Here is a 57,276-nt window from a genome sequence, read left to right as displayed (position 1 = left end):
GGCCCGGTTTCGCCGCGATCACATGGGAATCGTGTTCCAGTCGTTTCACCTGATCCCGACCATGACCGCGCTCGAGAATGTCGCCACCCCGCTGGAACTGGCCGGAGAGAAAGACGCCTATGCCCGTGCCGAGGCCGAACTCAAGGCGGTCGGGCTGGAAAGCCGCGCCGATCACTACCCGGCGCAGATGTCCGGTGGCGAACAGCAGCGTGTCGCATTGGCGCGCGCCTCTGTCACCCGGCCCGAGATCCTGCTGGCGGATGAACCGACCGGCAATCTTGACGGGGTGAACGGTCAGGCGATCATCGACCTGCTGTTCGGTCTGCGCGACCGCCACGGCGCAACCCTGGTGCTTGTCACCCACAGCCGCGAACTGGCGGCCAAATGTTCGCGTGTCGTGCGCCTGACCGATGGGCACATCTCCGACGAAGCGCTCAAGGCGGCGGAATAATGGCGATCCGGACAGCGGCCCGTTTCGCCCGCCGGGAATTGCGCGGCGGCCTCAAGGGCTTTCGGATCTTCCTTGCCTGCCTGGCGCTTGGCGTTGCGGCGATCGCGGGTGTCGGCTCGGTGCGATCGGCCATCCAATCGGGGCTCGAGGCACAGGGCTCGATCCTGTTGGGGGGCGATGCCTCGGTCGAATTCACCTATCGCTTTGCCGACCCCGAGGAACGCGCCTATCTCGAAAGCATCTCGACCGGCCTGTCCGAGATCACCGATTTTCGTTCGATGGTGGTGCGCGACCCCGACGGCGAGGCCGAGCGCGCGCTGACACAGGTGAAATCGGTGGACGCCGCCTATCCCTTGACCGGCGAGGTGGTGCTTGACCCGCAGATGCCGTTGGCCGAAGCGCTGGCCGGCACGGACACCCAGCCCGGTGCGGTCATGGCCCCGCTCTTGGCCGATCGTCTGGGGCTGACACCCGGTGACAGCTTTCGCCTTGGAACGCGGGATTTCACCCTGTCGGCAATCCTCGTGACGGAACCCGACAGCTCTGCCTCCGGCTTTTCGCTTGGTCCCCGCACGATGGTCACCACGGACGCGCTGCGCGAGGCGGGTCTGTTGCAGCCGGGCACGCTCTATGAAACCGAATATCGCCTGCTTTTGCCGCCCGACAGCGATCTGGACGCACTTGAAACCGCCACCGAAGCGGCCTTTCCCAGCAGCGGCCTGCGCTGGCGCGATGCCCGCAATGGCGCACCCGGTGTGGCGCAATTCGTGGAGCGGCTTGGAGCCTTCCTGATCCTCGTCGGCCTGTCGGGCCTTGCGGTCGGCGGTATCGGGGTGTCGGCCGCGGTGCGCGCCTATCTCGCCAGCAAGACCAGCGTCATCGCCACGCTGCGCACCCTTGGCGCCACCCGCGCCACGATCTTTCAGACCTATTTCCTGCAGATCGGCGCGCTCAGCCTGTTGGGCATCGCCATCGGCCTTGTCCTTGGCGCGCTTGTTCCGATCCTGTTCGGCCCGGTCATCAGCGCCTCGTTGCCGGTGCCTGCGATCTTCACGATCCACCCCGCCCCGCTGATCGAGGCGGCGCTCTACGGCATTCTCACGGCACTGGTCTTCACCCTCTGGCCGCTGGCCCGCACCGAAGACATCCGCCCCGCGATGCTGTTCCGCGATGCGCTGGACGGCGGCAAGGTGCTGCCCGCCTGGCGCTACGTGATCGCCACTCTGGTCCTGCTGGCCCTGCTGGTCGGCGTGGCCTCGTTCTTTTCGGGCAGCCCGTTCCTCACTCTCTGGACAGCGGGCGGGTTGATCGGCTCCCTGATCGTGCTGGTGCTGGCCGCCATCGCGATCCGCTGGCTGGCCAAACGGTCGACCAAGGCGGCGCGCGGACGTCCCGTCTGGCGGTGGGCGCTTGCCTCCATCGGCGGCCCGCGCGACGCTGCGGCCCCCGTCGTGCTGTCGCTCGGCCTTGGCCTGTCGGTGCTTGCAGCCGTGGGCCAGATCGACGGCAACCTGCGCACCGCCATCGACCGTGACCTGCCCGAAGTGGCACCGGCCTATTTCTTCGTCGACATCCAGCCTGACCAGATGCCGCGCTATACCGACATGCTCGAGAACGACCCTGCCGTGGCCCGGATCGACACCGCTCCCATGCTGCGCGGCGTGCTGACCGAGATCAACGGTCGCCCGGCCCGCGAGGTGGCAGGCGATCACTGGGTCGTCACCGGCGACCGTGGCCTGACCTACGCCGCGCAGCCCGATGCCAACACGCGCGTCGTGGCCGGCGAATGGTGGCAACCCGACCATGACGGCCCCCCCGAGGTCAGCTTTGCCATCGAGGAAGCCGAGGAAATGGGCCTCAACCTTGGCGATGACCTGACCGTCAACATCCTGGGCCGCGACATCGAAGCGACGATCACCAGCTTTCGGGATGTCGATTTCTCGACCGCCGGGATGGGCTTCGTGATGACCCTCACGCCCAATGCCCTGCAAGGCGCGCCGCATACCTTCATCTCGACCGTCTACGCCGAACCCGAAGACGAGGCCCGCATCCTGCGCGAACTCGCCACCGCGTTCCCGAACATCACCGCGATCAGCGTCCGGGACGCCATCGACAGGGTGAGCGTACTGCTCGAAGGCATCGGTGCGGCCGTCCGCTGGGGCGCCGCCGCAACGCTTTTGACCGGATTCCTCGTGCTGATCGGGGCGGCTGCCGCAGGCGAAGGCGCGCGCACCTATGAAGCCGCCGTGCTCAAGACGCTGGGCGCCAGCCGCGCGCGCATCCTGCAAAGCTTTGCCCTGCGCTCGGCCCTGCTTGGCGCAGGCGCGGGGCTTGTGGCGCTTGCCGCCGGCATCCTGGGAAGCTGGGCCGTGACGACCTTCATCATGGACAGCAGCTTCGCCATTGTCTGGCCCTCGGCCCTTGGCATCGTGGTCGGCGGCGTGATGGCCACGCTCCTGGCCGGGCTGGTCTTTGCCTGGCGACCGCTTGCGGCACGCCCGGCGCAAGTGCTGCGCGCGCGCGAATGACACGCGCGAAGAAGGCCGCACGGCCCGATGGATGACGATATACCGCCTTGCCCCCGGGCGCGTCCCTTGGCATGCCCCGGACATCCGCCACAAGAAACCGAGTCGCCCGATGCCTGACAGTCTCCCGATGACGATCCCAGCGCCGCTCTCACCTGCCCAGCGCAGCCAGATCATCAACTTGATCCGCCGCACTGCGCGCGCCGAGATCCTGCCGCGCTTCCGCACCCTTTCTGCAACGGATATCGACCAGAAATCCGGCCCGATGGATGTCGTCACCGCCGCCGACCGCGAGGCCGAAAAGATGATCGTGCGGGGCTTGCTGTCGATGTTCCCCAACGCGCTCATCGTCGGCGAAGAAAGCATGACGGAAGACAAGATCGCAGAACTGGCCGAGGCCGAGATGGGGTTCACCATCGACCCGGTCGATGGCACCTGGAATTTCGCGAACGGGCTGAGCACCTTCGGTGTGATCCTGTCGATGACGCGCTTCGGCGTGCCGGTCTTCGGCCTGATCTACGATCCGGTGATGGACGACGTGCTGATCGCAGACGAAACCGGTCCGGCGCAGATCCTCGCGCCACGTCGCCCTGCGCGCAGCGTCGCCGTGTCAAAGGGCGGTCCGGTCGAAAACCTGACGGGCTTCGTGTCCTTTTACAACATTCCCGAAGAAAAGCGCCCGCAGATGGCCGCGCTGATGACCCGCTTCCAACGGCTCTACATGCTGCGCTGCGCCGCGCACGAGTTCCGCATGATGGCTCAGGGTCATGTCGATTTCGTGCTCTGTTCCAGCCTCAGCCCCTGGGATCACGCCGCGGGCGCGCTTATCGTGGGGCGCGCGGGCGGTCATGTGGCCTGTCTGGACGGGTCCGAATATCGCGCCCAGATGCGCTCGGGCTACCTGCTCTGCGCCTCGGACGCCGCCACCTGGGGCCGCGTGCGCGATGCCGTGTCCTTTCTGCTTCAGGATGACAGCAAGGCGTAGGCTGAACCGGCCCTCCCGTGATCGCGGCACGAGACTATCGCGCCAGCACCACATCGGCGCGCCTGTCCAGCCCCTGTTCGATCGCGTCGATCAGGTAATGCGCCACGCTCGCACGCGAGATCAGACCGTTGCGCCATGCCTTGGGGTCGCGCAGGACGCGGTACTTGTCGGATCGCGGCCCCTTGGTCAGGATGACCGGTCGAACGATTGTCCAGTCCACGTCAGAGGCGCAGATCATCGCCTCCTGCCGGCCCTTGTCCGCGTAGGGCTTGCCAAGCACGGCCCGATGACCGGTCCGCTCGATCCAGCTCATGGCTTCGCTGCTGCGCCCTGCACCAAAGCCGGTGACGACCACCAGCCGCGTCACGTCGCTCTTGCCCATCTCGTCCAGCAGGACATGTGTGGTCTGGGAAAACAGCGTCTCTTCTTCCCAGAGCATCGCCAGACGCTCGGTGATCCCAAGCGCATAGACAACTGCCCGCAAACCCTTCAGGGCGCGCGCCACGTCTTCCGGATTGCGGGCGTCGCCCACGAACGGCTCGACAAGCGGATGCGGCTCAAGCTTGTCCGCGCTGCGCCCGAAGGCCCGCACCGACAATCCCCGGCCCACCGCCTCGGTCATGGCGCACTGCCCGATCCCGGACGTTGCCCCCATGATCAGGATCGGCGCGCTCAATTCAGCAGGTCCTCGTAATGCGACGCATAGCGCCGATGCTGCGATCTGTCATGCTTGAGCGCGAGGTTTCCGCGGTAGGGGTCCACCGTCACAACGGCAACGGCAATCCGCTCCGGCACCAGTGTTTGCCCACCAAGGCTCTGCATCATTCGTGTCAGGATGTGTATGAAATGTCTCATACACATCCAACGTAGACCGACGGATCGAGTTGCACAGGCCAGGCGTGTTTCGACAATGGCGCGCGCGACATCCCGATCAAAAGCCTATTCTGCCGCTTCCGCATACTCTTCCATCGGCGGGCAGGTGCAGATCAGATGGCGGTCGCCATAGGCATTGTCGACCCGGTTGACCGGCGGCCAGTATTTGTCGACCCGAAACGCCCCCGGCGGGAAACAGCCCTGCTCGCGGCTATAGGGGCGATCCCAGTCGCGCACGAGATCCTCCATCGTGTGCGGCGCAAGCTTGAGTGGGTTCACCTCGCGGTCCATCCGGCCCTCCTCGATGGCGCGGATCTCTTCGCGGATCGCCAGCATGGCATCGCAGAACCGGTCCAGCTCGGCCTTGGTCTCGCTCTCTGTCGGCTCCACCATCAGCGTGCCCGCCACCGGCCAGCTCATCGTGGGGGCATGGAACCCGGCATCCATCAGCCGCTTGGCGATATCCTCGACCGTGACACCTGCGGTCTTTTCGAAGGGGCGCACGTCAAGAATGCACTCATGCGCGACCCTGCCCTTCTCTCCGCGGTAGAGCACGTCAAACGCACCCTCAAGCCGCGTCGCAATGTAGTTGGCGTTCAGGATCGCCACCCGCGTCGCCTGGGTGAGCCCCTCGCCCCCCATCATCAGGCAATAGGCCCACGAGATCGGCAGCAAGGACGGCGACCCGAATGGAGCCGCGCTCACAGCCCCCTCACCCGACACCGGATCGCCCGGCAGATGCGGGATCAGATGCGCCTTGACGCCGATCGGTCCCATACCCGGCCCACCGCCACCATGCGGGATGCAGAAGGTCTTGTGCAGGTTCAGGTGGCTGACATCCCCGCCCAGGTCACCGGGGCGCGACAGGCCCACCATGGCGTTCATGTTCGCACCGTCGATATAGACCTGCCCACCGTGCTCATGTGTGATCTGGCAGACCTCTTTGACCGTGCCTTCGAACACGCCGTGGGTGGACGGATAGGTGATCATCGTCCCGGCCAGGTTCTCGGAATGCTGCTCGGCCTTGGCGCGAAAATCGTCAAGGTCGATCGAGCCGTTGGCGTCGCATTTCACCGCGACCACCTTCCAACCGACCATCTGGGCCGAGGCCGGGTTGGTGCCATGCGCATTCACCGGGATCAGGCAGATGTTGCGATGTCCCTGACCGTTGGCCCGATGATACCCGGCAATCGACAACAACCCCGCATATTCCCCCTGCGCGCCCGAATTCGGCTGCATCGAGATCGCGTCATATCCCGTAATCGTGCACAGCTTTGCGTTCAGATCCCCAATCAGCGCGTGATAGCCGCGGACCTGGTCGTCCGGCACGTAAGGGTGGATGTCCGCAAACTCGCGCCAGCTCACCGGCATCATCTCTGCCGCCGAATTGAGCTTCATCGTGCAAGACCCAAGCGGGATCATCGCCCGGTCCAGCGCCAGATCGCGATCCGCCAGACGCCGCATGTAGCGCATCATCTCGGTCTCGGCCCGGTTCATGTGGAACACGTCGTGCTGCAGATACTCGGAGGTCCGGATCAACCCGTCCGGCAAGCGGTACTCCGGCGTCAGATCATCATCCGTCTTCAACAATCCAAAGGCCCGCCACACGGCCTCGATGGTCGCGGGGCGCGCCCGTTCGTCCAGCGTGATCCCGATCTTCGTCTTGCCGACAGGCCGCAGGTTCAACCCCTCGCGCACGGCGGCCTGCAACACACCGCGCTGCAAGAGGCCCACATCCACCGTGATCGTGTCGAAATACACCTCGGGCTCCACCCTGAACCCCGCCGCTTCCAGCCCCTTGGCCAGCCGCACGGTCTTGCGATGGATGCGCTGCGCAATGGCGCGCAATCCCTTGGGGCCGTGGAACACCGCGTAGAACCCCGCCATCACCGCCAACAGCGCCTGCGCGGTGCAGACATTCGACGTCGCTTTCTCGCGGCGGATATGCTGCTCGCGGGTCTGCAGCGCAAGGCGGTAGGCCTTGTTGCCATGGCTGTCGATCGAGATGCCCACGATCCGCCCCGGCATCGCGCGCTTGTAGGCATCCTTGGTCGCCATGTAGGCCGCGTGCGGACCGCCATAGCCCAACGGGATGCCAAAACGCTGCGTCGATCCAACGGCAATATCTGCCCCCATCGCGCCCGGCTCCTTGAGCAGACACAGCGCCATCGGATCGGCGGACATGACCGCAATCGCCTTGGCACCGTGCAGACGCGCAATATCGTCCGTGAAATCGCGCAGATGCCCATAGGTGCCCGGATACTGGAAAATCGCGCCGAACACCGCGTCGGCGTCCATGTCCGCCACATCGCCGACAATCACCTCGATCCCCAATGGGGCCGCGCGCGTCTTCATGACCGAGATGTTCTGCGGATGACAATTCTCATCGACGAAGAACGCGCTCGCCTTCGATTTCGCCACGCGTTGCGCCATGGTCATCGCCTCAGCGCAGGCGGTTGCCTCGTCCAGCAACGACGCGTTGGCGATCTCCAGCCCGGTCAGATCGCTCACCATGGTCTGGTAGTTCAACAGCGCCTCGAGCCGACCCTGCGAAATCTCGGGCTGATAGGGCGTATAGGCCGTGTACCAGGCCGGGTTCTCGAAGATGTTGCGCTGGATCGCCGGCGGCGTGACCGTGCCGTGATAGCCCATGCCGATCAGCGAGGTCAGAACCTCGTTCTGCGACGCGGTCTCGCGCATGTGGTAAAGCAATTCCCGCTCCGACAGCGCCTTGCCGAAATCAAGCGGTTCGGCCTGCCGGATACTCTCGGGTACGGTCTGCGCAATCAACTCGTCGAGTTTCGACACTCCGACCACAGCCAGCATCTCGGCCATCTCCGCAGGGGATGGGCCGATGTGACGCCGGTTGGCAAAATCATACGGCAGATAGTCTATGGCATCATAACCCATGTCGCTCTCCTTGCGGTCGGGAACGGCGCACGTCCCCCTGCTTCTTCTCTTTTCAAATATGCCGAAACGACGGTCGCCACGTGGCACCACGTCGGATCAGTACAGGGTGGGTTTTCGACCCACCCCGAAATGTCAGCCGATGAATTTCTTGTAGGCCGCCTCGTCCATCAGGTCGTCCAGCGCCGACATGTCCTCGATCTTCATCTTGAAGAACCACGATTCGCCCTCCGGATCGTCGTTCACCTTGCCCGGCTCCTCGACCAGCGCCTCGTTGACCTCGGTGATCTCGCCATCCAGCGGCGCGAGGATGTCGGAGGCCGCCTTGACCGACTCGATCACCACGATCTCGTCATCCTTGCTGACGGTGGTGCCTTCGTCCGGCAGCTCGATGAACACCACATCGCCCAGCTGTTCGGCGGCATGCGCGGTGATCCCCACGACCACTTCGTCGCCTTCGACGCGCAGCCATTCATGTTCTTCGGTGAATTTCATGAGTTCCCTCTTGGTGTGATTATCGTTTGAACCCTGCCGCCACGAAGGGCAGCTTGGCAACAGCAACAGGAAGCCGTTTGCCCCGGACTTCGCCAAAAAGCGCGGTGCCGGTCTTGGCAAGGGCGGCATCGACATAGCCCATCGCCACGGGTGCGCCCACGGTTGGGCCAAATCCACCCGAGGTGACAGACCCGATTGGCGTGTCGTCCTCTGCACTGGCAAAAAGCGGCGTGCCGTCGCGCATCGGCGCCCGCCCCGCCGGCTGCAATCCGACCCGACGCCTGGCCGCGCCGCCGGTCATTTCATTCAGGATACGCCCTGCGCCGGGAAACCCGCCTTCGCGGTCGCCCCCGGCACGGCGCACTTTCTGGATGGCCCATGTCAGACCGCCTTCGACCGGGGAGGTGGCGGCGTCGATGTCATGCCCGTAAAGACACAGCCCCGCCTCGAGACGCAGCGAATCCCGCGCGCCAAGACCGATGGGTTCCACATCCGGGTGCGCCAGCAACACCTGCGCCAGATCTTTGGCGGCCGCCAAAGGAACGGATATCTCATATCCGTCCTCCCCGGTGTAACCCGACCGCGACACCCAGCATTCGGCGCCCGCAAGCGGCACCGTGGCCACATCCATGAACCGCATGTCCGCCACTTGCGGGTGAAGATCGGCCAGCACCGCCTCGGCCTTTGGCCCCTGCAACGCCAGAAGCGCCCGGTTCTCCAGCAGCTTGACCGTGACCTCCGGTTCGAGCGCCGCGCGCATCCGGGCCACGTCGGCCTCCTTGCAGGCCGCGTTGACCACGACGAAGAGGTGGTCGCCGCGATTGGCGAACATCAGGTCGTCTTCGATCCCACCGGCATCATTGGTGAAGAACCCGTAGCGTTGCCGCCCTTCGCCCAGACCCAGCACATCCTGCGGGATCAACCGCTCCAGCGCGGCTTTGGCTGTCTCGGGATCATCGGCGCGCAGGATGACCTGCCCCATATGGCTGACATCGAACAGCCCGGCGGCAGCACGGCAATGCAGATGCTCCTTCATCACGCCCATCGGGTACTGAACGGGCATTTCGTAGCCCGCAAACGGCACCATCTTCGCGCTCAGCGCGACATGCAGATCGTATAGCGGTGTGCGTTTCAGATCGCTCACGCGGCATCCCTTCGTTTCAGACCGGATGCTTGGAAAAGCGACAACCGGCATATTCCAGAACGCGCAAACGCGCGTTTGTCCTATGCCCCCTCTGTCCTTTCGCCTGAGATCGTTATCCCTTCGGCGTTCCGGGTCAGGCCCGAAATCTCTCCAGAGTCTATGTCCGCGACGGTCCTTCGGCCTGAGAGTTTCCGGGGGCGGTTGCTCCTTCGGCACCGGTCGAACCGGTTCTCCCATCGCAGATGTGACAAACGCTAGACCGTTTTCGAAGCGGCCTCAAGGGGTCAAACGGCGACCGCCGCATCGCGCAGGGAACAGGCCAGTTCGGGATTGAGGATCTGCAACAGGTCATGGTTCTCGCAGATCAACGCATCCAGCGTGATCGGATCAAGCGACCGGTAGAACGCCTCGACCGCGTCGGACAGCGCCGTGCGCAGGCGGCAGGCTTCGGTCAGCGGGCAGGTATTGTCGACATCGGCAAAGCATTCGGCCACGGGCACCGGCGCTTCGAGAACGCGGAACACGTCGCCGATGGTGATTTCTTCGGCCGGTCGGCCAAGCGACAGCCCGCCGTTGCGACCCCGCTGGGTGTGCAGGTAGCCCAGTTGCGCAAGCTGGTTGATGACCTGCGCAAGATGGTTTTCAGATGCGTTGCAACGCTTGGCGATTTCCGCCTTGGTGACAAGCCGCCCCGTGTTCGTGGCGCAGAACATCAGCACGCGCATCGCGATATTGGTCCGTTTGGTGACACGCAATTCGGGCATCCTTCCATGTCGATTGGCCAAAGCTAACCGAACGTGCAAAGCTGTCTTTGATATACATCAACCAGACAAGAGCAGTTCACCCCGTGAAACACCCGCATTTCTTCGGCTACGGTTCGCTCGTGAACCGAAACACCCATGATTTCACGCCGGTTCATCCGTCGCGGATCACCGGCTGGCGACGTATCTGGCGGCGCGCCGCGCATCGCCCGGCGGCATTCCTGTCGGTGATCGCCGACACCACCGCCGAGATCGAGGGCGTGATCGCGCCGGTGCCGAATGACGACTGGGTGGCGCTGGATGCGCGCGAATATTCCTACGACCGTATCGCCGTGACAGACGACGTCCGTCATCCGGCCACGGATGTGCGCGATATCTCGATCTACGCCATCGCGCCCGAGAACGCGTTTCGTCCCGACAGCGATCACCCGATCCTGCTCAGCTATGTCGACGCGGTGCTGCAAGGCTATCTGCGCGAATTCGGAGAGGCCGGTGCGGCACGGTTCGTCGATACGACCGAAGGCTGGGACACTCCTGTGCGCAACGATCGCGCGGCACCGGTCTACCCGCGCGCACAGACGCTCACCAAGGCCGAACGCGAGTGCGTCGATGACCTGCTGCTGCGCGTGCGCGCCAAGGTCTTTGCCTGATGCGCGAACGCGTCTGGCTGTGGATCACGCGGATGTGGCGGCGGCCGGGCATCCGGATTTCGGCCTTCGGCCTGTCCGCGCTTCTGGTGGCGCTGTTCGCGCCGCTGCTGGACCGGTCGCTTCCTCACTGGATGGTCGAGCGGTTCTCTCGGGAGGCGGTGCTGCCGATCCTCAACATCCTTGCGTCGTCGATGCTGGCGGTGACGACCTTTTCGCTGGGCATCATGGTGCAGGCCTTTCGCGCCGCCGCCGGACAGGCCACGCCGCGGGTCTACCGTCTGCTGATGCAAGACATGACGACGCTCAACGTGATGTCCGTTTTCGTCGGCGCGTTCCTGTTCTCGCTGGTCTCGATCGTCATGTTCCGCGCCGGGGTCTATGGCGCATCCGCCGCCGTCCTGATCTTCGGCCTGACGATGCTGTGCATCCTGCTGATCGTCATCGCGATCCTGCGCTGGATTGCACATCTGAGCCAGCTGGGCAGCCTGCATCACACGCTCAACGTCGTCGAGGCGTCGGCCACGCCGCCGCTTGAACGGCTGGCGACGGTGCCAAACCTGGGTGCGACACCCGCCGACGATGCGTCCCGCGCGCCTGACGATTCCAAGCCTCTTCTGGCAGTCACGACAGGCTACGTCCAGTTCATCAGCCTGTCCTCCCTGAACGATGCGCTTGAAAAGGGGGATGGAACGATCTGGATCGTCGCGCCTCCCGGGCGCTGGGTCAACACCGGCACGCCGCTTGCCTATTTCAAAGGCGATTGCGATACGGAAACGCTGATCGACAATTTCACCCTGGGCGATGAACGCACCGTCGAACAGGATGCCCGCTTCGGCCTCGTCATTCTGTCCGAGGTCGCATCGCGCGCGCTGTCACCGGGCGTAAACGATCCCGGCACGGCCATCGACGTGATCCACCGGATCGAACGCATCCTGTGGAACCTGGGCCGATGCATGAGTGACCCCGACCGCGCGCCGCAAACCCTGTTCGATCGCGTGATCATCGGCACCGTGTCGCCGGCGGACCTGATGCAGGACGGCTACGCCACGCTGATGCAGGATGGCGGTGACAGGTTCGACGTGATGGCCCAGGTGCTCAAGGCCACGAACCGGCTGAGCCAGAGCGACTGGCCCGAACTGGCCAAAGCCGCCCTGGCCATACACGAGACTGCGATCGGCATCATCGACCGCCGGATCGAGGACCCGAAAGCGGCCGAAACGCTGCGCCGGAAGGCGAAGGAAACCTAGCTTTTCGCCAGCTTTCGCGCCGGGATGGTTTGCAAGAGCGGCAGCAGATCGGCCATTTCCGGCCCCCGCTCCTGCCCGGTCAGCGCCTTGCGCAGCGGCATGAACAGGCCCTTGCCCTTCCGGCCTGTCGCCTCTTTCACCGCGTTGGTCCAGTTGCCCCATGCGTCAGGGCCAAGCGGCCCTTCGGGCAACAGCGCCATGGCTTCGGCGATGAACTCTGCGTCTTCGTCGGCAACCATCGGCTCGGCCCCGTTGGCGCACAAGTCCCACCAGGCGGCGATGTCATGCCGCGTGGTGATGTTCTCGCGCGCCACGGTCCAGAATGCCTCGGCCTTGTCCTCGGGCACGCCCAGGGCGGTCAGATCGTCCTTCATCACGCCGTAGTCCAGCGCATGCAGCTTGCGCGCGGTCAGCGGGAACAGGTCTTCGAAATCGAACTTGGTCGGGGCTGACCCGAACTGGCTCAGGTCGAAGCCATCGGCGATCTCGTCCAGCGTCAGGCGCAATTCCACCGGCTGCGACGACCCCAGCCGCGCCATCAGGCTCAGCAGCGCCTCCGGCTCCACCCCCTGTTCGCGCAGATCGCGCAGCGCCAGCGTGCCAAGACGCTTGGACAGCGACTCGCCCTGCGGTCCGGTCAGCAGCGAATGGTGCGCAAAGGACGGCACGGTGCCGCCCAGCGCGCGGATGATCTGGATCTGCGTCGCGGTGTTGGTCACGTGATCCGACCCGCGCACCACGTGGGTCACACCCATCTCGGTATCGTCCACGACCGATGCCAGCGTGTAAAGGATCTGCCCGTCGGCCCGGATCAGCACCGGGTCACTGACACTGGCGGCGTCGATCGAGATGTCGCCAAGGATGCCGTCGGTCCACTCGATCCGCTCCTGATCGAGCTTGAAACGCCAGACCCCGGGACCGCGCTCTTCGCGCAGCTTCGCCTTGTCGTCATCCGACAGCGCCAGCGCGGCGCGGTCATAGACCGGCGGCTTGCCCATGTTGAGCTGCTTCTTGCGCTTGAGGTCCAGTTCGGTCGGAGTCTCGAACGCCTCGTAGAACCGCCCCATCTCGCGCAGCTTGTCGGCTGCCGCATGGTACTGATCCAGCCGTTCGGACTGCCGTTCGACCCGGTCCCATGTCAGGCCCAGCCATTCCAGGTCGCGCTTGATCGCATCGACATATTCTTCCTTCGACCGTTCGGGATCGGTGTCGTCTATCCGCAGGATGAAGGTGCCGCCCGACTTGCGGGCAATCAGGTGGTTGAACAAGGCGGTGCGCAGGTTGCCGACATGGATGTAGCCGGTGGGCGACGGCGCAAAGCGGGTGGTTGTCATGAGGGTGCCTCCTGTTGGCCTGCGCTTTCCCACAAGACGCCGCCTTTGTCGAGTGGCGCAGGCATTCATCGCTTGACGCCGGGCACCGCTGCCGTGCTGATACGCGCATGAACGCGGACACCGATATCGACGACATCCTGCGCTACGCCGAAAAGGCGCTGGCGACCCTGCCGAAACCGTTTCGAGACCTGAGCAGGGATGTCCTGCTGGACGTCGTCGACTGGCCTCCCAAGCGCATCCTTGCCGAGTTGCAGATCGACGACCGGCTCGAACTGACCGGGCTTTACGAGGGTATTCCGCTGCCGGAAAAATCGAACGCCGACCCTGCCCCTTTCCCGGATCGGGTCTGGCTTTTTGCCGAACCGATCCTTGCCGAGTGGCGCGAGCGTGGCAATGAAACGCTCGAGGATCTCGTGGGACATATCGTGGTGCATGAAATCGCGCATCATTTCGGCTGGACCGACGAGGAAATCGCGGAAATCGACGAGTGGTGGCGGTAGACCCGCCTGTTGCTCAGGCCAGAAGCGCCGCGACCCTCGACACGAACACCTCCGGCGAAAGATCGTTCTGCGCCGTCCGACGCGCGCCGGACGACAGGCGCAGGCGCAGGGCCGGATCACCGACAAGCGCCGACAGCCGATCCCGCAGCGCGCCTTCGTCCGACAGGTCCACCCGGAACCCGTTCTGCCCCGAAGTGATGTAACCCGCGCTGCCCGCCCCTTCCGAGATGACGGGGATCGTGCCATAGGCCATCGCCTCGATCGGGGCCCAGCCCAGCGTTTCGTGAACAGACGGCAAGACGCAGACATGATGCGCGGCGAACAGGGCGGGCATGTCTCCATAGCTCACATCCGATTGCAGCGTGATCCAGGGATGATCCGCCACCGCCTTCTGCAACCGGGCAAGATGCGCCTCGTCGGCACCGCTGATGTCGCGGTCCGTTGCTCCGACCAGCGTCAGCGTCGCGCCACCGGGCAAGCTCTGCATCGCGTCGATCACCGCGTCCTGCCGCTTGCGCACCTGCGCCAGCTTGCCCACGCACAAGATGCGCACCGGCTCCCCGGCCATGTCACGATAGGTGTCACGCGGCACCGGAAGTTCCTCGATCGGCCAGGGCAGGTAATGGGCCGCCGGATCGGTCGGTGCCTCGGCATCCAGCCCGCGCACCGGGGTGATCCGTTCCCAGGCGCGCTGTTCCAGCGCATAGGACAGCCGCTTTTTCAGACCCCGCCGCTGCGTCAGGGGCCGCTGGTCGTAAGACAGGATGCGCAACCGGGCCTTGCGCGCCGCCACGTGAATGGCCTTCGACAGCTTTGACGGGTAGCGCGCAAAGATCAGGTCGGGCTGCAATTCGGCCAGCGCGCTGCGCAAGCGGGCGGCATCGGGCGCGGTGCCGAAGACTTCCGGCGCGACATGGCTGTGGTCCTCGATCCGGGACGTCGTTTCGGCAAACACTGCAACGCGATGTCCCGCCTCGATCAGTGCCTTGGTGGCGAAGAACAGGTTGGTGTGAAACCGGGGAACGACGAACAGGATCGAGGCCATCGCGTCAGCCCGGATCGCGCCAGCGGTTCACGATGGGATATCGGCGATCCAGCCAGAACGCCCGGTTCGACAGTCTTGGTCCCGGTGCCGACTGGAACCGCTTGTATTCGCTGATGTAGAGCAGGTGCTCGATGCGCTTGGCGTCGGCGCGGTCATAGCCTGCTGCGACGCAATCCGCGATGGAGCCGTCCTCGTCGACAAGGATGTGCAGGATAGCGTCAAGCACCGGGTAGTCGGGCAGCGAGTCGCTGTCCTTCTGATCCGCGCGCAGTTCGGCCGAGGGTGGCTTGGTGATGATCGCCTCGGGGATCACGGCCCCTTCCGGCCCCATCATCCAGTCGCGGTGATGGGCATTGCGCCAGCGGCAGGCGTCGAACACGCGGGTCTTGTACATGTCCTTGATCGGGTTGTAGCCGCCCGCCATGTCGCCATAGATCGTGGCATAGCCCACCGCGACCTCGGACTTGTTGCCGGTGGTCAGCAGCATCTCGCCGAACTTGTTCGACAGCGCCATCAGCAGCAGACCGCGGATGCGGGACTGGATGTTTTCCTCGGTCAGGTCGGGCTGGGTGCCTTCGAACAGGGGCGCAAGGGTTTCGGTCACCGCGTCGCGGGTTTTGCCGATTGGCAGAAAGTCGTACCGGCAGCCAAGGTTTTTCGCCACGGCCTTGGCATCGTCCAATGATCCCTGCGATGTGTATTCCGAGGGCAGCATCACGCAGCGGACATTCTCGGCCCCAAGCGCATCCACCGCGATGGTGGCGACGATGGCGCTGTCGATGCCGCCGGACAGGCCCAGCAGCACCTGCCGGAACCCGGTCTTGCGCATGTAGTCGCGCAGCGCCTCGACCATGACGCGGTAATCCTGCTCCATGTCGCCCGGATGCTGCGTGAAATCGCCTTGCACGACGCGCCATCCCGCCTCCTCGCGGGTCAGGTCGATATGGCTGATCACCTCGTCGAAGACCGGCAGCTGCACTGCGATCGCGCCTCCGGGGTTGAGTGCAAATGACCCGCCATCGAAGACCTGATCGTCCTGACCGCCGACCATGTTCAGATAGACAAGCGGCAAACCGCTTTCGACCACGCGGCTCACCATGTGGTTCAGCCGGGTCTCGTACTTGTTGCGGAAATAGGGTGACCCGTTCGGCACAAGCAGGAACTCCGCCCCGCTTTCCTCCTGCGCCTCGACCACGTCGGGATACCATGCGTCTTCGCAGATCGGCATGCCGATGCGCACGCCATTGACCGCAACGGGCCCCTGCATCAGATCGCGCGAAAAATGCCGAACTTCGTCGAACACGTTGTAATTCGGCAGGAAATACTTGTGCACCTCAGACGCGACCTTGCCGCCCTGAAGCACGAAATAGCTGTTGTGCAGCTTGAGATCCTCGCCCACGGCGGGCCCACCGATGGACAGTGCAGGCCCGTCGGCGCAGGCTTCGGCCAAGGCTGCCAGTTCGGCCCGCACCGCCGCGACGAACGCCGGTTTCATGATCAGGTCCTGGGCCTGGTAGCCGGTGAGGAACATCTCGGGCAGCGCCACCAGATCCGCGCCTGCCGCCTTGCCCTGCTCCCATGCGGCGCGCGCCTTGGCGGCATTGCCTGCAACGTCGCCCACGGTGGGGTTCAGCTGAGCCAGTGTGATGCGAAACCGGTCCGCCATGGGGCCGTCTCCCTTTCCCGATATCGCCGGTGACATAGCAGAACGCCACGTGAGGGAAAGCATCTTGTCGGATAAGACATTGTCTGACCCCGCCGGCTCGCTTAGGTTTCGGACACAGGGCCATGGCAACCGACATGAGTGGGGCAACAAACAGATGAGACCGGGCAAGACAGTCATGCTGGGCGCAGCCGCCGCGCTGGCGATCGCGCACATGGCACAGGCGCAGGACGACGAGGTCCAGACCAAGCAATATGACGACGGTGGCGTCTATGAAGGCACATTCCTGAACGGGTTGCAGCACGGCACCGGCACCTACCGTCTGCCAAACGGCTACGAATATACCGGCGACTGGGTCGATGGCGAGATCCGCGGCGACGGTGTCGCCCGCTTTCCCAACGGATCGGTCTACGAGGGCCAGTTCGCCAAGGGCAAGCCCGAGGGGATCGGCAAGATCGTCTTTGCCGACGGGTCGACCTATGAAGGCTCATGGCTTGACGGCAAGATCACCGGGCAGGGCGTGGCGCTCTATGCCAATGGCGTGCGTTACGAGGGCAGTTTCCGCAACGCGCTGCACCATGGTCGCGGCACCATGCAAAGCCCTGGCGGATATGTCTACGAGGGCGACTGGGTCAACGGCGTCAAGGAAGGCAACGGGACGATCACCTATCCGGACGGGTCGGTCTACGAGGGCCGCGTTGCCGATGGCGACCGGGAGGGTCAGGGCAAGCTGACCATGCCGGACGGGCTGATCTATGACGGCATGTGGAAAGACGGCCAGATCGACGGGGTCGGCACGCTGACCCAGTCCAACGGCGATGTCTACGAAGGCGAACTGGTCGCGGGCCGACGTGATGGGCAAGGCAAGGTCAGCTATGCCAATGGCGACATCTACGAAGGTGAATTCCAGGACGACCTGCGTCACGGACAGGGCACGTTCATTGGCACGGACGGCTATCGCTACGAAGGCGCCTGGGTCGCCGGCCAGATCGAAGGACAGGGCAAGGTCACCTATCCCGATGGCTCGGTCTATGTGGGTGAATTCCGGGGCGACCTGGCGAATGGCGAAGGAAAGATCACCTATCCGGACGGGTCGACCTATGAAGGGGCCTGGGACGATGGCGTGATCGATGGCGAGGGCCGTGCGGTCTATGCCAACGGGCTTGTCTATGAAGGCGCGTTCAAGAACGCCCGCAACCACGGGGTCGGCACCATGACCTATCCCGATGGCTACAGGTATGAAGGCGAATGGCAGGATGGTCAGCGTCACGGGCAAGGCACCGCGACCTATACCGATGGCACCGTCTATGTCGGAGAGTTCCGCGACGGGCAGCGGCACGGCGAAGGCACCATCACGATGGCTGACGGGTTCACCTATACCGGGGCATGGCAGGAGGGCGAGATCAGCGGTCAGGGCACCGCGACCTATGCCAACGGCGATGTCTACGAGGGCATGTTCCTTGACGGAAAACGTCAGGGAACCGGCACCATGCGCTATGCGTCCGGCGAAGAAGCCACGGGCGAATGGGTCAACGGTGCGCTGACCGACGGCTAGACAAAAAGCGGTGCGGCCTGAAACAGGCAGGCCTGAAAAAAGGCAGGCAAGATACCTTGCCTGCCCAAGTTTCCTTACCCGGCCTTGAGAACGCCGCGTTCGATCTGATCGGCCTCGATGCTCTCGAAGAGCGCCTTGAAGTTGCCTTCGCCAAACCCGTCATCGCCCTTCCGCTGGATGAATTCGAAGAAGATCGGTCCGATCACGGTTTTCGAGAAGATCTGCAACAGGATGCGGGTCTCGCCGCCGCCGACGACACCTTCGCCGTCGATCAGGATACCGTGTTTCTTCATACGGTCGATCGGCTCTTCGTGGCCGACCACGCGGTCCTTGCTCAGCTCGTAATAGGCGTCGGGCGGCGCGGGCATGAATTTCAGCCCCCGATCCGCAATCTCGTCCACCGCCTCGTAGATGTCGCGCGCACCGACGGCGATGTGCTGGATGCCTTCGCCCTTGTACCGCTTGAGATACTCGACGATTTGCCCGGTCTCGCCCCGGTCCTCGTTGATCGGAATGCGGATGCGTCCGCAGGGCGAGGTCAGCGCGCGGCTCAGAAGCCCGGTGAATTTGCCTTCGATGTCAAAGAAGCGGATTTCCTCGAAACCGAAAATGTCGCCGTAGAATCTGAACCAGACATCCATGTTGCCGCGATGCACGTTATGCGTCAGGTGATCGAGATAATGGAATCCGACGCCTTCGGGATTGGCCTTGGACACCCAGTCGAATTCATCATTATACGGGTTTTCCTCGTAATACTTGTCGATGAAATAGATCAGCGACCCGCCGATCCCGACGATCGCCGGAACGTCCAGCGCCTTGTCGTCAGCGTCATAAGGCGTCGCGCCCTGCTTGACCGCGTGATCATAGGCGTGCTGCGCATCGACCACGCGCCAGCCCATCGAAGGCGCACAGGGGCCGTGCTCCTCGACAAAGCGCATGGCGTGGGTGCCGGGTTCGTTGTTCAGGACGTATGTGATGTCGCCCTGCTGCCAAAGCTCGATCTGCTTGGTCTTGTGGGTGGCAGTGTGGGTGTAGCCCATCTTGGTGAACAGGTCGCGCAACGCGTCCGGCTCGGGATGGGCGAACTCGACGAATTCAAAACCGTCGGTTCCGGCGGGGTTCTTTTCGGTAATCTTCGCCTTCGGCGCATCATGTGGAAACGGGCCCATAACTTCCTCCTTGATTTTGGCCAGAATACGCCACGGATGGTGCAGTTCGGGCTCAAATATCAGGGCGCTTGGCGGAAAACATGCGGTTAACTTGCACATTCAAAGTAAATCATGCAATTCTGCCGCATGTCCAGACTTGACCCCAGAGATATCCAGCTGCTGGCCCGGCTTCAGAAGAATGCGCAGGTTTCGGCCCTTGAGCTTTCGGAAGAACTGGGCATGTCGGCATCGCAGATCAGCCGGCGGCGTCAGCGGCTCGAGGCCGAGGGTTATATCCTCAGCACGCCCTGCCGGCTTGATCCCGAACGGCTTGGCCTGAACGTGCAGGCGTTCATCCAGATCGAGACGCGGTCACAGCACAGCGACACGCATCGTTCGGTCAAACGGCTGGTGTCCGGCCAGCCGGAAATCATCGCCGCCTGGACGCTGACCGGAGAGGCGGATTACATCTTTCGAGTCTTCTGCACCGATCTTGCCGCGCTCAACCGTCTGGTTCAGGAGGTTCTGTTGCCGCACGAGGCCATCGGACGGGTGCACAGCCAGATCGTGATGGATCAGGTCAAGGACGACACCGCCCTGCCGTTGCCGGGCTGATCCCATTCGCCCCGAGGCGGCTGACGGACCGGTCCGTCAATCCACCGTCACGAACCGCGCGCCGTTGCCCGAGGACCGCTGCCCGACCGTGACCCGCTTGGCTCCGGCCGAGACCGGGGCGCGCGCCGCATCGTTGCGCATCTCGCGCATCAGGCCGCTGACCACCACCGGGAGCGACATGCCGATGGCCTCTTTCTCCTGCCCCGGCGCGTCGGACATCATCGAGATCACCGACACGATCCGCAATCTGCCCTGATCGTTGATGAAGACCGGCGCACCCGACGACCCGAAGGTCACGTCGCAGTCGAAGGTCATCAGCCCGCCCTGATAGGTGGCCTTGTGGCGACACCCCGTTTCCCGCTGAAGCGAGGTGTTGCGCCCACGCCCGTAAGACACAAGCGTCACCAGGTCTCGGTTCGCCGCTGCGGTGTGCAGCTTGAAAGGTTCGGCCTCGGTGCTGAACACCGGACGGTCGAGGCGCAGAAGCGCCAGATCGTTTTGCACCTTCTGGGTCACGGACAGCGCCGCGGAAGCCCCGTAGCCCGGCGCGACCACGACCTTGGTCACCGCCCGCGTCGCGGCCGTGTCCCCGTGGGTATAGCCGGCATGAAACCGCATCGACCCGGGTGGCAAAACGCGTCCGGTTGCATCGTCAACAACGCAATGCGCCGCCGTCAGCACGAGATCCCGCGCGATCAGCGTGCCGGTGCAGGTGCCCACACCCAGGTCGAGTCGCCCGACGGCTTCCCAGCCCAGCGCCTCGCCCGGCGCATCAAGCCGGTCCCGCTCCTGCGCGGCGACAAGTGCCGGGACAAGACCGAGCATCGCAACAAAAAGAAACAGGCGTTTCCGCATGCCGAACCACCTTTGGCCATGACCATCAGGCGGCAAGCTAAGCGGCGGAGATGGCACAAGCTGGGCAGTTTCGTGTCACGGTCATGCCCCCGGAGACACCTCTGGCCGACCGTCGCGCCGCTTCAGACGAACTGCTCGCGGATCAGCCGTTCTTCCAGACCGTGTCCCGGATCGAACAGCACACGATGGGCTATTGACGGTTCCGAGCGAATGTCCACCCGGACGACATTCCTGACCGCGCGCGCATCAGCCTCGGCCATGACCGGGCGCTTGTCAGGCTCCAGCACGTCAAAGGTGACTTCGGCCGTCTTGGGCAGCAGCGCACCGCGCCAGCGGCGCGGCCGGAACGCGGACATCGCAGTGAGAGCCAGCACATCCGACCCGATCGGCAGGATCGGCCCATGCGCCGAATAGTTATAGGCCGTGGACCCTGCCGGGGTCGAAACCAGCGCCCCGTCGCAGACCAGTTCGGACATGCGCACCTTGCCGTCGACACTGATGCGCAAGCGCGCCGCCTGCGGCCCGGCCCGCAGAAGCGAGACCTCGTTGATCGCCAGCGCCCGGTGCGCTTTGTCATCCTGGGTCGTCGCCATCATCGACAGCGGGTTGATCACCTCTTCCTCGGCCGCGGTCAGCCGCGTCTCGAGGTCATGCTCGGAATATTCGTTCATCAGGAACCCGACGGTGCCCCGGTTCATGCCATAGACCGGCACTTGCAGATCCTGCGTGCGATGCAGCGTCGCCAGCATGAAGCCGTCGCCGCCCAGCGCCACGATGACGTCTGCGCCCGCTTCGGCGTGATCTCCGTAATGGCGGGTCAAGCCCGCTTTCGCCGCCTGGGCAATCGGCGCGTTACTGGCGGCAAAGGCGATGCGCAGAGACATGAGAGCTTCGTTCCTATCGGGATCATCTGGCCCCGAAACAAGCACAATCGCCGCAGCAGCGCCAGCCATGGCGCAGCTTTGACGTTTCTGGTCGCTTCCCACCTTTGCCTTTCGACATGATTCCTTTACTTAAGCGGCAACATGATCCCCGCTTCCAGGAGGCCCTGCCCATGAACGCCCCGCACCGTGACACCGGTTTCTTCACCAAATCTCTGGCCGACAGCGATCCGGACCTGTTCCGGTCGATCACCGATGAGCTCGGCCGCCAGCGCGACGAGATCGAGCTGATCGCCTCGGAAAACATCGTCAGCCGCGCCGTGATGGAGGCGCAGGGTTCGGTGATGACCAACAAATACGCCGAAGGCTATCCGGGCCGTCGCTATTACGGCGGCTGCCAGTTCGTCGACGTGGCCGAGACCCTAGCCATCGAACGTGCCTGCCAGCTGTTCGATTGCGGTTTTGCCAATGTGCAGCCCAATTCCGGCAGCCAGGCGAACCAGGGCGTGTTCACCGCGCTCTTGCAGCCGGGTGACACGATCCTTGGCATGAGCCTCGATGCCGGTGGTCACCTGACCCACGGTGCTGCGCCCAACCAGTCGGGCAAGTGGTTCAACGCGATCCAGTACGGCGTCCGCAAGGAAGACAACCTGCTGGATTACGATCAGGTTCAGGCGCTGGCGACCGAGCATCAGCCCAAGCTGATCATCGCCGGTGGTTCGGCCATTCCGCGCCAGATCGACTTTGCCAAGATGCGCGAAATCGCCGACTCCGTCGGCGCCTACCTGCACGTGGACATGGCGCATTTCGCCGGTCTGGTGGCGGCGGGCGAACACCCCAGCCCGTTCCCGCATGCGCATGTGGCGACCACAACCACGCACAAGACCCTGCGCGGCCCACGCGGCGGCATGATCCTGACCAATGACGAGGCGCTGGCCAAGAAGTTCAACTCGGCCATCTTCCCCGGCATTCAGGGTGGTCCGCTGATGCATGTGATCGCGGCCAAGGCCGTGGCCTTCGGCGAAGCGCTGCGCCCCGAGTTCAAGACCTACCAGCAGAAGGTCATCCGCAACGCGCAGGCGCTGTCGGACCAGTTGATCAAGGGCGGGCTGGACACCGTGACCCACGGCACCGACACCCATGTCGTGCTGGTCGACCTGCGCCCCAAGGGCGTGAAGGGCAACGCGACCGAAAAGGCGCTGGGCCGGGCGCATATCACCTGCAACAAGAACGGCGTGCCGTTCGATCCGGAAAAGCCCACGGTCACCTCCGGCATTCGCCTTGGCACGCCCGCGGGCACGACGCGCGGCTTCGGCGAGGCCGAGTTCCGCCAGATCGCCGACTGGATCATCGAGGTGACCGATGGGCTGGCCGCCAATGGCGAGGACGGCAACGCCGCGGTCGAGGACAAGGTCCGGACTGAGGTCGCGGAGATGTGCGCCCGCTTCCCGATCTATCCCGATCTCTGAGCGGGGCGCACGATGCGTCGATGCATCGTGGAGTTTCCGGTGACGGAAACTCCTGGGGGCCAGCCCCCAAACCCCCGGGATATTTCTGAACCGAAGAAGCGCAGGACGTTCCCGGTACCGGGGGCGTCTTTTTTTCTGTGATGACTTTTCTTTTGGGATTTGCCGCGTATAGTCGCGTTCATGACACGTTTGGCTCATACCGCAATCCTGCCGCGCTTTCGCGCGCCTCTTGCGCTGGCCACCCGTCTTCTCCTAATCCGCCTCTGAGCGCGGCCCAACCGGCGCGACCGCTCAGAGGATGACCGTTTCGCGCCGACGGATTTGGACAAGACAAGAAAGACCCTGACCATGACAAGCACTGACAAGAACCGCGTGGTGATCTTCGACACCACATTGCGCGACGGCGAACAATCCCCCGGCGCGACCATGACCCATGACGAGAAGCTCGAGATTGCCGAGCTTCTGGACGACATGGGTGTGGACATCATCGAGGCTGGTTTCCCGATCGCCTCCGAAGGTGATTTCCGCGCCGTGAGCGAGATCGCGCAGCGGTCGAAGTCGGCTGTGATCTGCGGCTTGGCGCGGGCGCAACTGCCCGATATCGACCGCTGCTGGGAGGCGGTCAAACACGCCAAGCAGCCACGCATCCACACCTTCATCGGCACCTCGCCGCTGCACCGCGCCATTCCGAACCTCACGCAGGACGAGATGGCCGACCGGATCGAACAGACCGTGACCCATGCGCGCAACCTGTGCGACAACGTGCAATGGTCGCCGATGGATGCGACGCGCACAGAGTGGGATTATCTTTGCCGCGTGGTCGAGATCGCCATCAAGGCGGGCGCCACGACAATCAACATTCCCGACACCGTGGGGTATACTGCGCCGGTGGAAAGCGCGGATTTGATCCGTCGCCTGATCGACACCGTGCCGGGGGCCGACGAGGTGGTGTTCGCCACCCATTGCCACAACGATCTTGGCATGGCGACCGCCAACGCGCTGGCCGCGGTCGAAGGCGGCGCACGACAGATCGAATGCACGATCAACGGCCTTGGCGAACGCGCCGGCAACACCGCGCTCGAAGAGGTGGTGATGGCGCTCAAGGTGCGCAACGACATCATGCCGTTCCACACCGGTATCGATACCAGGAAGATCATGCATATCTCGCGCCGCGTCGCGACCGTGTCGGGCTTTGCGGTGCAGTTCAACAAGGCCATCGTCGGCAAGAACGCCTTTGCGCACGAGTCTGGCATCCACCAGGACGGCATGCTCAAGAATTCCGAGACCTTCGAGATCATGCGCCCAGAGGATGTGGGGCTTGCGGGGACGTCGTTGCCGCTGGGCAAGCATTCGGGCCGCGCCGCGCTGCGCGCCAAGCTCAGGGAATTGGGCACCGAGGTGGGTGACAACCAGCTCAAGGACATCTTTGTGCGGTTCAAGGATCTCGCTGACCGCAAGAAAGAGGTGTTCGACGACGATATCCTTGCGCTTGTCACCGCGACGACTGAAGGCGACGATGCGCTTCAGCTGGTGAACCTCAAGGTGGTCTGCGGCACTGGCGGCCCTGCCGAAGCGACGCTGGAGATGGAGATCAACGGCGAAGACAAATCGGCGGTCAGCGAAGGTGACGGCCCGGTGGATGCGACCTTCAAGGCGATCCGCATGCTGCACCCGAACAAGGCGCGGTTGCAGTTGTACCAAGTGCACGCCGTGACCGAGGGCACCGACGCGCAGGCCACCGTCAGCGTTCGGCTCGAAGAGGACGGCATGATCGCCACCGGCCAGTCGGCGGACACCGATACGGTTGTGGCGTCCGCAAAGGCCTATATCCACGCGCTCAACCGCCTGATCGTGCGGCGCGGCAAGACCGGCAAGGATGTCAAGGAAATCTCGTATCGGGATGTGACCTGAGTTCCGGTGCGTGCAAGCACACACCCTACGTAGGGTGCCGTGCTTGCACGCACCTATCTCAATAGGGCACCCGCCATTTCGGCTTGCTCGGCGGTGCCTCGACCTGTGCCAGACCGCTGGTCTCCATCAGGCGCGTGATCTCCTCCTCAAGCAGCCGCTCATCCGCCATGCCGCGCACCGGGACGCGTCCGGGCTCGAGAAACAGCGGTGCGGCAAGCGGTGTGACCCGATCAAGGCGCAGAAGGTCGATGCGGTCACCCACACGCTCGGCCATTTCTCGGATACGGGCAAAATCCACCAGCCCGCGCATCGCCTCTTCGCGGGTGATCTGCATCAGCAGGTGGTCGGGGTCATATTTGAGCAGCGTGTCATAAAGGATGTCCGACGACATGGTCGCCTGCCGTCCGGTCTTGCGCTGACCGCCAAGATTGCGTTCGATCAGACCGGCGATGGTGGCGGACGCCCGGAAGGTGCGTTTCATCACCGCGTTGCCGGCCAGCCAGCCCTCCAGACCCGCCTCCAAGGCTGCCAGATCGAAGAGTGGCGCAGGGTCGATCACCGCGTCCAGCCCCCAGATCAGCACCGCGTAATCGGTGGCGACAAAGCCCATCGGGGCAAGCCCCTCTTCCTCCATCCGCTTGGTCAGGAGCAGCCCCAGCGTCTGCATCGCGTTGCGCCCGGCGAACCCGTAGGCCACCAGTTGTTCGCGCCCGTCATGCGGAAAGCTTTCGATCAATAAGCGGCCCGGTTCGGGGAGGCGGCTGATCCGGCGCTGCATGTGCAGCCAGTCGCTTGTGTGGCGTGGCAGGTCGGGCCAGTCGTCCTGTTGGAACATTCGGACAATGCGGTTGGAAAGCTGCGTGGAGGTGGCAAATTTGGTGCCCATGAAGGTGGCGATCTTGGGTTTCCGTCCGGGGTCTCGCGTCACTTCGACGGTCAGTTCGCGCAGCCCTTCGTAACGCACGATCTGGCCACCGATCAGGAAGGTGTCGCCCTTGGTCAGGGTGGCGGCAAACCCTTCCTCGATCTCGCCCAGTGGCGCGCCGCCGCGCCCCCGCCATTTGACCTTGAGCGTGTCGGTGTCCTGGATCGTGCCGATATTCTGTCGGATGCGCAGGGCGGATCTAGGATCACGCAATTGCCAGCGCCCGTCGGGAAGCTGCTTGAGCCGCTGCCACTGGTCATAGGCGCGCAGGGCATAGCCACCGGTGGCGCAGAAATTCAGGCAGGCGTCGAACGCCTCGCGACCCAGATCCGCATAGGCCCCCGCGGCGGTCATCTCGGCATAAAGCGCATCGGCGTCGAACGGGCCGGAACAGGCGGCGATCAGAATGTGCTGGCAGAGCACGTCACGCGGGCCGCTGCCCCGCCATTCGCCGTCCAGATCATGTGCCTTGACCGCTTCCAAAGCTGCGACGCATTCCACCACTTCGAACCGGTTGGCCGGCACCAGAAGCGCCTTTGACGGCGCGTTGTAGCGGTGGTTGGCGCGGCCGATCCGTTGGACCAGCCGCTTGACGTTCTTTGGCGCGCCGATCTGGATGACCAGATCCACATCGCCCCAGTCGATGCCCAGATCGAGGCTCCCGGTGCAAACAATCGCCCGCAGATCGCCGCGCACCATCGCCGCTTCGACCTTTTCGCGCTGACCGCGATCGAGGCTGCCGTGATGGATGCCGATGGGCAAGGCGTCTTCGTTGGCAAGCCAGAGGTTGTGAAAGAAGATCTCGGCCTGCGCGCGGGTGTTGTGGAAGATCAGCGTGGTCTTATGTTTCTTCACCTCGTCCAGCACTGCCGGAATCGCGTATTTCGCACCGCCACCGGACCAGGGCGGCGCTTCGTCCGTCACCAGCATGGAGATGTCCGGCTCCGGACCCGGATCGGCAAGAATGACCTCGCAGGGATCGGGATGGCGGGCCAGAAGCCGGGCGATGGCAGCCGGGTCTTCGACAGTTGCGGACAGGCCGACGCGGCGCAGGTCGGGACACATGGCCTGCAACCGCGCCAGCGCGAGCATCAACTGGTCACCGCGCTTGGATTCCGCGAGCGCATGGATCTCATCCACTACAACGCGTTGGACGCCTTGGAACATGCGCGGCGCGTCTTCGTAACTGGTCGGCAGCGCCAGTGATTCCGGTGTGGTCAGCAGGATATGCGGCGGGTCTGCGCGTTGGCGTTTCTTGACATGGGCCGAGGTGTCGCCGGTGCGGTCCTCGACCCGGATCGGCAGGCCAGCCTCGTCAATCGGCGTGCGCAGGTTGCGTTTGATATCCGCCGCCAGTGCCTTCAACGGGCTGACATAGAGCGTGTGCAACCCGTCGCGCGGGGTCAGGGCCAGATCCACCAGAGTCGGCAGGAAACCGGCCAGCGTCTTGCCGCCACCGGTTGGAGCGATGAGCAAGAGGCAGGGATCAGCCGCGCGGTCCAGCATCTGTTGCTGGTGCGGATGGATGGACCATCCGCGCGTGTCGAACCATGTCTGAAGGGAGGGCGGCAAGGCGGTCATACCCTCTACATATGCCGTCGAGACGCAAAGAAAAACGCCGATCGCGCATTGCAGGCGGTGGGCCGATGACAGATGGTCCGCGCATGTCCCAAAGGCCCGATCCGATGCGCACCCCACATCCGCTTTTGTTGACCCTGACGCTTTATCTCGCGGGGCTGGGCGCGGCTGGGCAGTTTTCCAAGCTGGCGGTCAGCTTTGTGAGTCTGACACGGGTTTATGCGGATCAAAGCGAGACCGTTCTCGGGCTTGCGGTTTCCCTGATAAGCCTTGTCGGCCTGATCCTCGGGCTGGTGGCCGGGATCGTGGTGTCGCGGATCGGCGCGCGGCGGGCGCTGGTTGCGGCACTGGCGCTCGGGGCGGTGATGTCGCTCTGGCAGGCGACGCTGCCTGCCTTGCCCGTGATGATGTTCAGCCGGGTGCTGGAGGGGGCGTCACATCTGTTGATCGTCGTGGCCGCCCCGACCCTGATCGCCGAGGCCACGCCGGACCGCTACCGGCCTGCGGCTCTGACGCTCTGGAGCACGTTCTTTGGGGTCGCCTTTGCATTGACGGCGGTCATAGCACCTTGGGTGATCGCGCAAGGCGGGCTCTCGCTGCTGATCGGCGCTCATGGCATCTGGATGGCCGTGGCGTGTGTCGGCATTCTCTTGGTGTTGCCGCAAGCGATCATAACAACCGAGCCGCCCGGTGCGCGCATCTCGGTCTTGCGCCGCCACCTGACGGCCTATGCCACGCCCGGCATTGCCACACCGGCGCTGGCCTGGCTGTGTTATACGCTGACCTTTGTGTCAGTGCTGACCGCCTTGCCCCTGCTGACGGGTGGTGCGGCTCCGACGTGGTTGGCGGCCATTGCGCCGTTGGTGTCAATCGCTGTGGCGTTGACGGTCGGAGTTGCGATCCTGTCGCGTCGCCCGGCGCAACCGGTGGTGACGCTTGGCTTTGCGTTATGCGCTGTGGTGGCGGTACTGACCCTGGTGGTCGGGTTCACGACGATCAGCGTTTTACTCCTGTTTGCCGCGATGGCGTTGGTACAGAGCGCCGGGTTTGCTGTGGTGCCACAGATCAACCCCGATGCACCGTCGCGGGCGTTGGCGAACGGGGCGTTGGCCCAGATGGGAAATCTTGGCAACCTGAGCGGCACACCACTCTTGATTGCGCTTTATCAGGGAGCACCGGTGCTGGGCCCGTTCCTGTTTCTGATCACTGCCTACGGGGGCGGTGTCCTTGTCACCTGGCTGATCGGACGGCGGGCGGTCGCTGCGATGGACGAGGGGCGTGTTTCAGTCAACTGAAACATGGAACGCGTCGACGCGTTCCCCGCCCTCAACCCTGCATTTCCGCCAGACGGGCAACGTAGCGCGCCAGGGTGTCGATCTCGAGATTGACCTTGTCGCCCGCCTTGGACCCGCCCCAGGTTGTCACCTCCTGGGTGTGCGGGATGATGTTCACCCCGAACCGCGTCCCGTCGACCTCGTTCACCGTCAGCGAGGTGCCATCGAGGGCCACCGACCCCTTGGGCGCGATGAACCGGGCCAGGGCATGCGGTGCATCGAAGGTGTAGCGGACGCTGTCGCCCTCGGGTCGCATCTCGACAATCGTGGCCAGCCCGTCGATATGGCCCGACACGATGTGCCCCCCGAGTTCGTCTCCGACCTTGAGCGCGCGTTCCAGATTCACCCTGTCGCCGACAGACCAGCCCCCGACATTGGTCTTGTCGAGGGTTTCCGCGCTGATCTCGACCTCGAACCAGTCCGGACCCAGCTGAACCACGGTCAGGCAGACCCCGGCACAGGCGATGGAGGCCCCGATGTCGATGCTCCTGGTGTCGTAGCGGGTGCCGATCCGCGCCCGCAGGTCGCCGCGGCGTTCGAGATTGCGGATGTCTCCTATGTCGGTCACGATGCCGGTAAACATGATTTTGCCCTTGTTGCCGTCGCCCGCACCACATCTTGCGGAAAAGCGTTCCCACAGCGACTCCGTCTGTGATATCGTGGCGCAAGTCCGAGGGATACTGCGCCGACATGACAAACACAACGGTCAAGCCCGAGCCGCCAATGCAGCGGGTGTTCCTCTTCCTGCAAGGACCACATGGACCGTTCTTCAGCACCCTTGCAGACAAACTGCGGGAGACCGGGGCCCGTTGCTGGCGGGTCGCCTTCAATGCCGGCGACGGGGCGCGCTGGTCGGACCGCACGACGCTCTTGCCCTTCCGCGACCCGATCGACGCCTGGCCGGGCACATTTGCGGCGTGGATGCGACAGACCGAAGCGACGGATCTCGTGCTTTATGGAGACACCCGCAGGCATCACGCGGAGGCCGTTTCCGCGGCGCGCGACGCCGGGCTGACCATCCACATTTTCGAAGAAGGCTATCTGCGCCCCTATTGGGCCACCTACGAGCGGGACGGATCGAACGGCAATTCCAGGCTCATGCATATCAGCCTCGAGCAGATGGAGCGGGCGCTGACCCGAACGGCTGACGCTCCTGCACTGCCGCCGGACCGGTGGGGCGATCTGCGCATGCACATGGTGCATGGCGCGCTTTACCATTGGCATGTCCTCTTCAGGAACCAGGCCTTCCCCTTCTACCGGCCGCATCGGGACCAGAGCGTGGCCGAGGAGTTCAGGCTTCAGGTTCTCCGCCTGCTGCGACGCCCTCGGCACATGCTGGAACGCTGGGCGGCGACACGGGGCATCCGGACCGGCGGGTGGCCCTATCACGTCGTGCTGTTGCAACTTGAACATGACGCCAGCTTCCGGTCGTTCTCGGATTTCCGATCGCAGACCGACTTCGTACGCCTCGTGATCGACGGCTTCGCCAAGGGCGCGCCGCCACATCATCGCCTGGTGTTCAAGGCACATCCGCTTGAAGACGGGCGCGCGCCTCTTGAAGCGGCCATTCGCCAATGCGCCTCGCAATTCGGGGTGGCGAAACGTGTCGTGTTCGTACGGGGCGGCAAGCTGGCGCAACTGCTCCAATCGGCCCGGTCTGCCGTCACCATCAATTCGACCTCGGCGCATCAGGCCCTTTGGCGGGGTCTTGCCGTGCGCAGTTTCGGCGTCAGCGTCTATGACAAGCCGGGGCTGGTGTCGTATCAACCGCTTGTCGAGTTCTTTGCCGATCCGCATCCGCCAAACCCGGACGCCTATGCGATCTACCGGCAGTTCCTTCTCGAAACGAGCCAGGTTCCGGGCGGCTTTTATTCTCCGAAAGGCCGGGCCCAGTTGCTGCGCCAGGTGGTCGACAGGATGCTCGCACCCGACAATCCCTACGACATCCGTCTCGATCGGTCCGAGACCATGGCGCAACAGTTGCGGCTTGTTCGCTGACCGGTGCAGGCCAGGGCGCTGGTCAAAGCCATGAGATTTCGGTAGCTTGCCGGAAAAAGATAAACCGAGGCAGACAATAACTGGTCGAGGAGACCGAGCAGTGTTCAGTTCGAAATCCAGGTGGGCGCGGCCCATCGCTTTGGTGCTTTCCGCATCCCTACTGGCGTCTTGCGGCCTGCCGGGCGTCGGACCCACCAAAAACCAGATCTTTGCCGGCTCCGTGCAGCGCGAAGGCGATGCCTTCATCGTCGCGGTCAATGATCGCGTGACACGCACGACGGCGGTTGTCCCCGCTCTCGGGTTTTCCGATGCCCTTAAGAATGCCAGCGTGCAAAGTGCCGACATCATCCGGCCCGGCGACATCCTCGGCCTCACGATCTGGGAAAACGTCGATGATGGCTTGCTGGCCGGCGAGGCTTCGAACGCCACGCTTCTGGAAAACGTGCAGGTCGACGGATCGGGCTTCATCTTCGTGCCCTATGCCGGACGCATCAAGGCCGCCGGCAACACGCCCGAAGCGATCCGCCGCATCATCACGCAAAAGCTTGAAGACCAGACCCCCGATCCGCAGGTCGAGGTCCGTCGAACCGCCGGTGACGGGGCGACCGTGTCCATTCTCGGCTCTGCCGGGACGCAGGGCGTCTATCCGATTGCCCGCCCGACCCGCACCCTGGCCTCCATGCTGGCAAGCGCCGGGGGCGTCGGCATGACACCGGAGATCGCGCAGATCACCCTGACCCGGGGCGCCCATAGCGAGACCATCTGGTTCGAGGATCTGTACGATCACCCCGGTCTCGATATCGCGCTGCGCGACGGCGACCGCATTTTGGTAGAGGCCGACCAACGGTCCTTTACCGCGCTTGGGGCCGCCGGGTCCCAGACCCGGATGACATTCGAAACCCGCACCCTGTCGCTTGTCGAGGCGCTGGCCCAGCTTGGCGGTCTGAGCGCCTCGACCGCCGACCCGACCGGCGTTTTCGTCTTCCGCAACGAACCCGCCGAGATCGCCAACGCGGTTCTTGGCCGCACCGATCTGGTGGGCGCGCAGCGTGTGATCTACGTGCTGGACCTGACCGAACCCAACGGGCTGTTCGTGGCACGTGATTTCATGATCCGGGATCGCGACACGATCTATGTCACGGAAGCGCCGATCGTCCAGTGGAACCGTACGATTGCGTCGATCACCGGTACGCTTGGCGGCGCGCAGGGGCTGACCACCGCAGCGACGGGCGGCACCCTGGGCGAGTAACCCGGCGGTGCACAGCGCGACCACACAACCAGACGCCGGGGAAACGACGCCCCGGCGGCTGTGTGTCTACAACAGCGGCTTTCTCACTCAGGGCCGGATCAAGCGCATCCTCGGGCTCGCGGGCTGGCAGGTCACGCTCGGCCGCCCCTCTGGCGAGGACTGGGTTGGCGTCTGGGGTGCGGCCCCCAGTGCGACGCGCGGCCTTTCGGTGGCCGAAAGCCGCAAGGCCCCGGTGTTGCGCGTCGAAGACGCGTTCCTGCGCTCGCTGCATCCGGGCCGGGCCGCGAAAGAGCCACCGCTCGGTCTCTTGCTGGACCGAACCGGTTTGCATTTCGACGCGGCGCGGCCGTCGGATCTTGAAACGCTCCTGCTCGAGGATGCGCTGGACGACACGTCGCTGCTGAACGAGGCGCGGGACCTGATGGATCGGATGACCCGTCTGCGCCTGTCGAAATACTGCGCCTACGATCCCGATCTCGCCCTGCCCGAGCCTGGATACGTTCTGGTGCTGGACCAGGTCGCAGGCGATGCGTCGGTCCTGGCCTCGGTTACCGGACCGGACATGGCGCAGGCCCGCTTCGCCGAAATGCTGTATTACGCACAGACGGAACATCCCGGCGCGCGTATCCTCATCAGGTCCCATCCCGAGACCCTGGCGGGCAAGCGGCACGGCCACTTCCAGCCGGACCAAGCGCAGGGTCGGGTGTCCTTCATCGACGGTGCCTACGCGCCGATGGATCTTCTCGACGGTGCAGTTGCCGTCTATACGCTGTCGTCGCACATGGGGTTCGAGGCGATCCTCGCCGGGCACAGGCCGCGCGTCTTCGGCACGCCCTTCTATGCCGGGTGGGGCCTGAGCGAGGATGAGCATCAGCTGATCCGGCGGCAGCGCAACCTGACCCGGGCGCAACTGTTCGCCGGAGCCATGATACGGTTTCCGGTCTGGTACGACCCTTATCGCGATCGCCTGTGCGACCTGGGCCAGGTGATCGAAACACTGGAAGCGACGCGCCGCGCATGGATCGAGGACCGCGACGGATGGGTCGGGCAGAATATCCGGCTTTGGAAACGGCCCCGCATGCAGGCCATGTTCGGCCAGCACAAACCGATGCGCTTCGCGAATCCCGCTCCGGATGCTGCGCCACGGATCATGCTGTGGGGCGCCACCGCGTCTGAGGGACAATGGGCTGTCGAAGACGGGTTCATCCGATCGCAAGGGCTCGGAGCCGAGCTTGTCCCGCCAATATCACTGGTGCTGGACGATCGGGGCATCTATTTCGACCCGTCGCGCCCCTCGCGGCTGGAGGCGCTGATTGCCGACAGTGTCTCGCTGCCGGATCACACGCTGCGCCGGGCGCGTCGGCTCATGGACCGCATTGTCGACGAACAGATCACCAAATACGCCGCCGGACGCGCCACGCCGGAATGGACGCGCACCGGGGCCGGTTCGGTCATCCTTGTGCCCGGGCAGGTTGAAGACGACGCCTCGATCCTGTTGGGCAGCCCCGATATCCGGACCAACGCCGCCTTGCTGGAGCAGGTGCGCCGCGCCAATCCGCAGGCGATCCTGCTCTACAAGCCGCATCCCGATGTGATGGCCGGTTTGCGGCGCGGGACGGTTGCCGATGCGTTGCGCTGGGCGGACGAAATCGTCGCCGACGCCCCCTTGGCACTGTTGCTGGTGCAGGTCGACGCGGTCTGGACGATGACCTCGCTGACCGGGTTCGAGGCGCTCCTGCGTGGGGTGCCCGTGACCACGCTGGGCGTGCCCTTCTATGCCGGTTGGGGCCTGACCACGGATCTTTGCACCGTGCCGGACAGGCGGCAAGGCCCGGTGACACTGGAGGGCCTGGTGCATGCCGCGCTGATCGACTACCCGCGCTACCATGACCCGGTGACCGGCCAAGCCTGCCCTGTCGAGGTGGCGCTGGACCGTCTGACAGCGGGACGCGCCGGGCAACCGCGCAGCTTGCGTCTGCTTGCCAAGGCGCAGGGGGTGCTGGCCAGCTATTCCTGGCTCTGGCGGCGCTGACGGGTCCATGTCTGCACCACGTCGTCGCCGATCCGGCGCAGCGACCGCAACCCAAATCGTGGCGCATCGGCCAGCCGGTCAAGACCCAAGGCGCCAAGCGCGGGGCGGCCTTCGGCGCCAATCACCACGCCGCCCATGTGAAGCTCGAGCCGATCGACGAGGTCGGATGCCAGCAGGCTCGCCGCCAACTCTCCGCCACCTTCGCAGAACACGCGGGTCAGACCTGCCGCGCCGAGGCTGTGCAGGAGCGACGCCATATCCAGCTGTCGCCCGTCAAGCGGAACCCGGATCAAGGTCGCACCGGCCGTTTCCCACGTCCGGCACAGCGCATGGGGGGCATCCTCGGCATGGCACAGCCACACCGGGGCATCGTCAAGTGACCGGTAAAGCTGGCTGTCCTGCGGCAGATCGAGGCGACGCGACACGACGATCCGGACCGGCTGTTTCGGCACGTTCCCCCCGCGCACCGTGAGCAGCGGATCATCGGCGCGCACGGTGCCGGCCCCGACCATCACCGCGTCATGAGTGGCGCGCAGATGATGCACATAAGCCCGCGTTTCGGCTCCGGTGATCCATTGACTGTCGCCGTTTGCCGTGGCGATCCGCCCATCGAGGCTGGTGGCAAGTTTCAATGTCAGAAGCGGCCGTCCATGGGAGACACGGCAGAAAAACCCTGCGTGATCCTCGGTGGCGACCTCGGTTCCGACCCCGGTATCGACCACGATTCCGGCGGCACGCAAGGCCGCAAAGCCCCTTCCGGACACGCGCGGATCGGTATCGGGGAAAGGCGCCACCACGCGGGCCACGCCTGCGGCAATCAGGGCGTCCGTGCAGGGTGGGGTCTGTCCATGATGGGAACAGGGCTCAAGCGTGACATAGGCGGTCGCGCCGCGCGCCGCTTTTCCGGCCTGCGCCAATGCCTGCGTTTCGGCATGCGGCCGCCCACCCGGTTGCGTCCAGCCCTCGCCGATCACCTGTCCGTTGCGGACCAGAACACAGCCCACGGCCGGGTTGGGCCAGGTGTTTCCCATCCCCCGGCGGCCCAGATCCAACGCACGGTCCATGTGCTGCGCATCCTCCGGGCTCATCGGAAACGGTCAGCCTTCGGATTTTGGTTTGTCTTTTTCCGAGGGGCGCAATTCGCTGACGAACTTGTCGAAATCGTCGGCCTCCTGGAAATTCTTGTAGACGCTGGCAAAGCGCACATAGGCCACGGTGTCGATCCGGGCCAGCGTTTCCATCACGATCTCGCCGATCTGTTTCGACGCGATATCTGTCTCGCCCAGGCTTTCGAGGCGTCGCACGATGCCCGAGATCATCTGGTCGATCCGTTCCGGTTCGATCGGACGTTTCTGCATCGCCATGCGGATCGAGCGTTCAAGCTTGTCGCGGTCGAAATCCTCGCGTCGGCCACTTGTCTTGATCACCACCAGGTCGCGCAGCTGCACCCGTTCATAGGTCGTGAAGCGACCCCCGCAAGCCGGGCAAAAGCGCCTGCGCCGGATAGCGACATGGTCTTCCGCGGGACGGCTGTCCTTCACCTGTGAATCGATATTTCCGCAAAACGGGCAGCGCATCGGCCGTTCCCCTCTTAATCGTCTCTGCCTCAGACTGTGGGTTCGCTCCACTTATCCACAGCAACTATAGGCGAGCCGCGAAGTTTTGGGTAGAGGCGATTTCGCGCCCCTATCGGTGGTGGTGCGGATGCATCAGGCAGGGCGTCTGAGCGGCGGGAGGACCGCCCGCGCGCCTGTCATGTTTAGCGCCATCGCCTCAGCGAAGATCAGCAACGACCTTGCGCCTGTGCGGCGCGTTGCGATGCTCGAACAGGTAGATGCCCTGCCAGGTGCCCAGGGCAAGACGCCCCCGCGTGACCGGGATCGACAGGCTGACCGGGAGCATCGCCGCCTTGATATGGGCCGGCATATCGTCAGGCCCCTCGTAGGTATGAGTAAGATAGGACATCGACGGATCCGTCGTCGGCGGCACGAGCCGGTGAAAGAACGCGGTCAGATCGGTTTGCACCTCGGGATCGGCGTTTTCCTGGATCAACAGGCTGGCGGAGGTGTGCTGGATGAACAGGGTGAGCAGTCCAGTCCCCTCAACCCAGTCCGCGACCTGCGGCGTGAATTCGTAAAGGCCGGGGCCAGTTGTGCTGATTTCAAAAACGGTCTGCATAAATGAACAATACCCACATCGTGTTCAGGAGCTACCTTCGCTGCACCCGTGCCGGACGATGCAAGATCCGGTCATGGGCTTACAGGGAGCATTACCATGAATGAGATTACCCCGACAAAACGAATGACCGCCAAGGACTTCGATCAGGAACTGCTTGAGCTGTACGATTTCTACGCGCATGGGAAGATCACGAAACGCGAGTTTCTGGATCGGGCCGGCAAGTTCGCGGTCGGCGGTCTGACCGCTGCGGCGCTGCTGAACATGATGTCGCCAAATTACGCGCTGGCCGAACAGGTCAACTTCAACGACCCCGACATCATCGCCGAGTACATCACCTACCCGTCCCCGAACGGCCATGGCGAGGTGCGCGGCTACCTGGTGAAACCCGCAGCCCTTGAAGGCACCGCGCCGGCGGTTGTGGTGATCCACGAAAACCGCGGCCTGAACCCCTATATCGAAGACGTGGCGCGCCGGGTCGCCAAGGCGGGCTTCATCGCACTGGCGCCGGACGGGTTGTCCAGCGTGGGCGGATATCCCGGCAACGACGCCGAAGGCCGCGAGCTTCAGCAGACCGTGGATGGCGAGAAGCTGATGAACGACTTCTTCGCGGCTTACGAATTCATGGCCGATCACTCCGATACCACGGGAAACGTGGGCTGCGTCGGCTTCTGCTATGGCGGCGGAGTGTGCAATGCGATGGCAGTGGCTTATCCCGAACTGGGCGCATCGGTGCCGTTTTACGGGCGGCAGGCCAGCGCGGAAGACGTCCCGAAGATCCAGGCGCCACTCCTGTTGCATTACGCCGAACTGGACGAGCGGATCAACGAAGGCTGGCCCGCCTATGAAGCTGCGCTTCAGGAACATGGGAAAACCTATACGGCGCATATCTATCCGGGTGTGAACCACGGGTTCCACAATGACAGCACGCCCCGCTATGACGAAGCGGCGGCAGATCTTGCCTGGGACCGTACAATTGCATTCTTCAACGAACACCTGACGTAACACGGCCAGGCCAGTCCGGAAGAAACCGGATTGGCCCCCTTTGCGTTGGTGTTTCGATAACGTTCACCAATTCGAAGGATAATCTGTGCCCAGCAAGACACTTTTCATCACCGGCGCGTCCACAGGCATCGGTGAGGCAACCGCCCGTGCGGCAGTGGACCACGGCTGGAACGTCGGGCTTTTTGCCCGCTCCGAAGACAAGCTTGCAACCCTGGCTCGTGACCTCGGAGACCGCGCCCTGCCCTTGCCGGGCGATGCGACGTCGCTTTCGCAGCAGGAAGCTGCGCTGGATCACCTCGCCGGTCATTTCGGCTCGGTCGATGCGGCTTATGCCAATGCGGGGACCGGCCTGAGTGCCGCCGGTACCGATGCGGGCGATCCGGATGAATGGCAGACGATGATCCAGTTGAACATCCTTGGCCTGCTCTGGACAACAAAGGCGGCAATGCCGCATCTGAAACGGACGAAAGGTCATCTGCTGATGACCGGATCCGCAGCGGGACGTGTGCACATCAAGGGCTCTGTCTATGGCGCGTCCAAATGGTTCGTGCACGGCTACGGCGGCAATATTGCCGAGGAAATGCGCGAATTCGGCGGGCGCTGTACCGTGGTCGCGCCGGGCATGGTCAACACGCCGTTCTTTGATGAATCCAAGCCGGACAAGCTTCAGCCCGAAGATGTCGCCCGTTCGGCGATCTTTGCGCTCGAGGCGGACCCGCGCGCGAACGTCCAGGAAATCTTCCTGATGCCCACCCAGTAAGGAGGTCACCCATGACACAGAAAAACAGCGATCCGAAGACAGGACCCGGCACGACATCCGACCCGAACCAGGCCGACCGGACAGGCTATCCCGATCGGGACAAGTTCAAGGACGTGCCCGAGAAATCATCAGGCAGCAAACAGACCAATCCCGATCCCACATCGGGCCCGGGAACAACAAGCGATCCGAACCAGGCAGACAAAACCTGAGACACTTGGCCCTGTGAACGGAGGTTCAGGTCCGAGTTGGACCGCCGGGCCGCAACAAGAGCTTCAGCACCAGCAACGCCCATGGCAGACCGTGAAAGGCAAGGTCGAGCATATCCACAGGTGCCGTCAGGGTGCCAGCCACCAGCATCCTGAGCTTTTCCCAGACATGCGGCTCGGGCAGGAATGGCGCGAGTCCCAAGGTGACGCACAGCACAGCCAAGAGTGTCAGGGGAACCTGGTCCAGGAGCGTGCGTAGTCGGGTCATGCCGGACAATCAGTTCGCCGCATCACCCGAAGATCGCGTCGCCTTGCTGATCCACAAGCATGCGCGCCTTGCTCACCGAGGCGGTCACAGCCTCGTCAAAGCCTTGCAGCGTATCGGCGCGCACCATGCGGTGCGATTTGATCTCGCCGTCGATCTCTTTCTCGATCCGCGCGCCGATGCGCCAGACCGACCCGTCCTTGATCGGGGCGGGATGGATCGTGTACCCGTTATGCGTTTCGGCGGGCACGGTGGGCTCTGATGAGCCCCCGCCCCCGCCGAAGAGTTTCTTGAGAAACGACATGGCTTATTGATCCAGGAACGACCGCAGCTTGCGCGACCGGCTGGGATGCTTGAGCTTGCGCAGCGCCTTGGCCTCGATCTGGCGGATACGTTCGCGCGTGACGCTGAACTGCTGGCCCACTTCCTCGAGCGTGTGGTCGGTGTTCATGCCGATGCCGAACCGCATCCGCAGAACCCGTTCCTCACGCGGCGTGAGGGACGACAGAACCCGCGTGGTGGTTTCCTTGAGGTTGTCCTGGATCGCCGCATCCAGCGGCAGAACGGCGTTCTTGTCCTCGATGAAATCGCCAAGCTGGCTGTCTTCCTCGTCGCCGATGGGCGTTTCGAGCGAGATCGGTTCCTTGGCGATCTTCATCACCTTGCGAACCTTCTCCAGAGGCATCTGGAGCTTTTCGGCCAGTTCCTCGGGCGTCGGTTCACGGCCGATCTCGTGCAGCATCTGGCGGCCGGTCCGGACCAGCTTGTTGATCGTTTCGATCATGTGCACCGGGATACGGATGGTGCGCGCCTGATCCGCGATACTGCGGGTGATTGCCTGACGGATCCACCACGTCGCGTATGTCGAGAACTTGTAGCCGCGACGATATTCGAACTTGTCGACGGCCTTCATCAGGCCGATGTTGCCTTCCTGGATGAGGTCAAGGAACTGCAAACCGCGGTTGGTGTATTTCTTGGCGATCGAGATCACCAGACGCAGGTTCGCCTCGACCATCTCCTTCTTGGCCTGACGGGCTTCTTTCTCGCCCTTCTGGACCTGCGCGACGATGCGGCGGAATTCAGAGATATCCAGCCCGACATACTGGCCCACCTGGGCCATGTCGGCGCGAAGTTCCTCGGCCTTGGGCAGCGAGCGTTCGATGAACATCTGCCAGCCGCGCCCGGCTTTTTCGCCCATCTCTTCCAGCCAGTTCGGGTCAAGCTCGCGACCACGATAGGCGTCGATGAATTCGCGACGGTTGATGCGGGCCTGGTCGGCCAGCTTAACCATTGCGCCGTCGATGGCCATGATGCGCTTGTTGATGCCGTAAAGCTGGTCGATCAGCGCCTCGATGCGATTGTTGTGCAGGTGCAGTTCATTCACCAGTTCGACGATCTCGGACCGCAGCTTCTGATAGCGGTCCTCGTCGCCGGCACTGAAAGATCCGTCCTCGTTCAGGGTCGCAGAGATACGATTGTCCTGCATGCTGGACAGTTCTTCGTAATCCTGAGCGATGCGGTCCAGGGTTTCCAGGACACGCGGCTTGAGAGCGGCTTCCATCGCGGCAAGCGACATGTTCGCCTGCTCGTCATCATCCTCATCGTCCTCGGTCGAAATCGGATTACCGTCGGCATCAAGCTCCTGGGTGTCGTCGGACTTCTTCTCGGCTGAACCATCGGTTTCGGTCACGACCGGCGCGGCGACATCTTCTTCGTCGCCCAACTGGTTGCCGAACGTGGTTTCGAGGTCGATCACGTCGCGCAGCAGAATGTCTTCGCTCAGAAGTTCCTCGCGCCAGATGGTGATCGCCTGGAACGTCAGAGGGCTTTCGCAAAGCCCGGCAATCATCGTGTTGCGACCGGCTTCGATCCGCTTGGCGATGGCGATTTCGCCTTCGCGGGACAGCAGTTCGACGCTGCCCATCTCGCGCAGATACATACGCACCGGATCGTCCGTGCGGTCCAGCTTTTCAGCCGTGCCCGACGCCAGGGTCACTTCGCCCGGGCGCTGGGTCTGAACAAGGTCGGTTGCGCCCTTGTCCTCGTCCTCGGCCTCTTCGTCTTCTTCGGTGACCTGGATGCCCATCTCGGACAACATCGACATCACATCCTCGATCTGGTCGGAACTGACCTGATCGGGCGGCAGAACTTCGTTCAGCTGATCGTATGTGATGTAGCCTCGTTCACGAGCGTCGGCGATCATCTTCTTGACCGCAGTCTGGCTCATATCGAGGCTGACATCCTCATCGCGGTCTTCGGTCTTGGCGTCGTCGTTATCTTTGGCGGCCATGGATGCTCCTGTCGGGACGGGGCGATTCGATTGACCCGAATCATTAGCGCGAAATACCGATTCGCACACCCGTTTACCCTTTTTCGTTTACGCTTTCCTTAGCAAAACACCGTCACCCTCGGGGTTTGTCAAAGCGAATGGTTTCCATCAAAGCGGCGAATGCGCTGCGTTCTTCCCGGTTGATCGCGGCCCCGTTGGGACCAAGATCGTATTCTGTCTTGTCTTCCGACTGCGCGCGTTGGGCAGATTGGCGCGCCTGTGCAGCCTGGCTCAACCGCCATGTCAGCGATTCATCCGCCGCGCCGTCCAGGTCCTCCGCTGCTTCGGCGATCTCCGCGTCCAGTCCGATGCCAGCTTCAAGTTTGGCAAGCTCCTCGGCAATCGTCAGGCGGACCAGGTCGTGATCGCCCGGCTTTCTCAGACACGGCGTAATCGCGACATGGCGTGCGCGGCAAAGCATTTCAAGTGCGTCACCCCCAACTGTCGCATCTGCGGCCGCCCGAACCGTTTCGGCCGACGCGCCTACGTGTTGCAAAAGACACGCTCTCAAGGCGGCATGATCCGGATCGACGCAGGACATATCGTCGATCTGGGCCTCGAATTCGGAAATCAGGTCGGGGGTCGACAAGAGCGCCGCCAGGATCACCGCCTCGCGCAGCCGCAATTCGACATCCTTTCCACCGGAAACCAGCATGGAGGCGCGGGTGTTTTCGGCAGGTTTGGCGGGGCCCGGCTGGCCGAACCGGCGAAAGGTGCCGGAGCGGGGTTTTGCCGGGCTCCGAAACAGGTCCCATCTGAGGCGCTTGATCTCTTCGCCATAGTGACTGCGCAGCGACGGGTCCTGGATCGTGCGGATGCGTTCGCGCAGCGTCTTGTCGAGCGCGGCCTTGCGCTCGGGACTGTCGAAGACGCGGCCTTCGGTTTCGCGCCGCCACAAGAGCTGGACCATGGGCTGTGCCGCCTCGACAAGCGCACGCATCGCCTCGCGCCCCGAGCTGCGGATCAGGTCGTCCGGGTCCTGTCCTTCCGGCAGCAAGACGAACCGCAGCGATTTGCCGGACTCAAGGAGCGGCAGCGCCGTGTCGATGACGCGGTAGGCGGCCTTGAGCCCGGCCTTGTCCCCGTCCAGCGCCAGGATCGGCTCGTCTGTGATGCGCCACAGCATCTGCAACTGGCTTTCCGTGACCGCTGTTCCCAGCGGCGCAACAGCGGCCTCGAACCCGCCCGTCGCCAGCGCGATCACATCCATGTAGCCCTCGGCCACGATCAGCGGCTGGCCCTTGCCCGCCGCTTCTCGGGCGGGGCCCTGATTGTAAAGCGTGCGGCTCTTGTCGAAGAGCGGCGTTTCCGGGCTGTTGAGGTATTTCGCGTTGTCGTCGGGATCCATCGCCCGCCCACCGAACGCGATCGCCCGCCCCCGGGCATCGCGGATCGGGAACATGATGCGGTTGCGGAAGGTGTCGTAGGGCTTTCCGCCCTTCTGCGAGGGCTTGGCCAGCCCGGCTTCGACGATCTGCTCGGGCGAAACGCCCTGCCCTGTCAGGTGATCCCAGAGCGTTTGCCAGCCGGGTGGCGCGAAACCGATATTGAACCGGTCCTGCGTCGTCTCGTTCAGGCCACGGCGCGTCAGGTAGTCGCGCGCCGCCGACCCTGCGCCGCTGCGCAATTGCAGCCGGTAGAACCGGACCGCCTGCTCCATGACATCGACAAGCCTGGTGCGGTGATCGGCTTTTTCCTGTGCCTGCGGATCACGCGCAGGCATCGGCATTCCGGCTTCGGCTGCCAGGATCTCGACCGCTTCCATGAAACCGACGTTCTCGCTCTCGCGGACAAAGGAAATGGCGTCTCCCTTGGCGTGGCAGCCAAAGCAATAATAATAGCCCTTGCGGTCATCGACATGAAAACTGGCGGATTTTTCCTGGTGGAACGGGCACGGTGCCCACATGTCGCCCTTGGCCTGGTTCGACTTGCGCGTGTCCCACAGGACCTTGCGCCCGACCACCTGTGACAGGCTGGTCCGGGTGCGCAGGTCATCAAGAAAATTTGGCGGCAGGCTCATCCCCAGAATATCGGGTCTCCGTGGCCAAGAGTCCAGTGGTGCAAGCGCCGGGAGAGTGCGTTACTGCGACATGCAGACCTGGTAAAGCGCATTGCTGACTTCGGGCGTCAGCTGGTCTTCCGGCAGGCTGTAGATCCAGTCGACAAGGGCCGGAACGGCGACCTCGTAATTCCGCGAATCCTCGGGCAGCGATCGGATGACACGCCGTTCTGCGCGCCGCGCGTTTGCCCCGTTCCTGCGCTCGGACATGATGTTCGTGGCAATCTGGCCCTGCTTGCGGCATTCGGTGTCATCGCCCTGCGCCATCGCAGGCGTGGCTAGGCCGATCATCAGGGCGGGAATGGCAAGCAGTGTGCGGATCATGAGTGTCCTCTTGGTAGGGGCGTGGTGAATGGGCTGGAAGGATGTCAGGATACACCTAGCTCAGCCCATTCCGATTGTCATCCGTCAGAGCCCCTTGGCACGGTAGCTTGCCGCGACCTTGCTGATCGACACGATATAGGCTGCGGTCCGAAGGTCGTGCACGTCTTCGCGATCATGCCAGACCTCGCGCATGGACTGGTAGGCAATCCGCATCGTGTCATCGAGGCCCGAGCGCACGAGTTCAAGCTCGTCGGCACCGCGCAGATACTTGTCCTTGAAGTTCGGCGTCATCGACCATTGATCCCCAAGCACCTCGTCCAGACGTTGCAATTCGTCGATGACAAGTTGATGCCGCGCTTCTTCCTGACGGCGCTGCATCCGACCAAAGCGGATATGGCTGAGGTTCTTGACCCATTCGAAATAGGACACCGTCACGCCGCCCGCATTTGCGTACATGTCCGGGATCACGACCGTTCCCTTCTCGCGCAGGACATCGTCGGCACCCGCTGTGATTGGGCCGTTTGCAGCCTCGATGATCAACGGAGCCTTGATCCGGTCAGCATTGGTCAGGTTGATCACCCCTTCCAGAGCGGCCGGGATGAGAATGTCGCACTCGGCTTCGAGGACCGTTGCGCCTTCGGCGGTGTGCGCCGCATCGGGATACCCGCTGACGCCGCCATGCTTGAGGATCCAGGCATACACGGCATCGACGTCGATCCCGCTCTCGTCGTGCAGCGCGCCGTCGCGTTCGATGATGCCGACGATCGTGCAACCATCCTCATCGCGCAGAAACTTGGCCGCGTGGTAGCCCACGTTCCCGAGGCCCTGAACGATCACCCGTTTGCCGTCGAGTTTGCCGGTCAACTTCGCCACCTTGACGTCCTCCGGGTGACGAAAGAATTCCCTCAGCGCGTATTGAACGCCCCGTCCCGTCGCCTCGACCCGGCCCGAGATCCCCCCCGCATTGAGCGGCTTGCCCGTCACGCATGCCCGTGCATTGATGTCGGTGGTGTTCATCCGGGCATACTGGTCGGCGATCCACGCCATTTCCCGTTCCCCCGTGCCCATGTCCGGAGCAGGCACGTTCTGCGCCGGGTGGATCATGTCACGTTTGGCCAGTTCGTAAGCAAAGCGCCGGGTGATCTGTTCCAGTTCGTATTCATCGTAGTCGCGCGGATCGATGCGCAAACCACCCTTCGAGCCACCGAACGGTGCCTCGACCAGCGCGCATTTGTAAGTCATGAGAGCCGCTAGCGCCTCGACCTCGTCCTGATGGACCGACGGCGCGAAACGGATGCCGCCCTTGACCGGCTCCATATGTTCGGAGTGCACGGAACGGTAGCCGGTGAACGTCGTGATCTGGCCGCGCAGGCGTACACCGAACCGCACGGTATAGGTGGCGTTGCATACGCGGATTTTCTCTTCGAGGCCGGGCGGCAGATCCATCAGCGCCACGGCGCGGTTGAACATCAGGTCGACTGATTCCCGAAATGTCGGTTCATTGGCTGGTATCGTGCTCATGTGTCCCTCCCGAGTCATGGATCATTCGTCCCTTATTAGGGGCAGCCTATGACAGGTTGGTTAATTTCGCACGTAGATCTCTGCCCCGGCTCCGAGACACGGCATGGCGAAATCGCGCAAACTGTTTCACCTGAGACGTCAATGAGGCTCTTGGGTGTGCGATTATTCAATATAATCAATACATTCCACATTTTTTCCACATTTCCTGCCCTATTGCCGCCGCCTTTCGCCTTCAGATCTCCCAAAATCTAAGTGGGGTGTCAGTCCGTCTTATAAGGGCGGGAAAGAGGTAACAATGATCGGATTAAGCAACCTTCTGCCAAGGGTGCCGGTCGCGAAACGGAAGAAATCCATGTTGCGGTCCTCCGTGGCCGGCACGCTCAACCGCTTCGCCCGAGAGACCGATGGCAATATGTCCGTCGTGGCCATTATGGGTGCCATGATGATGATGGTGTATGGTGGTGTCGGGATCGACATGATCAACGCTGAAGTGGAACGCGCGCGTCTCCAGGGAACGCTCGACCGCGCGGTCCTGGCGGCTGCGGATCTCGAGCAACAGCTCGAGCCGGAAGCGATCGTTCAGGACTACCTGACCAAGATGGGACTTGAGGACACGTTGTCCAACGTGACGATCACCGTCGATTCAGGTTTGAACTATCGCACCGTCCGGGCAGAGGCACAACGGGTCTTCCCCGCCAACTTCCTCAAGATGGTCGGCGTTGACAACCTTCAGGCTACCGGTCTTTCAGCCGCCGAGGAACGCATTTCCAATATCGAGATTTCGATGATCCTCGACATTTCCGGTTCTATGGGGGCAAACGACAAGATCGCAAACCTGCGGACGGCAGCCACCGAGTTCGTGGAAACGGTCGTCGACGACGAGAACTCGGGTCTGACGACAATCAGCATCGTTCCCTACAACGCGACCGTCAATCTGGGGTCGTCACTGTCACAGCATTACAGCCTGACCGATGAACATGACATGTCGCGCTGTGTAATCTTTGACGATTACGCATTCTGGTCCAAAGGTATTTCACCGAACGAGTCACTGCAACGTCTGGCCCATTTCGACCCGTACAGCATGGATGAGCATTCGGTTGTCACGCCCGACTCGTGGTGTCCAACGGATGACTACGGCGCAATCATGGCCCACAGCGATGACACTGACGCATTGGTCGCCCATATCGCCGGGCTGAGCGCCGGTGGCAACACAGCTATCGACCTTGGCATGAAGTGGGGCGTTGCCCTGCTTGATCCGTCCGCGCGCCCTGTCGTGGACGGCCTGATCAGCGATGGTCTTGTCCCGGCCGAAGCAAGCGGGCGACCCGCAGAGTATCTTGCGCCTGACGCTCTCAAGATCGCGGTGGTCATGACGGATGGGATGAACACCACCCAGTATAATCTGGCCCCGGAATTCGCCAGCGGCAACTCCGACATCTGGATCGACGATCGAGGCGACAACAATCCGACGAATGATCGTTTTTCTCATCGCGTTCGGAACCAGAGCGGTTCAAGCAACGACGTCTATTACTGGGATCGCAACCGTAACGGGTCGTGGAACGAACGGTATCGAAACCAGCCCGATGGTGGCTGGAGCGCGCGTCGCATGACAAATGCCGAAGTCTTCGGACGCTGGGGCACACGGGCCTTTGGCCAGAAGTTCTTCCGCACCCCGTATTATGATGGCTGGGTGTCGTACAGCGACTACTACAACGCCTACTATTCCTACGTTCCCATCGTCGACGGCAGCCAGGCAGATGATCGTCTGTCGGTGATCTGTGAACAGGCCCGTGATGCCGCCATCACCGTCTTTGCCATCGGTTTCGAGGCCCCCGACGAAGGTCAGGCCGCGATGCGCGACTGCGCCTCTTCGCCGGCTCACTACTTCCCCGTGGAAGGACTTGAGATTTCCGAAGCATTCCGAGCGATTGCCCGGACCATTAACCAGCTGAGGTTGACACAATGATGCGGTTCGAATTGAAAAAACTCCGCCGCTTCCTGCGGGACGAAAGTGGCTCTGCCGTGTTGCTGCCTTTCGCGATCTGGCTACCCCTGTTTCTTGCGGTAATCATTTCGGGCCTCGAGATCGGCGCCTTGTCCATCCGGCATACCCAGTTGGAACGGGGGCTTGATTCGGCGGTACGCGAAGTGCGGCTCGGGACGGGCGAACAGATCGATCATGACGACCTGAAGCAGATGATCTGCGATAGCACGACGCTTCTGGCGGATTGCAACGAGATGCTGCGCCTTGAGATGATCCCGCTCGACCTGCGTGATTGGTCCGAGCCGACACGTCGCGCGGATTGCATCGACTCTGCAGAGCCGGTTCGCCCCTTGCGCCAGTTTGAAGCCGGAACACCCAACGAACTGATGTTCCTGCGCGCATGCTACAAGTACAAGCCGATCGCTCCGACAGGCGCGCTTGCATCCAAAATGCCAAAAGATGCCGAAGGCTATGCAGCTCTCGTGTCCTTCTCGGCCTTTGTTCAGGAGCCATACTAATGACTGCTCTTATCAAGAAGTACCTTTCGCGCTTCAGCCGCGACGAAAAAGGGGATGTCACCGTCGAAGCGATGATCGTCTTTCCAGCGCTGCTGGTGATCTTCGCGGCAACCTGGGTCTATTTCGATGTGATGCGCCAGCAGACCATCAACCAGAAGGCCAACTATACCATCGGCGATATCCTTTCTCGGGAAACCGAGATCGTGACAGAGGACTACATCGACAATGCGAGGAACCTTGTCTTTCACCTTGCGCAAGCCGAAGGGGATGACGTCGATCTGCGCATTTCAGTTGTGCAGTACAACGTAAACGGCGGTGGCAATAACGGGAGCTATGACCTTGTCTGGTCAAAGGCCCGTGGCGACTGGAACGCACTGACCCAAGGCGACATGGGCACTTATACGCCACGGCTTCCCGTCATGGCGTCGGGTGACCAGACCATCGTCGTGGAGACACGCGACTGGTATGAACCGACATTGCATCTGGCCGGCCTCGATGCGTTCGACATCTCGACTTATTCGTTCACGCGCCCCCGATTTGCACCGCAGGTCATCTTTGAAGGGATCAATGATGGCTCGGGCAAGCAATGGGGGAACAACGGATGGGGCAATGGTGACCAGGACGCTCCTGGCGGGTCACTCTGCAACAACAACGCCGAGAACTCGACAGACTGCACCACAACCACCACGAAACCAACAAACGGCAAAGGCAAGAAGAAGCAGTCGTAATGCCTAGCCGTCGCGCCGTGCGATCATCACGGCGATGATATCAGCCACTGGGCGGGCCTGAGCCCCCGGGGTCACCCCGCCCACGGCAACCCGGCGCCCCACACGCCACCACAAACCCGGCTGCCACGCCCGTGGCGCCGGGTTTTTTGTCTTCAGCATGAACCCATTGGAAGGCTTGAGCGCCAAAAACCCGCGATTGACAGATACAATGTCCTCGATCCGGGCAAGCACTGTGCCTTCGCTGTCCGTCAGGTCCTCGTCCGTCAGATAGAGCTTCCGCGTCGTCGCCATCTGGACCTTGTAGGCGGCCCAAAGCGAAATCGACCCCATCGCCACCAGAAAGCCCTGCAGCCCGAGGTTCGACGGCGGTTGCGCGACGGCGAGGTAAAGAACAAGCCCCCCCAGGGCAAGCAACATGGCGATAGCCAAAACGCGTCGTGGACCGCGTGGGTCGATCTCTGCAATTATCTCGGTCCGCATCGGGTCACTCCGTTGTCCAGTGACGCCGATAGCCGATTGCGGCGGCTAAAGCGAGACCGCTCGAACCACCTCCGCCCCCCGTTCCTCGGGTTCGTCGTCGATCAGCTCGGTCGGAAAGCCCGGCGCCGTGATGGAAAGCCCTGTCGCCTCCTCCAGCCGCTCGATCAGACGGTCAGACTGAGCGCGCGCCCCGTAGCGCGCCTGCGCGTCCTTCACGATCTCGATCAGCTTCGGCGACAGTTCCAGAGGCACGTTCCGCGCATCTGCCAGCGCCTGGAACAGCCCGATATCCTTGAGCACCAGATCAAGGGTGAAATCGACATCGCGATTGCCCGACAGGATCAACTGGCTTTCCGTTTCGTGCACGAAGGAGTTTCCGGAGGACGCCTTGATCGCTTCGTAGGTGACCGCCAGGTCCATGCCATGCGCCGCCATCGTCGTCATGGCTTCGCAAAGGGCGCCCAGGTGAACCGTGGCAAGGTAATTGGTCATCACCTTGAGTACCGACGCGCTGCCGACCTCTCCGGTATGCAGCACGCGGCGCCCCATATGGGTCAGAACGGGCAGGACCGCATCGAAGGTAGACCGGTCGCATCCCGCGAAGATGGCGATATTGCCTGTCGCGGCGCGGTGGCAGCCGCCTGACACGGGACAATCCGCTGCCTGACCACCCATCGCCTGAACCGCTTGCGCCTGCGCGCGAATGGCGTCGGCGTCGGTGGTGGACATCTCGATCCATATCTTGCCGGGGCGGATCTCGGGCAGCAGGTCTTCGAGCACGGATTGCGAGGCGACAGGGCTTGGCAGACTGGTGATCACGATATCGCAGGCGCGCATGATCGAGGCCGGATCGTCTCCGGCCTTGGCGCCCTGCTCTCTCAGAATGTCGATGCGCGACTTGTCCAGATCGTGAACCGTCAGATCAATACCGTTCCGCGCGAGCGTCCCGGCCAGTTTGGCGCCAACCGCCCCCAAGCCGATGAATCCGACCTTCATGTTGCGCTCCCGGTTGTTATCCCATCGGGTCACGGTGCGGCGCGCGGACCGACCCTGTCATGGCCAAAACCGACGCATTTCCGTCAACAATGGCAGAAACCGCTATTCCGCGGCCATACCGTCGGTGAACTGCAACCGCGCAAGCCGGGCGTACAGACCGTCTTCGGAGACCAGCGCATCATGCGCACCGGTCGCGACGATGCGGCCCTGGTCCATCACGATGATCCGGTCGGCTTTCTTCACCGTTGCCAGCCGGTGCGCCACGATCACCGTCGTGCGCCCGACGGACAACTCGTCCACGGCGCGTTGCACTGCGCGTTCGCTTTCGGCATCCAGAGCGCTCGTCGCCTCGTCCAGAAGAAGAACCGGCGCATCCCGCAGGATCGCCCGTGCGATGGCAATGCGCTGTTTCTGCCCCCCGGACAGCATCACGCCACGTTCGCCAAGCCAGCTGTCATAGCCATCGGGCAATGCGGAGATGAACTCATGCGCAGCAGCGGCCTTGGCCGCGGTCTCGATTTCGGCATCGGTGGCATCCGGACGGCCAAAGCGGATATTGTCACGCGCGGAGGCGGCAAAAATGACCGGGTCCTGTGGCACCAGCGCGATATGCTTGCGAAAGGCATCGCGGTTGAGCGCATCTACCCGCATGCCGTCAATGCACACCGCACCGGTTTCCGGGTCGTAAAACCGCTGGATCAATTGAATGATCGTGGTCTTGCCCGCCCCGCTCGGGCCGACCAGGGCCACAGTCTCACCCGGCTCGATGCGCAGGTTCACGCCATCAAGCGCCGCAACGCCGGGGCGAGACGGATAGGAGAAATGCACGTCTTCGAAGGTGATTTCGCCCTGCACCGGCTCTGGCAGCACGACCGGTGTTTCCGGATCGTTCACCGTGTCTTCGGCATGCAACAGCTCGATCAGGCGTTCGGTAGCACCTGCCGCGCGCTGCAACTCGCCGAAGATTTCAGACAAGGCCGCAACCGACCCCGCCACCATCACCGAGTAGATGACGAACTGCACCAACGCTCCGGCGCTCATCGTGCCGGCGCGCACATCGGTCGCGCCGATCCAGAGCACACCCACGATCCCCGTAAAGACGAGGAAAATGACGATGGCCGTCATCTGGGCGCGGGTCCAGATGCGGCGGCGCGCAGCGTCAAAGCTCTTTTCCGTGACGTCCTCGAACGCCTTCCGCGAGATCGCCTCGTGCGTAAACGCCTGCACCGTCTGCACCGAAAGCAACGCCTCCGAGGCATTTCCAGACGAAGCCGCGATCCAGTCCTGGTTTTCTCGGCTGAGCTTTCGCATCTTGCGCCCAAGAACAAGGATCGGAACCACAACCGCCGGCACGATCAGCAGCACCATCCCGGTCAATTTGGCCGAGGTGAACAGCATCAGGACCATGCCACCGAAAAAGAGCAGCATATTGCGCAGCGCAATCGAGATCGACGATCCGATCACACTCAGGATCACGGTGGTATCGGTCGTGATCCGGCTCAGAACTTCGCCCGTCATCACCTTTTCGTAGAAGCTCGGGCTGAGACCGATCACGCGGGTGAAGATGGCGATCCGGATATCGGCGACAACGCGTTCGCCCAGTCGCGTGACCAAGGCATAACGCAGCGCCGTGCCGATCGCCAACAAGCCCGCAATGCCAAGCGCCGCACCGAAATACAGATCGAGCAGCGCACCGTCGGCGGTGTTGAAGTTGTCGACCACGCGGCGCACGGCCATCGGCAGGATGAGCGAAACTGCCGCTGTCGCCGTCAGCGCGAAAAGAGCCGCGAACATCAACAGGCGATACGGCGCCACAAAAGGCCATAGCGCGGCAAGGGAGCCGATTTTCTTCGACTTCTGCCGGTCTTCCTTTTTCATCGGTGTGAGTGTCGCGTCCGCCATCGGCTACCTTTTTTGATCGACATGCTTAAACATTGTGCTGCCCACAATGGTCAAGACGCAGGCTGAAGAAATGCCGATTTGCCGCGCTCGCGATCACACAAGAATCAGGGAAAAGCTTGGAGCGGGCGACGGGAATCGAACCCGTATCATCAGCTTGGAAGGCTGAGGTCTTACCATTACACAACGCCCGCTCGATGACCTACGAGGTATTTCATGCGCGATCCGAGGTCAAGCGCCCGGCTTTCCGCTTTGTAAATTTATCGGTGCAAGACGCCTGGAAATTTCGCGCATCTCGGGGCCCGCCAAAAAACCGACGCCGGTCAGTCTCCCTTGGCGTAGGTCCCGATGCGTCACTCTTTGGACGGCTCTGCCCCTTGGCGATGCAATTTTGCCAAGACGCTGTCCGGCACCACGCCCGAGAACATCGTGATCACCTTGCTGAAAAACCCAGGGATGGCACGCATGTCGCCGCGCATCGCCGCAGCGTAGCCCTGCTCTGCCACCTTGACGGGATCCTGCTTGTCGGCCTCCGAAATCGGCGCCTCTTCGAGTTCGTTCTCGGAACGATGGAATATCGGCGTTTCGGTCGGCCCCGGCATCAGGCAGGTCAAGGTCACATCCGAGTCCTTCCATTCATCCTGAAGCGCGTAGCACAGACTGTTCAGATAGGCCTTGGTCGCATCGTAGACCGCGTCGAAGGGGCCCGGCACGAAGCCTCCGATGGACCCGGTGACAAGAATCCTGCCCTCACCATCCGCGTGCATTTTCTGGCCAACCTTGTACAGCAGCGACGTGGTCTGCAGGATATTGAGGTCGATCAGGCGTTTCACGTCCGACCAATTCTGATCGTGGAAGGCCTCGCCCAGCGCACGGCCGGCATTTGCAGCGAAGAAATCGATCCTGCGGTCTTCGATGAAGGTCCAGAATTCAGCCACGCCGGACCGGGTGGACAGGTCCGCCACGATGGCCTCGACATTGGCACCCAATCGGCGCAGTTTGTCGGCGGCGACATGCACCTCGTCTTCATCGGCAACGAGGACCAGATCGTACCCGTCCTGCGCCGCCAGACGCGCAAATTGGTAGCCAAGGCCCGACGAGGCCCCGGTGACGACGGCAAGCTTGTCGGTCATTTTGACGGCTCCTGAGGTTCAGCGGTCTCGCGGTGCATCCGGGCCAGCACGGTCTCGGGAACGATCTCCGTCAAGGCCTGCTGAACCTTGTTCATGAATCCCGTCGTCACGCCGGATGCGCCGCGCAGCATCGCCTGGTAGCCCTTGCGCGCCACCATGGCGGGGTCGTCCTTGCTGTCGCTCTGGCCGATCGGGGTGTCCTGCATGTTGGCGCGTTCGAAAAACTCGGTATCGGTTGGTCCGGGCATCAGGCAGGTGACCGTGACCCCGCTGCCCTTGAGTTCTTCGCGGATCGCCCATGACAACGTGTCGAGATAGGTCTTGGTGGCATTGTAGACCGCCTGGTAGCTGCCCGGGATCGACCCCGCCAGCGAGCCGGTAATGAGGATCCGACCGTTGCCCGCCGCCTGCATCTCGGGGATGGCGCGATGCAGCAACGCCGTGGTGCCGGTGACATTGGTATGCACCACGTCCTCGATATCCGACCAGTCCTGTTCAAGGAACGCATGGCCAAGCCCGCGTCCGGCATTCGCCATCAGGTAGTCGATATGACGGTCCTCGAGCACATCCCAAAGCTGATCCAGCCCGCTCCTCGTGCCCAGATCGGCCTCGACCACATCGACCTGCACGCCCTCCTTCCGCAAAATGTTGCCGACGGCTAGAATCTCTGGCTCTTCCGCCGCCAGAACGAGGTCGCACCCATCCGCCGCCGCGCATCGGGCCAGTTCGAACCCGATGCCCGAGGACGCACCCGTGATGACCGCCAATGTCCTGTCCTGCGCCATCAATTCGCCGCCGTACCCGGTTTCAGGACAACCTTCGTCCAGTCATCCTGGTTGTAGCGGAAATTCTTGTAACCCTTCGGAGCCTCTTCCAATGGCAGGCGGTGCGAAATCAGGAAGGTCGTGTCGAGTTCTCCGTCGCCGATGCGGCGCAGAAGATCGTCGAGATAGCGCTGCACATGGGTCTGGCCGGTCTTGACCTGCACCCCCTTTTCCATCAGCGCGCCGAGCGGAAACTTGTCAAGAAACCCGCCATAGACGCCGGGTATCGAGATGCGTCCCGCCTTGCGGACCGCCATGATCGCCTCGCGCAGGGCATGCGCGCTGTCGGCCCCCATGCCGATGTTCTGCTTTACGTTGTCGAGCATCGTGTCAACACCGAAGCCGTGCGCTTCCATGCCCACCGCGTCGATGACCGCATCAGGGCCAAGCCCGCCCGACATGTCCATCAGCGCATCCAGAACGCGGGTCTGCTTGAAGTCGATCACGTCGGCCCCCAGCGTGCGGGCAAGCTCGAGCCGGTTGGGGTATTCGTCGATGGCGATCACCCGCGCCGCGCCCATGGCCAGCGCCGACTGGATCGCGAACAATCCCACCGGCCCGCAGCCCCAGACGGCGACGGTATCGCCTTCCTCGATGTCGGCATTTTCGGCGGCCATCCACCCAGTCGGCAGGATGTCCGACAGGAACAGCACCTCGTCATCCTCCATCCCGTCGGGAATGACGATGGGGCCGACATCCGAGAACGGCACACGGACATATTCCGCCTGACCGCCGGGATAGCCACCCGTCAGGTGCGAATATCCGAACAGCGCCGAGATCGCGTGGCCGTACAGGTTTTCGGTCACGTCCTGGTTGGGCACCGGGTTCGAGTTGTCGCAGGCCGAGTAAAGCTGCTTCTGGCAGAAAAAGCAGGCGCCGCAGGAAATCGTGAAGGGCACGACCACCCGCTGACCCTTCTTCAACGTGCTCTTGGATCCGGTTTCGACAACCCGGCCCATGAACTCGTGGCCCAGGATGTCACCCGACATCATGCCGGGGATCACCCCGTCATACAGGTGCAGATCGGACCCGCAGATCGCGGTCGACGTGACTTCGAGAATCGCATCGCGGGGATTGATGATTTCGGGATCGGGGACGGTGTCGACGCGAACGTCGTGTTTCCCGTGCCAGGTCAATGCGCGCATTGTCTGTGTCTCCTCAGCTTGGGGAATTTCGCAAAGCGGATGTGGCGATCTCGCCGGTTTCCATCAGCATCTTGAGCCGTTTGAGTTCGCGCCGCCCCTGCATGCGCGGCTCGGCCTGAAAGGTCTTGGCGACCCAGCGGCCAAGCGTGCCCATCGGCGGGACATAGGCGATGATCGCTTCCATCTCGGTGCCCCGGTCGCCGGGGGCATCACGGAACAGGACCTTGCCCTGGGTCTCGATGTCCGAGGCGTCGGTCGACTGCCACGAGATCATCTCGTCGGGCCGGTCCTCGACCATGCGTGTCTCCAGGTAGACCTCGGTGCCCGCCGGGCCTTCGATGGTCCAGTGGTTCAGACCGCCGGTCTCTTCGACCGAGCGCACGTTCTGCATGAAGCTCGCCAGGTTCGACCGATCACGCCAGAAGGCGTAAACCTCGCTGCGGGGCTTGGCGATGGTGACGGTCCGTCCCACCACGGCATAGCGGCCAAAGCGGCTGCGCCGCGCGGTCCGGCCCGGCGCGCTGTCGGGTGGGCGGTCGGTGACGCTGTTGCGTCCTTGCGAAGTCCGCAGCGCGGCATAGCCGAGCCCCCCGGCCAACACGCCAAGGACCGCGCCCCAGAACAACCGGTCGTTCGAGTACCGCGGCTCCGGACGATTGCGTCCCAAGTAGGAAGCTGGGTTGGTTTGCATGGTCCTCTCCTTTGCCATTGAAGATCGAGCCGACGGCGGAGGCGTCGCCCCGCAGCCGCGCGTCGGGTTCAGGCCGCCTTGCTTTCCATCCAGCTGCGGTGGCGCTTTTCGTCGGCCAGTGCCTTTTCGAACGTGGCCCGAAGCTCGCCTTCGCTGAGGCTGTTGCTCAGCGCCTGCTCATAGGCCTGGACGGTGTCATCCTCGTTGGTCTTCATCGCTTTCAGGATCGTCTGGTCACCCGCCAACTCGGCAAGCGCCACCTTGCCTGTTGTCAGGTACTGCTTCATGTCGCCTTCCTTCGGCACATCGACGCCATGCTTCGCGGCGTGGCTTTCGAGCTCTGCGACATGCTTGTTGTGATCCTGGCGGAAGCTCTCGATCTGCGCCTTGCTTTCGGCATCGTCGAGACGCTCGATCGTGGCCTCGTAGGCCGCAATCGCGTCGTGCTCCAGCTTGAGCAGGTTGCCCAGAAGGTCGTTCATCTGGTTTTCGGTTCCGACTGTTGTCGTCATTGCCTTGTCCTTTCTGCGTTAATCCATTTGTTCCGTTTGGGCCCCGGACCGCTTGCGGGCCTTCCCGAGATCGGGCTTCTGGCCCAGCGGTTCGGGCTTTTCCTTCACGGAAAACTCGCTGCGCCCGTCAAGCGACGGCCCCGAAGACCAGCGCCCTTCCGGCGTCGGCTCATCCAGCGACGTGTTCAGGAAGTAGTAGGAATGCTCGGTCGCTTCATGTGCCTGGGGCGTGCTGTTCGGGATCGGCATCTGCGCCTCCACGCCGCCCAGTTCCTCGATCACGGCCATCCATTGCTGCTGGTGCATCGTGTCCCGCGCGATCAGGAAGGACAGCATGTCCTTCATCCCGGCATCGTCCGTCATGTTGTACAGCCGCGAGGCAAGAACCCGTCCGCCGCTTTCGGCGGTGACATTGGCCATCATGTCGGCGGCAATGTTCCCGGTGGCATAGACGTGGCTCATGTCGAACGGCACGCCATTGGCATTGACCGGCATGGCCGAAAGGCCCGAGGACAGGATGTGCCTCGGGTTCGCGCCCCCCATGATTGCATTGACCACAGGATCGGTTGCCGCTTCTTCCTGAACCGACACCGGCGCCCCTTCGAGATTCAACGCGACCGCGTGGCCAAGGAATTCGATATGGCTCAACTCTTCGGTCGCCGTCATCATCAGCAGGTCGCGGTATTTTGCGTCCCCGCGTGCGCCCATTGCCTGGAAGAAATACTGCATGGCAACTCGGATCTCGCCCTCGACGCCACCGATCGCCTGTTGAAGGTATTTGGCGAATTGCGGATCGGGCGTGTCGCAGCGCACTTCATATTGCAGCTTGGATGAATGATGAAACATCTCGTGTCTCCTGTCGAAGGTCTGGAAAGGCCGCCCGACGGGGATCGGACGGCGATGTCGTTCAGGCGGCTTCGCAGCTGATGTGCAAATCCACGAGGCAGGTCGCGTGAGACCTGGCAGACAACGCCGAAACGCGCTGCTGTTCAGCACACCAATGGCCGCAAGGCGCATGCAGGACCCGAACGTCATTGTGGTGACCGTCACTGGAAAAAAGCGCCATCGAAGGTCTCCTTTCTGGGCCAGCTGCGCCATGCTGCGCGGTGTCTGACTTGAGAACGAGGTCGGCTCACCTTGGTTCCCGCAACCGGTAGCTGGTTGCGCAATCAGCGAATTGTCTCTTGTCTCGGGATGGATCCAGGGCAGCCGGTCTTGCACTGCGGGCTGCGATGACGACTTCGTGGCGGTCCCGGCGGGGCGGGTCTCTTCGCCGTCATGCAGGTCGATGTAGTGTGGCAACAGTATCACAGACCCCGGCGGGCCAAGGATGACGCCCCGCCGGATCGCCGCCAGTGTCCGTTCTGCGCAAGCAAAGACCACCCCCTGACCTGCCTGTCGGCCAAACGCGTGCCCGACCGATGACGCTATCGGCCAGCCGCTTTCATCGGAATGTCAGGAGCCCAGGCGGTGATCTGCGGTGATCGGCGTATGCCCGTCTTGCAGCAGGGCGGCCTCCACCGCGTCGATGAAACCTGACGCGAGCCGGGACAAGGGGGTGTTGGGGCGGGTCAGAAGACAGGCGCCAACCC

General features: G+C 63.1%; 52 protein-coding genes, 1 tRNA gene and 2 riboswitches (1 of these 55 only partly in view). Of the genes, 20 read left to right on the top strand and 33 right to left on the bottom strand.

What is annotated here, in order from left to right:
* The 3 genes from LCF60_RS03350 to LCF60_RS03340 form a co-directional block, all read left to right on the top strand.
* Window positions 1–451: the 3' portion of an ATP-binding cassette domain-containing protein gene (locus LCF60_RS03350; protein WP_292289631.1), read on the top strand. It extends 242 nt beyond the left edge of the window; the window shows 451 of its 693 coding nt (coding positions 243–693); the start codon falls outside the window, past its left edge; its stop codon occupies window positions 449–451.
* A complete protein-coding gene (locus LCF60_RS03345; RefSeq protein WP_292289629.1) occupies window positions 451–2,979 on the top strand; it encodes an FtsX-like permease family protein in 2,529 nt (842 codons plus the stop codon). The genes LCF60_RS03350 and LCF60_RS03345 overlap by 1 nt, the downstream gene beginning before the upstream one ends.
* A 109-nt stretch (window positions 2,980–3,088) precedes the next feature.
* Window positions 3,089–3,961: an inositol monophosphatase gene (locus LCF60_RS03340; RefSeq protein WP_292289628.1), complete on the top strand. Its 873-nt coding sequence runs from the start codon at window positions 3,089–3,091 to the stop codon at window positions 3,959–3,961.
* A gap of 34 nt (window positions 3,962–3,995) precedes the next feature.
* On the opposite strand, the gene LCF60_RS03335 is transcribed toward LCF60_RS03340, so the two are convergent.
* From LCF60_RS03335 to LCF60_RS03310, 6 genes are all read right to left on the bottom strand, one after another.
* On the bottom strand, window positions 3,996–4,637 hold the full coding sequence (locus tag LCF60_RS03335) for an NAD(P)-binding oxidoreductase (RefSeq protein ID WP_292289627.1): 642 nt from the start codon (window positions 4,635–4,637) through the stop codon (window positions 3,996–3,998).
* Window positions 4,634–4,816 (bottom strand): hypothetical protein, encoded by a 183-nt coding sequence (locus LCF60_RS03330; RefSeq protein ID WP_292289626.1) that lies wholly within the window; start codon window positions 4,814–4,816, stop codon window positions 4,634–4,636. Before LCF60_RS03330 ends, LCF60_RS03335 begins: the two co-directional genes overlap by 4 nt.
* Window positions 4,817–4,900: 84 nt before the next feature.
* The gene (gene gcvP / locus LCF60_RS03325) at window positions 4,901–7,744 is read right to left on the bottom strand and encodes an aminomethyl-transferring glycine dehydrogenase (RefSeq protein WP_292289624.1); all 2,844 of its coding nucleotides are present in this window, start codon (window positions 7,742–7,744) and stop codon (window positions 4,901–4,903) included.
* Between the two features lie 132 nt (window positions 7,745–7,876).
* Window positions 7,877–8,236, bottom strand: coding sequence for a glycine cleavage system protein GcvH (gene gcvH, locus LCF60_RS03320; RefSeq protein WP_292289622.1), 360 nt, complete (start codon window positions 8,234–8,236; stop codon window positions 7,877–7,879).
* Window positions 8,237–8,255: 19 nt separating this feature from the next.
* Window positions 8,256–9,380 (bottom strand): glycine cleavage system aminomethyltransferase GcvT, encoded by a 1,125-nt coding sequence (gene gcvT, locus LCF60_RS03315; RefSeq protein WP_292289620.1) that lies wholly within the window; start codon window positions 9,378–9,380, stop codon window positions 8,256–8,258.
* A gap of 89 nt (window positions 9,381–9,469) precedes the next feature.
* A riboswitch (glycine riboswitch) is annotated at window positions 9,470–9,536 on the bottom strand.
* A gap of 3 nt (window positions 9,537–9,539) precedes the next feature.
* A riboswitch (glycine riboswitch) is annotated at window positions 9,540–9,626 on the bottom strand.
* Window positions 9,627–9,664: 38 nt separating this feature from the next.
* Window positions 9,665–10,135 (bottom strand): Rrf2 family transcriptional regulator, encoded by a 471-nt coding sequence (locus LCF60_RS03310; RefSeq protein WP_292289771.1) that lies wholly within the window; start codon window positions 10,133–10,135, stop codon window positions 9,665–9,667.
* A 92-nt stretch (window positions 10,136–10,227) separates the two neighbouring features.
* Between LCF60_RS03310 and LCF60_RS03305 the strand changes: the two genes are divergently transcribed.
* Window positions 10,228–10,791, top strand: a complete 564-nt coding sequence (locus LCF60_RS03305) for a gamma-glutamylcyclotransferase family protein (protein ID WP_292289619.1) — start codon at window positions 10,228–10,230, stop codon at window positions 10,789–10,791.
* Window positions 10,791–12,038 (top strand): DUF2254 domain-containing protein, encoded by a 1,248-nt coding sequence (locus tag LCF60_RS03300; protein WP_292289618.1) that lies wholly within the window; start codon window positions 10,791–10,793, stop codon window positions 12,036–12,038. Before LCF60_RS03305 ends, LCF60_RS03300 begins: the two co-directional genes overlap by 1 nt.
* Here the strand turns inward: LCF60_RS03300 and gltX are convergent.
* Window positions 12,035–13,372, bottom strand: coding sequence for a glutamate--tRNA ligase (gene gltX / locus LCF60_RS03295; protein ID WP_292289616.1), 1,338 nt, complete (start codon window positions 13,370–13,372; stop codon window positions 12,035–12,037). The two genes, LCF60_RS03300 and gltX, sit on opposite strands and share 4 nt — an antisense overlap.
* 107 nt (window positions 13,373–13,479) lie before the next feature.
* On the opposite strand from gltX, the gene LCF60_RS03290 reads away from it, so the two are divergent.
* Window positions 13,480–13,872 carry a metallopeptidase family protein gene (locus LCF60_RS03290; protein WP_292289615.1) on the top strand — a complete coding sequence of 131 codons (393 nt, stop codon included), beginning with the start codon at window positions 13,480–13,482 and terminating at the stop codon, window positions 13,870–13,872.
* Window positions 13,873–13,885: 13 nt separating this feature from the next.
* On the opposite strand, the gene LCF60_RS03285 is transcribed toward LCF60_RS03290, so the two are convergent.
* Entirely contained in the window at window positions 13,886–14,917 is a 1,032-nt protein-coding gene (locus LCF60_RS03285) for a glycosyltransferase family 4 protein (protein WP_292289614.1), read from the bottom strand.
* A 4-nt stretch (window positions 14,918–14,921) separates the two neighbouring features.
* Window positions 14,922–16,583, bottom strand: a complete 1,662-nt coding sequence (locus LCF60_RS03280) for an NAD+ synthase (protein WP_292289612.1) — start codon at window positions 16,581–16,583, stop codon at window positions 14,922–14,924.
* A 211-nt stretch (window positions 16,584–16,794) separates the two neighbouring features.
* Between LCF60_RS03280 and LCF60_RS03275 the strand changes: the two genes are divergently transcribed.
* Window positions 16,795–18,135: a 2-isopropylmalate synthase gene (locus LCF60_RS03275; RefSeq protein WP_292289770.1), complete on the top strand. Its 1,341-nt coding sequence runs from the start codon at window positions 16,795–16,797 to the stop codon at window positions 18,133–18,135.
* Window positions 18,136–18,209: 74 nt separating this feature from the next.
* Here LCF60_RS03275 and hppD read toward each other — a convergent pair whose 3' ends face one another.
* Window positions 18,210–19,304 carry a 4-hydroxyphenylpyruvate dioxygenase gene (hppD, locus tag LCF60_RS03270; RefSeq protein WP_292289610.1) on the bottom strand — a complete coding sequence of 365 codons (1,095 nt, stop codon included), beginning with the start codon at window positions 19,302–19,304 and terminating at the stop codon, window positions 18,210–18,212.
* Window positions 19,305–19,430: 126 nt separating this feature from the next.
* Here hppD and LCF60_RS03265 point away from each other — a divergent pair, with 126 nt between their 5' ends.
* Window positions 19,431–19,898: an Lrp/AsnC family transcriptional regulator gene (locus LCF60_RS03265; protein ID WP_292289609.1), complete on the top strand. Its 468-nt coding sequence runs from the start codon at window positions 19,431–19,433 to the stop codon at window positions 19,896–19,898.
* A 36-nt stretch (window positions 19,899–19,934) separates the two neighbouring features.
* On the opposite strand, the gene LCF60_RS03260 is transcribed toward LCF60_RS03265, so the two are convergent.
* On the bottom strand, window positions 19,935–20,753 hold the full coding sequence (locus LCF60_RS03260) for a trypsin-like serine protease (protein WP_292289607.1): 819 nt from the start codon (window positions 20,751–20,753) through the stop codon (window positions 19,935–19,937).
* Window positions 20,754–20,875: 122 nt separating this feature from the next.
* Window positions 20,876–21,637: an NAD kinase gene (locus LCF60_RS03255; protein ID WP_292289606.1), complete on the bottom strand. Its 762-nt coding sequence runs from the start codon at window positions 21,635–21,637 to the stop codon at window positions 20,876–20,878.
* 170 nt (window positions 21,638–21,807) lie between these two features.
* On the opposite strand from LCF60_RS03255, the gene glyA reads away from it, so the two are divergent.
* Together glyA and LCF60_RS03245 are read left to right on the top strand one after the other, a co-directional pair.
* Window positions 21,808–23,103: a serine hydroxymethyltransferase gene (glyA, locus tag LCF60_RS03250; RefSeq protein WP_292289605.1), complete on the top strand. Its 1,296-nt coding sequence runs from the start codon at window positions 21,808–21,810 to the stop codon at window positions 23,101–23,103.
* A gap of 348 nt (window positions 23,104–23,451) precedes the next feature.
* Window positions 23,452–25,014, top strand: a complete 1,563-nt coding sequence (locus tag LCF60_RS03245; protein ID WP_292289604.1) for a 2-isopropylmalate synthase — start codon at window positions 23,452–23,454, stop codon at window positions 25,012–25,014.
* 58 nt (window positions 25,015–25,072) lie between these two features.
* Here LCF60_RS03245 and LCF60_RS03240 read toward each other — a convergent pair whose 3' ends face one another.
* On the bottom strand, window positions 25,073–27,520 hold the full coding sequence (locus tag LCF60_RS03240) for a ligase-associated DNA damage response DEXH box helicase (protein ID WP_292289602.1): 2,448 nt from the start codon (window positions 27,518–27,520) through the stop codon (window positions 25,073–25,075).
* 65 nt (window positions 27,521–27,585) lie between these two features.
* On the opposite strand from LCF60_RS03240, the gene LCF60_RS03235 reads away from it, so the two are divergent.
* Window positions 27,586–28,812 carry an MFS transporter gene (locus tag LCF60_RS03235; protein ID WP_292289601.1) on the top strand — a complete coding sequence of 409 codons (1,227 nt, stop codon included), beginning with the start codon at window positions 27,586–27,588 and terminating at the stop codon, window positions 28,810–28,812.
* 31 nt (window positions 28,813–28,843) lie between these two features.
* On the opposite strand, the gene LCF60_RS03230 is transcribed toward LCF60_RS03235, so the two are convergent.
* Window positions 28,844–29,434: a riboflavin synthase gene (locus tag LCF60_RS03230; protein ID WP_292289599.1), complete on the bottom strand. Its 591-nt coding sequence runs from the start codon at window positions 29,432–29,434 to the stop codon at window positions 28,844–28,846.
* 107 nt (window positions 29,435–29,541) lie between these two features.
* On the opposite strand from LCF60_RS03230, the gene LCF60_RS03225 reads away from it, so the two are divergent.
* The 3 genes from LCF60_RS03225 to LCF60_RS03215 all read left to right on the top strand — a co-directional run bounded on the left by LCF60_RS03225 (window position 29,542) and on the right by LCF60_RS03215 (window position 34,130).
* Window positions 29,542–30,849, top strand: a complete 1,308-nt coding sequence (locus LCF60_RS03225; RefSeq protein ID WP_292289598.1) for a capsule biosynthesis protein CapA — start codon at window positions 29,542–29,544, stop codon at window positions 30,847–30,849.
* A gap of 139 nt (window positions 30,850–30,988) precedes the next feature.
* Window positions 30,989–32,098, top strand: coding sequence for a polysaccharide biosynthesis/export family protein (locus LCF60_RS03220; protein ID WP_292289769.1), 1,110 nt, complete (start codon window positions 30,989–30,991; stop codon window positions 32,096–32,098).
* Window positions 32,099–32,105: 7 nt separating this feature from the next.
* Window positions 32,106–34,130 (top strand): capsular polysaccharide biosynthesis protein, encoded by a 2,025-nt coding sequence (locus tag LCF60_RS03215; RefSeq protein ID WP_292289596.1) that lies wholly within the window; start codon window positions 32,106–32,108, stop codon window positions 34,128–34,130.
* On the opposite strand, the gene ribD is transcribed toward LCF60_RS03215, so the two are convergent.
* The 3 genes from ribD to LCF60_RS03200 form a co-directional block, all read right to left on the bottom strand.
* Window positions 34,106–35,218 carry a bifunctional diaminohydroxyphosphoribosylaminopyrimidine deaminase/5-amino-6-(5-phosphoribosylamino)uracil reductase RibD gene (gene ribD, locus LCF60_RS03210; RefSeq protein ID WP_292289594.1) on the bottom strand — a complete coding sequence of 371 codons (1,113 nt, stop codon included), beginning with the start codon at window positions 35,216–35,218 and terminating at the stop codon, window positions 34,106–34,108. The two genes, LCF60_RS03215 and ribD, sit on opposite strands and share 25 nt — an antisense overlap.
* 9 nt (window positions 35,219–35,227) lie before the next feature.
* Window positions 35,228–35,707, bottom strand: a complete 480-nt coding sequence (gene nrdR / locus LCF60_RS03205; protein ID WP_292289592.1) for a transcriptional regulator NrdR — start codon at window positions 35,705–35,707, stop codon at window positions 35,228–35,230.
* A gap of 196 nt (window positions 35,708–35,903) precedes the next feature.
* Window positions 35,904–36,308: a secondary thiamine-phosphate synthase enzyme YjbQ gene (locus tag LCF60_RS03200; protein WP_292289591.1), complete on the bottom strand. Its 405-nt coding sequence runs from the start codon at window positions 36,306–36,308 to the stop codon at window positions 35,904–35,906.
* Between the two features lie 96 nt (window positions 36,309–36,404).
* On the opposite strand from LCF60_RS03200, the gene yghX reads away from it, so the two are divergent.
* From yghX to LCF60_RS03185, 3 genes are all read left to right on the top strand, one after another.
* The gene (gene yghX, locus LCF60_RS03195; protein WP_292289590.1) at window positions 36,405–37,310 is read left to right on the top strand and encodes a YghX family hydrolase; all 906 of its coding nucleotides are present in this window, start codon (window positions 36,405–36,407) and stop codon (window positions 37,308–37,310) included.
* A gap of 85 nt (window positions 37,311–37,395) precedes the next feature.
* The gene (locus LCF60_RS03190) at window positions 37,396–38,070 is read left to right on the top strand and encodes an SDR family oxidoreductase (RefSeq protein ID WP_292289589.1); all 675 of its coding nucleotides are present in this window, start codon (window positions 37,396–37,398) and stop codon (window positions 38,068–38,070) included.
* Between the two features lie 11 nt (window positions 38,071–38,081).
* Window positions 38,082–38,279, top strand: a complete 198-nt coding sequence (locus tag LCF60_RS03185) for a hypothetical protein (protein WP_292289588.1) — start codon at window positions 38,082–38,084, stop codon at window positions 38,277–38,279.
* A 25-nt stretch (window positions 38,280–38,304) separates the two neighbouring features.
* Here the strand turns inward: LCF60_RS03185 and LCF60_RS03180 are convergent, their stop codons facing one another.
* From LCF60_RS03180 to LCF60_RS03155, 6 genes are all read right to left on the bottom strand, one after another.
* Window positions 38,305–38,544: an RND transporter gene (locus tag LCF60_RS03180; protein WP_292289586.1), complete on the bottom strand. Its 240-nt coding sequence runs from the start codon at window positions 38,542–38,544 to the stop codon at window positions 38,305–38,307.
* Between the two features lie 22 nt (window positions 38,545–38,566).
* Window positions 38,567–38,845 (bottom strand): HlyU family transcriptional regulator, encoded by a 279-nt coding sequence (locus LCF60_RS03175; RefSeq protein WP_292289584.1) that lies wholly within the window; start codon window positions 38,843–38,845, stop codon window positions 38,567–38,569.
* A 3-nt stretch (window positions 38,846–38,848) separates the two neighbouring features.
* Window positions 38,849–40,831, bottom strand: coding sequence for an RNA polymerase sigma factor RpoD (gene rpoD / locus LCF60_RS03170; RefSeq protein ID WP_292289583.1), 1,983 nt, complete (start codon window positions 40,829–40,831; stop codon window positions 38,849–38,851).
* A 112-nt stretch (window positions 40,832–40,943) separates the two neighbouring features.
* A complete protein-coding gene (dnaG, locus tag LCF60_RS03165) occupies window positions 40,944–42,890 on the bottom strand; it encodes a DNA primase (RefSeq protein WP_292289582.1) in 1,947 nt (648 codons plus the stop codon).
* A gap of 60 nt (window positions 42,891–42,950) precedes the next feature.
* A complete protein-coding gene (locus tag LCF60_RS03160; RefSeq protein ID WP_292289580.1) occupies window positions 42,951–43,253 on the bottom strand; it encodes a hypothetical protein in 303 nt (100 codons plus the stop codon).
* 84 nt (window positions 43,254–43,337) lie between these two features.
* Window positions 43,338–44,774 (bottom strand): Glu/Leu/Phe/Val dehydrogenase, encoded by a 1,437-nt coding sequence (locus LCF60_RS03155; RefSeq protein ID WP_292289578.1) that lies wholly within the window; start codon window positions 44,772–44,774, stop codon window positions 43,338–43,340.
* 295 nt (window positions 44,775–45,069) lie between these two features.
* Between LCF60_RS03155 and LCF60_RS03150 the strand changes: the two genes are divergently transcribed.
* Genes LCF60_RS03150 through LCF60_RS03140 form a run of 3 tightly spaced genes read left to right on the top strand, consistent with a single transcriptional unit; the run spans window position 45,070 to window position 48,004 of the window.
* Window positions 45,070–46,740, top strand: coding sequence for a Tad domain-containing protein (locus tag LCF60_RS03150; protein ID WP_292289577.1), 1,671 nt, complete (start codon window positions 45,070–45,072; stop codon window positions 46,738–46,740).
* Entirely contained in the window at window positions 46,737–47,276 is a 540-nt protein-coding gene (locus LCF60_RS03145) for a pilus assembly protein (RefSeq protein WP_292289576.1), read from the top strand. Before LCF60_RS03150 ends, LCF60_RS03145 begins: the two co-directional genes overlap by 4 nt.
* Entirely contained in the window at window positions 47,276–48,004 is a 729-nt protein-coding gene (locus LCF60_RS03140) for a hypothetical protein (RefSeq protein WP_292289575.1), read from the top strand. Before LCF60_RS03145 ends, LCF60_RS03140 begins: the two co-directional genes overlap by 1 nt.
* Window positions 48,005–48,007: 3 nt before the next feature.
* Here the strand turns inward: LCF60_RS03140 and LCF60_RS03135 are convergent, their stop codons facing one another.
* From LCF60_RS03135 to LCF60_RS03090, 10 genes are all read right to left on the bottom strand, one after another.
* Complete coding sequence (locus LCF60_RS03135; protein WP_292289574.1) at window positions 48,008–48,484, bottom strand: hypothetical protein; 477 nt, start codon at window positions 48,482–48,484, stop codon at window positions 48,008–48,010.
* 45 nt (window positions 48,485–48,529) lie between these two features.
* Window positions 48,530–49,480 (bottom strand): NAD(P)-dependent oxidoreductase, encoded by a 951-nt coding sequence (locus LCF60_RS03130; RefSeq protein ID WP_292289573.1) that lies wholly within the window; start codon window positions 49,478–49,480, stop codon window positions 48,530–48,532.
* A 102-nt stretch (window positions 49,481–49,582) separates the two neighbouring features.
* Window positions 49,583–51,382, bottom strand: a complete 1,800-nt coding sequence (locus LCF60_RS03125; protein WP_292289572.1) for an ABC transporter transmembrane domain-containing protein — start codon at window positions 51,380–51,382, stop codon at window positions 49,583–49,585.
* A 117-nt stretch (window positions 51,383–51,499) separates the two neighbouring features.
* Window positions 51,500–51,573 (bottom strand) — tRNA-Gly (locus LCF60_RS03120).
* 159 nt (window positions 51,574–51,732) lie between these two features.
* Window positions 51,733–52,512: an SDR family NAD(P)-dependent oxidoreductase gene (locus LCF60_RS03115; RefSeq protein WP_292289570.1), complete on the bottom strand. Its 780-nt coding sequence runs from the start codon at window positions 52,510–52,512 to the stop codon at window positions 51,733–51,735.
* Window positions 52,509–53,297: an SDR family NAD(P)-dependent oxidoreductase gene (locus LCF60_RS03110; protein ID WP_292289569.1), complete on the bottom strand. Its 789-nt coding sequence runs from the start codon at window positions 53,295–53,297 to the stop codon at window positions 52,509–52,511. Before LCF60_RS03110 ends, LCF60_RS03115 begins: the two co-directional genes overlap by 4 nt.
* Entirely contained in the window at window positions 53,297–54,481 is a 1,185-nt protein-coding gene (locus LCF60_RS03105) for a zinc-dependent alcohol dehydrogenase (protein ID WP_292289568.1), read from the bottom strand. Before LCF60_RS03105 ends, LCF60_RS03110 begins: the two co-directional genes overlap by 1 nt.
* 13 nt (window positions 54,482–54,494) lie before the next feature.
* Entirely contained in the window at window positions 54,495–55,172 is a 678-nt protein-coding gene (locus LCF60_RS03100; RefSeq protein WP_292289567.1) for an SRPBCC family protein, read from the bottom strand.
* A gap of 68 nt (window positions 55,173–55,240) precedes the next feature.
* On the bottom strand, window positions 55,241–55,684 hold the full coding sequence (locus tag LCF60_RS03095) for a ferritin-like domain-containing protein (protein WP_292289565.1): 444 nt from the start codon (window positions 55,682–55,684) through the stop codon (window positions 55,241–55,243).
* An 18-nt stretch (window positions 55,685–55,702) separates the two neighbouring features.
* Complete coding sequence (locus LCF60_RS03090; protein WP_292289564.1) at window positions 55,703–56,530, bottom strand: manganese catalase family protein; 828 nt, start codon at window positions 56,528–56,530, stop codon at window positions 55,703–55,705.
* Between the last annotated feature and the right edge of the window lie 746 nt (window positions 56,531–57,276).

The organism is Marivita sp., from assembly GCF_020055635.1.
Lineage (GTDB): Bacteria > Pseudomonadota > Alphaproteobacteria > Rhodobacterales > Rhodobacteraceae > Marivita.
This window is presented reverse-complemented; position numbering and strand designations above follow the sequence as displayed.

Coding starts and splice junctions, on each gene's coding strand:
- LCF60_RS03175 (WP_292289584.1), bottom strand. CDS start 38,845: ATGTCGTTTCTCAAGAAACTCTTCGGCGGGGGCGGGGGCTCATCAGAG.
- LCF60_RS03340 (WP_292289628.1), top strand. CDS start 3,089: ATGCCTGACAGTCTCCCGATGACGATCCCAGCGCCGCTCTCACCTGCC.
- nrdR (WP_292289592.1), bottom strand. CDS start 35,707: ATGCGCTGCCCGTTTTGCGGAAATATCGATTCACAGGTGAAGGACAGC.
- LCF60_RS03330 (WP_292289626.1), bottom strand. CDS start 4,816: ATGAGACATTTCATACACATCCTGACACGAATGATGCAGAGCCTTGGT.
- LCF60_RS03230 (WP_292289599.1), bottom strand. CDS start 29,434: ATGTTTACCGGCATCGTGACCGACATAGGAGACATCCGCAATCTCGAA.
- LCF60_RS03115 (WP_292289570.1), bottom strand. CDS start 52,512: ATGACCGACAAGCTTGCCGTCGTCACCGGGGCCTCGTCGGGCCTTGGC.
- LCF60_RS03100 (WP_292289567.1), bottom strand. CDS start 55,172: ATGCAAACCAACCCAGCTTCCTACTTGGGACGCAATCGTCCGGAGCCG.
- glyA (WP_292289605.1), top strand. CDS start 21,808: ATGAACGCCCCGCACCGTGACACCGGTTTCTTCACCAAATCTCTGGCC.
- gcvH (WP_292289622.1), bottom strand. CDS start 8,236: ATGAAATTCACCGAAGAACATGAATGGCTGCGCGTCGAAGGCGACGAA.
- LCF60_RS03105 (WP_292289568.1), bottom strand. CDS start 54,481: ATGCGCGCATTGACCTGGCACGGGAAACACGACGTTCGCGTCGACACC.
- LCF60_RS03240 (WP_292289602.1), bottom strand. CDS start 27,520: ATGACCGCCTTGCCGCCCTCCCTTCAGACATGGTTCGACACGCGCGGA.
- hppD (WP_292289610.1), bottom strand. CDS start 19,304: ATGGGCCCGTTTCCACATGATGCGCCGAAGGCGAAGATTACCGAAAAG.
- LCF60_RS03260 (WP_292289607.1), bottom strand. CDS start 20,753: ATGCGGAAACGCCTGTTTCTTTTTGTTGCGATGCTCGGTCTTGTCCCG.
- LCF60_RS03110 (WP_292289569.1), bottom strand. CDS start 53,297: ATGGCGCAGGACAGGACATTGGCGGTCATCACGGGTGCGTCCTCGGGC.
- LCF60_RS03095 (WP_292289565.1), bottom strand. CDS start 55,684: ATGACGACAACAGTCGGAACCGAAAACCAGATGAACGACCTTCTGGGC.
- yghX (WP_292289590.1), top strand. CDS start 36,405: ATGAATGAGATTACCCCGACAAAACGAATGACCGCCAAGGACTTCGAT.
- LCF60_RS03200 (WP_292289591.1), bottom strand. CDS start 36,308: ATGCAGACCGTTTTTGAAATCAGCACAACTGGCCCCGGCCTTTACGAA.
- rpoD (WP_292289583.1), bottom strand. CDS start 40,831: ATGGCCGCCAAAGATAACGACGACGCCAAGACCGAAGACCGCGATGAG.
- LCF60_RS03125 (WP_292289572.1), bottom strand. CDS start 51,382: ATGGCGGACGCGACACTCACACCGATGAAAAAGGAAGACCGGCAGAAG.
- LCF60_RS03280 (WP_292289612.1), bottom strand. CDS start 16,583: ATGGCGGACCGGTTTCGCATCACACTGGCTCAGCTGAACCCCACCGTG.
- LCF60_RS03180 (WP_292289586.1), bottom strand. CDS start 38,544: ATGACCCGACTACGCACGCTCCTGGACCAGGTTCCCCTGACACTCTTG.
- LCF60_RS03135 (WP_292289574.1), bottom strand. CDS start 48,484: ATGCGGACCGAGATAATTGCAGAGATCGACCCACGCGGTCCACGACGC.
- LCF60_RS03090 (WP_292289564.1), bottom strand. CDS start 56,530: ATGTTTCATCATTCATCCAAGCTGCAATATGAAGTGCGCTGCGACACG.
- ribD (WP_292289594.1), bottom strand. CDS start 35,218: ATGAGCCCGGAGGATGCGCAGCACATGGACCGTGCGTTGGATCTGGGC.
- LCF60_RS03285 (WP_292289614.1), bottom strand. CDS start 14,917: ATGGCCTCGATCCTGTTCGTCGTTCCCCGGTTTCACACCAACCTGTTC.
- LCF60_RS03245 (WP_292289604.1), top strand. CDS start 23,452: ATGACAAGCACTGACAAGAACCGCGTGGTGATCTTCGACACCACATTG.
- gcvP (WP_292289624.1), bottom strand. CDS start 7,744: ATGGGTTATGATGCCATAGACTATCTGCCGTATGATTTTGCCAACCGG.
- LCF60_RS03160 (WP_292289580.1), bottom strand. CDS start 43,253: ATGATCCGCACACTGCTTGCCATTCCCGCCCTGATGATCGGCCTAGCC.
- LCF60_RS03185 (WP_292289588.1), top strand. CDS start 38,082: ATGACACAGAAAAACAGCGATCCGAAGACAGGACCCGGCACGACATCC.
- LCF60_RS03225 (WP_292289598.1), top strand. CDS start 29,542: ATGACAAACACAACGGTCAAGCCCGAGCCGCCAATGCAGCGGGTGTTC.
- LCF60_RS03290 (WP_292289615.1), top strand. CDS start 13,480: ATGAACGCGGACACCGATATCGACGACATCCTGCGCTACGCCGAAAAG.
- LCF60_RS03150 (WP_292289577.1), top strand. CDS start 45,070: ATGATCGGATTAAGCAACCTTCTGCCAAGGGTGCCGGTCGCGAAACGG.
- LCF60_RS03255 (WP_292289606.1), bottom strand. CDS start 21,637: ATGTCTCTGCGCATCGCCTTTGCCGCCAGTAACGCGCCGATTGCCCAG.
- LCF60_RS03345 (WP_292289629.1), top strand. CDS start 451: ATGGCGATCCGGACAGCGGCCCGTTTCGCCCGCCGGGAATTGCGCGGC.
- LCF60_RS03235 (WP_292289601.1), top strand. CDS start 27,586: ATGACAGATGGTCCGCGCATGTCCCAAAGGCCCGATCCGATGCGCACC.
- LCF60_RS03265 (WP_292289609.1), top strand. CDS start 19,431: ATGTCCAGACTTGACCCCAGAGATATCCAGCTGCTGGCCCGGCTTCAG.
- LCF60_RS03300 (WP_292289618.1), top strand. CDS start 10,791: ATGCGCGAACGCGTCTGGCTGTGGATCACGCGGATGTGGCGGCGGCCG.
- LCF60_RS03130 (WP_292289573.1), bottom strand. CDS start 49,480: ATGAAGGTCGGATTCATCGGCTTGGGGGCGGTTGGCGCCAAACTGGCC.
- LCF60_RS03140 (WP_292289575.1), top strand. CDS start 47,276: ATGACTGCTCTTATCAAGAAGTACCTTTCGCGCTTCAGCCGCGACGAA.
- dnaG (WP_292289582.1), bottom strand. CDS start 42,890: ATGAGCCTGCCGCCAAATTTTCTTGATGACCTGCGCACCCGGACCAGC.
- LCF60_RS03155 (WP_292289578.1), bottom strand. CDS start 44,774: ATGAGCACGATACCAGCCAATGAACCGACATTTCGGGAATCAGTCGAC.
- gltX (WP_292289616.1), bottom strand. CDS start 13,372: ATGACAACCACCCGCTTTGCGCCGTCGCCCACCGGCTACATCCATGTC.
- LCF60_RS03275 (WP_292289770.1), top strand. CDS start 16,795: ATGGCACAGGCGCAGGACGACGAGGTCCAGACCAAGCAATATGACGAC.
- LCF60_RS03145 (WP_292289576.1), top strand. CDS start 46,737: ATGATGCGGTTCGAATTGAAAAAACTCCGCCGCTTCCTGCGGGACGAA.